Source organism: Streptomyces monashensis, from assembly GCF_001866665.1.
In the GTDB taxonomy this organism is placed as follows: domain Bacteria; phylum Actinomycetota; class Actinomycetes; order Streptomycetales; family Streptomycetaceae; genus Streptomyces; species Streptomyces monashensis.
On sequence record NZ_MLYO01000076.1, the window covers coordinates 1 to 57,671 of the forward strand.

Genomic DNA, 57,671 nt, shown 5'->3' on the forward strand with positions numbered 1-57,671 from the left:
GGATGGAGGGATAGGGGGGATTGGGGGGAACGGTCGGGTGGAGCGGGGGTGGGTGCGGGCGGTCAGCCGGCCGGGGCGCTCCCGTCGGGCCGGCCGGCGCCGTGGGCACCGTCGATTCCGGGCGCGTGGGCGCGCCCTTGGGGTATGGGTGTCGGGCCCAGGAGTTCCGCCCCGTTCATGGGTGGGGGCTCCATGGGCACGGCCGCCGTGTTCTCAAGGTGCTCGAGGTGTTCGAGGTGCTGCTGGGCCTCGGCGAGTCCGATCCCGCGCTGGAAGGCGGCCATCAGTCCCGGGTCGTGGCCCGCGACGGTGTCGGCGTCCCGGCGGGGTGCCGGGCCGCCGCGCAGTTCGGGGACGATGTGCTCCTGGGCGCGGCGGCGGGGCAGTTGGGGCTTTCCCATGGTGCCGCGCACGGCGCCGGTGCGCGGGGTGGGCAGGACGCCCGCGTGCGCCTCGACGGCGGCCCGGTCCCCGGCGCCGATGCCCGGGACGGCCGCGGCGGGGGTGGGCCGGTCCTGCCGGGCACCGCGCACGGGCAGCGGCGCGGGCGCCCCGGTGTCCCGCTCTCCGCGAACGTCCTCGGCGCCGGGCCGGCTCGACTCGGCGTGGGTTCCGTGCTGTTCGGCGCCGGTGTTCCCGGCCGCCGGCCGGACCGCGACACCCTGCGGGGGAACCGGCGCGGACACCTGAGCCTGGGTCTGGACCTGAACGTGCGGCTGCGGCTGTTGCTGTGGCCGCGTGTGCGTGTGCGGCTCGACCCGTGCCTCCGGTACGGCCGCCGTCGGCTCCTCGGGCGCTCTCGCCGCCGTGCCCAACAGCGCCTGCGGGACGACGAGTACGGCCTGGACACCGCCGTAGATGTTGGTCTGGAGGCGGACGTGGATGCCGTGCCGACGGGCCAGCTGGGAGACGACGTAGAGCCCGATGCGGCCGTCGGCCAGCAGGCTGGCCACGTTGACCTGGTCGGGGTCGGCGAGCAGGGCGTTCATCCGGTTCTGTTCGCCGACGGGCATGCCGAGTCCGCGGTCCTCGACCTCCACGGCGAGTCCGGAGGTGACGAGGTTGGCACGGAGCAGCACCTGGGTCTGCGGGGCCGAGAACACCGAGGCGTTCTCGATGAGTTCGGCGAGCAGGTGGATGACGTCGGCGACGGCGTGGCCGCGCAGCTCGCCGTCGATCGGCGGCACCAGCTTGACCCGGGAGTACTGCTCGACCTCGGCGATGGCGGAGCGCAGCACCTCCGTCATGCTCACCGGGTTGCTCCACTGCCGCCGGGAGACGGCGCCGCCGAGCACGGCGAGGTTCTCGGCGTGCCGCCGGATCCGGGTGGCCAGGTGGTCCACGTGGAACAGGCCCTTGAGCAGGTCGGGGTCCTCGATCTCGTTCTCCAGCTCGTCGAGGATCGAGATCTCCCGGTGCACGAGGGACTGAAGCCGGCGCGCGAGGTTGACGAACACCTCCAGCTTCTGCTCGCTGCCCGCGTGGCTGGAGAGCTGGGCGGCGCGTACGACGGCGGTGACGGCGCCGTCGTGCGCACGGGCCAGGTCGGCGGCGAGCAGCTCGAAGTCGTCGGCGTCGGCGGGCGGTCGACGGCGCGCGGAGCGCTGCGGCGGCGCCTCGCCCTGGCGCAGCGCGTCGACCAGCGCGTGCAGGTCGGCCTCGCCGCGCGCGGCGGTGCGCCGCAGGACGTCGACGCGGTCGGCGACCGAGCGGGCGGCGCGGTCGGCGGCCACGGCGGCGATGAGGATGCCGGCGACGGTCACGGTGACCGCTCCGGCGAGCACGGCCCACAGGACGGGTCCGGTGCGGGCGCCGGTGGAGCGGATGCTGAACAGGACGGCGGCGGAGGCGCTCAGCGCGACCGCGAGCGGGGGCAGCACGGCGAGCCGCATCAGCTGGGGCCGTATGTGCATTTCGGGCAGTGCGGGAGCGGTTCGGGCACCCGGTCGCCCGTGCCGCCCGCCCTCTCGGCGGTCGGCGCGCGTGGCCGGTGCTCGGAGGTGAGACATCTGCGTCCTCGTACTGGTCCGTCGGGCCTGTCCTCGCGGGATGTGCGAGGCGGGCATGCGTCATCGCAGCGCCGGCGGACGGAACCGGGAGTTCCGGCCACCCGTCAGCCGACGGACACTCACAGTAATGGCCTGAGCATCATGTGCGGTGGGCAGTTGACAAACTCCCCCGAGGAGCGTCCCGCTCTGGTATGAAGCCTCGTACGACAGACCGATTAACCGGCCGGGCCCGGAATCGGCCCGGCCCACGCGTCGATCACCCGGGGCGGATTATTACGGAGAGTATCCGCTTTGGCCTTGGCTGCCCCCGCCGAGCAGACCTCCCGTGCCGTCGGTCCGCCCTGCGACCGGCCCCGTCCTACGACCGGCCCCGCGCGGGCGGCTCCGCCACCAGGGCCCCGACCGAGCTCCAGGTCCGGCGCTCCGTGCCCGCCACACCTCGCCACCAGGCCTCGGCCGGGAGCTTGCCCGCCGGTTCGAAGGGCTCCCCGGGGCGGGGCAGGGCCACCGCCTGGCCGACCTCCTCGGCCGCCTCCTTGGTCCACTCCCCCGGCTCCGCCCACGGGTGCGGGGCGAGGTTGAACGTGCCCCAGTGGATCGGCAGCAGCGCGCCGTGCGGTGCGCCGCCCTGGAGGTCCAGGTGGGCGCGCAGGCCCTCGTCGGGGCGCATGTGGATGTCGGGCCAGAACTCGCTGTACGCCCCGATCTGGATCATCGTCGCGTCGAACGGGCCGTGGGCCGCACCGATCTCCTGGAAGCCGTCGAAGTAGCCGGTGTCGCCGCTGTGGTAGATCCGGTGCTCCTCGCCGGCGACGGCCCAGGAGGCCCAGAGGGTGTGCTGGGTGTTGCGCAGGGCGCGGCCGCAGAAGTGGCGGGCCGGGGTGGCGGTGAGGGTCAGGCCGCCGACCCTGGTGGACTCGTGCCAGTCCAGCTCGCGCAGCCGGTCCGGGGAGACGCCCCAGTGCTCGAGGTGCGCGCCGACGCCGAGCGGCACGGCGAACAGGGTGTCCGTGCCCGCCAGCGCCTTGATCGTGGGCAGGTCGAGGTGGTCGTAGTGGTCGTGCGAGATCACCACGACGTCGACCGGTCCGAGCGCGGCCAGCGGCAGCGGGACGGGGTGCAGCCGCCGGGGTCCGGCGAACGGGAACGGCGAACAGCGCTCGCCCCAGACCGGGTCGAACAGGACCCGGTGGCCGTCGATCTCCGCCAGCACGCTGGAGTGGCCCATCCAGGTCAGCCGCAGGCCCGTGGCGGGCGGCTTGGCCAGGTCGGCGAAGGTCGTGGGATACACCGGGACGGTGCCCTTCGGGGCGCGCAGCGGCCGGGTCTCCTTGTCGAGGAAGACCTTCGCGAGGTCCAGCGAGGAGCCGGAGGGGCGGGTGCGCGCGGGGCCGCCGGGGTTCTGGAAGACGCCGTCCCTGAAGTGGGGGGAGCGGCGGATGCGTGCCATGCGCTCACCGCCCGGGTCCGCGCCGAAGGCCTCCGGACGCAGCGCGCGGAGCCCGGAGATCGAGGAACGCAAACCCGTCACGGTACCTCCCGGTGAAGTGGGTGAGGCTCCCCATTATGGTCGGCGCCTCCGACAGCCCGGGGGCCCCGGGGCGCGAGGTCTGCCTCACACGGCCCCGCCGACTCTCCGTTCAGCGCGTTGACAGGGCCCGAAGTGGCTCCTGATACTGACTCACGATTCAGTATCGTGCTCGAGGAGGCCCCATGGCGGCGCCCGTCCCCACGCCCCTGATGTCGCTCGTCTGGACCGACCACGTGACCGGCCGCCAGGGCTTCCTGGTCGTGGACCGGCTGGTGCGGGGCGTGGCCAGCGGCGGGCTGCGGATGCGCCCCGGCTGCACGCTGGAGGAGGTGGCGGGGCTCGCCCGCGGCATGACGATGAAGGAGGCCCTGCACTACGACCCCGAGGGCCGCTACGTCCCCCTCGGCGGCGCCAAGGGCGGCATCGACTGCGATCCCCGGGCCCCGGAGGCGTACGGGCTGCTGGTGCGCTATCTGCGCGCGATGCGGCCGTACATCGAGAGTCTCTGGACCACCGGCGAGGATCTCGGCCTCACCCAGGACCTGGTCGACCGGGCGGCGGCCGAGGCGGGTCTGGTCTCCTGCGTCCAGGCGGTGTACCCGCTGCTGGACGACGAGGCGGCGGCCCGCGCGCGGCTCGCGGACGCCTTCGCCGTCGAGGTGGACGGCATCGGCCTGGACGAGCTGGCGGGCGGCTGCGGGGTCGCCGAGTCGGTGCTCACGGCGCTGGACCGGGCGTCGGTGCCGTACGCGGGCACCCGCGTGGCCGTCCAGGGGCTCGGCACGATGGGCGGCGCCACCGCGCGCTTCCTCGCCTGCGCGGGGCTGACGGTGGTGGCGGTCGCCGACATCAAGGGCACGATCGCGAATCCGGCGGGGCTGGACGTCGCGACCCTGCTGGCCGCGCGGGACGGCCACGGCACCGTCGACCGCCGGGTGCTGCGCCCCGGCGACCGGGAACTGCCCGGCGACGCCTGGCTGTCCGCCGACGCCGAGGTACTCGTGCCGGCGGCCGTGTCGTACGCCGTCGGCACCGGCGAGGCCGAGCGGATCCGCGCCCGCTGGATCGTGGAGGCCGCCAACATGCCGGTCCTGCCGGCGGCGGAGGCGCTGCTGACCGCGCGCGGGGTGACCGTGCTGCCGGACGTGGTGGTCAACTCCGCGACGAACGCCTGGTGGTGGTGGACCCTGTTCGGCGACATCGGTGCGGACGCCGACGAGGCCTTCGCGCACATCCGGCGCTCCATGCGCGCCCTGACCGGCCTGATGCTCGACCGGGCGCTGGCCGACGGCACGACCCCGCGGGCGGCCGCCCACGCCCTCGTGACCGACCGGCTGCCGGTGATCGCGGAGCGCTTCGGGTGGTATCGCTGACGGCCTCGACCGCGCGGGGGAGCCGGGTCACTTCGGTGCTGCCCATGACAACGGACTAGGGTGGCCGCGTGGCGAGAGTGCGGTTGAGCGTGGCCGAGCGGCGCGAGGAGCTGCTGCGGGCCGCCATCGGGCAGATCGAGGAGCGGGGCGTGGCGGCGGTCAGGATCGCCGACGTGGCCGCGGCGCTCGGGGTGAGCAACGCGCTGGTGCTGTACCACTTCTCGACGAAGGAGCGGCTGGTCGCCGCGGCGTTCACGTACGCGGCCGAGGACGATCTCGCGCATCTGCGCAAACTGCTGGGGCGGCGCACGTCCGCGCTGCGCCGGCTGCGGGCGGCGGTGCGCTGGTACGCGCCGACCGGGCAGGCCAAGGGCTGGCGGCTGTGGATCGAGGGCTGGGCCGTGGCGCTGCGCGAGCCCGCGTTGCGGGACGTCACGCGGGACCTGGACAGGCAGTGGAAGGCGGCGATCACCGAGGTGATCGCCGAGGGCGTGGCGGCGCGCGAGTTCACGTGCGCCGACCCGGCCGGTGCCGCCCTGCGGCTGACCGCGCTGCTGGACGGACTGGCGGTGCAGCTGACGTCGTACCCGGGCGCGGTGCCGCGCAGCCGGGCCCAGCAGTGGGTCGACGACACCCTCGCACGCGAACTGGGCCTGGCCCGCGAGGCGTTGACCGAGCGCTGAGGCGCGCGTTCCCGCCCGCGCCCCGCTCCGCCGGTCGGGCGGGGCGGGGCGCGGGCGGGAGCCGCGGTGTCAGGCCACCGACGCGATGCGGTGCTTGATGTCGTCCGGGGACAGGGAGCCCTTCGCCGTCACGTGGTCGCCGGAGGACTCGCCGCGCAGCCTGCGGCCGATCCACGGGACGAGGAACTCGCGGGCCCAGTGGACGTCGTCGCGGCGGATCTCCAGCGTGCCCCGGGGCGGCAGCGGCGGCCACGCCTGCTCCGGGTCGGCCGGGACCTCCAGGCCGAGAGCCTGACCGGCGCGCAGCGCCACGCGCGTGTGCCCCTCGGGCGAGAGGTGGAGCCGGTCGCTGTCCCACGCCCTGCGGTCCTGCACCGACTTCAGGGACCACAGGTCCAGCACCGGGCAGCCGTACCGGTCGGCGATCGCCCGTACATGCCCGTTGTACGTGGCGATCCTGCCCCGCAGATGCTTGAGCACCGGGACGCCCCGGGTGTCGAACCCGGTCGTCACCATGACCGTGCCCGCGGCCTCGCTCAGCCGTGCCACAGCCCGCTCGAAGCGCTCGGCCACCTCGTCCGGGTCGGTGCCCGGGCGGATGATGTCGTTGCCGCCCGCGCAGAGGGAGACCAGGTCCGGGGCCAGGTCGACGGCCTTCGGGAGCTGGTCCTCCACGATCTGGTCGAGCAGCTTCCCGCGGACCGCGAGATTGGTGTACTTGAAGTCCCCCTCGGGACGTCGGTCGGCGAGCAGGACCGCGAACCGGTCGGCCCAACCGACGAACGCCCCGTCGGGGCCGGGATCGCCGACGCCCTCGGTGAAGCTGTCCCCCACCGCCACGTACGACCCGATCACTGATCTGTTGTCATTCTTCGAATCGTCTGCCACGTCGGACCATGATTCCCCTTCGGATGTGACCTACGCGACCGTAGGCAGGGGTTGACGAACGGTGAGATGAACCACTCCAAAAGAATGCGCGATTCCGGAATACGCCGGCCGTCGGGCGCGTTGACCGTGCGATCTCGACACCCGGCTCAGACGCGTCGCAGCCGCAGTACCGTCGCGTCCAGGTCGCCCGTGAGTCCGGTGCGCAGTCCGTGGTGCAGCAGCACGGCCCCGCGGTGCACCTGGCCGGTTTCGCGGCACGCGTACGACGCGGCCGGGTCGAGCCCGCGCAGCCGCAGCGCCGGCGCCGGCTCGCCGTAGCGCTGCGCCTGCAGCCAGGCGAGGACCACCGTCTCCGCGCCCCGGACGTACTGGACGGCGCTCAGGCCGCCGGCCGGGGGCCGCAGCCGGTACAGCTCGCCGTGCTGGACGACCGGGCGGATCTCCTTGTACAGATCCACCCAACGCCGGGCCTCGGCCAGGTCTTCGTCGCTCCACTCGGTGAGGTCGCCGCCGACGCCGAGCACGCCCGCCATGGCGCTGACGAACCGGAACCGCAGCGAGCTGACACGCCCGTTGAGCTGGGTGTTGGGGCTGTCGGTGACCCAGGCGGCCATGACCCGGGCGGGGTGGAGCTGGCTGAAGCCGTGCTGGATGGCGAGCCGGTCGAGCGGGTCGGTGTTGTCGGAGGTCCACACCTGGTCGGTGCGGCTCAGCACCCCGAGGTCGATCCGGCCGCCGCCGCCCGAGCAGGATTCGAAGGCGACGGAGGGGTGGGCCGAGCGCAGCCGGTCCAGCAGGGCGTACAGCCCGTGGACGTGGTCCACCCACAGCCGCTGCGGGTACGGCTCACCGGGCCAGCCGGCGTCGGTGAAGCAGCGGTTGAAGTCCCACTTCACGTAGTCGACCGGGGCGCCGGACAGCAGCGTGTCCAACTGGTCCCACAGGTACTCCCGGACGTCCTCGCGGGCGAGGTTGAGGACGAGCTGGTTGCGCAGTTCCGTCCGCCTGCGTCCCGGCTGGTACTGCACCCAGTCGGGGTGCGCGCGGTACAGGTCGCTGTCCGGGTTGACCATCTCCGGCTCGACCCAGATGCCGAACCGCATGCCGAGGCCGTGCACCTGGTCGGCGAGCGGCTTCAGGCCCTGAGGGAAGCGGTCGGGGTTGGGCGTCCAGTCGCCGAGCCCGGCGCGGTCGCTGGTGCGGGCGCCGAACCAGCCGTCGTCCACGACGAACAGCTCGACCCCGATCGCGGCGGCCCGCCGCGCGAGGGCGAGCTGCTGCTCCTCGGAGATGTCGAAGTTCGTCGCCTCCCAGGAGTTGAACAGCACGGGCCGGTCCTGCTCGGCGTCGGGGACGACGTACGCGCGCTGGTACGCGTGCCAGGCGCGGCTCGCGCCGCCGAAGCCGCCGTCGCTCCACAGGCCCGCGAAGACGGGGGTGGTGTACGACTCCCCCGGCTGCAGGAGCAGCAGGCCCGAGTCGTCGTAGCCGGCGCCGCCCGTGATCTGCACGCGCGCGTCCGGGAGTTGGGCGACCGCGATCCGCCAGGAGCCGGACCAGCCGAGCGCGCAGCCGTAGACCTCGCCCCGCTCCTCGGTGGCGTCGGTGTCCAGGGCCACCCAGGGCAGGTGCTGGTGGCCGGTGTGGCCGCGGCGGCTGCCGATGACCTTCTCACCGTAGGTGAGCGGGGCGGTGGTGAGCCGGGACTCGGCGGCCCAGCGGCCGTGCAGCTGGGACAGCCTCCAGCCCTCGCGGTCGGGCAGGGTCCAGGTGGCCGCGTCGGCCCGCAGCAGCTCCACGCGCGCGCGTGTGCCGTTGTCCACGCTCACCCAGCGCTCCACGACGTCGCCGCGCATCCGGTGGTGCAGGGTGATCGCGATCCCGTCGTCGTCGAAGCGCAGCCGCAGTTCGTCGTCGCCGCCCTCGCGCGCGGTGTCGTACGACACGAAGCGCCACTCGGTGCCGCGCCGCTCCTCGGTGCGCACGGACAGGGCGGGACGCACGAAGCGGGGACCGCCCTCGACGGGGTACTCCTCACGGCCGTCGAGCGGGGACTCGAAGGGCCAGTAGCCCGGCAGCGGGTCCCGCGCCAGGGCCTCGGCGTCCGCGAGGGCGATGCGCGGCCCCCAGTGGAGGTGGAGCAGTTCGTCCGCATCGGTGAGATGCAGCGCATAACCGCTGGTGGGCCCCGTCAGGAGCCAGGTACGACCGTCTTCGGCGATGTCCAGCACGTTCGACCTCACAGATGCCAACAGATCCGCTCACGTGCCAACATCATCAAGCCGCCCGGCGCTGGTGACAATGCCTGTGGACAACTCCTTGCCCGAGGTAACGATGTCGTATGGTCGACAGAGCGCCCGCCGACGAGCCGAGACGGCGGGGCCCGACCGGGAGGAGCCCCCGTGACGCAGCAGGTCCCGTCGACCGAGCCGGAGCTGGCCGGCGTGCGCAATTTCCGCGACGTGGGCGGACTGCCGGCCGCGGACGGGCGCCGGGTGCGCCACGGCGTGCTGTTCCGCAGCGGGCATCTGGCGCACGCGACCGAGGACGACGCGGCCTTCCTCGCCTCCCTGGGCCTGCACACGATCTTCGACTTCCGCAACGCGGCCGACCAGAAGCTGGAGGGCCCGGACGTCGCGCTGCCCGGCGTGCGGAACGTGAACCTGCCGCTGAGCGACCCGGCCGACGGCGCCGAGTTCTGGCAGATGGTCCGCGACGGCGACCTCGGCCAGTTGCGCCAGATCCTCGCCGACGGCAAGGGCGCGGCCCGCATGACCGCCTCGTACCGCACGATCGTCAAGGAGCGCACCGCCGAGCACTCCCGGGTGCTGCACGCGCTCGCGGCGGACAGCGTGCCCGCGCTCATGCACTGCGCGGCGGGCAAGGACCGCGCGGGCATCTCCATAGCCGTGACGCTGCTCGCCGTCGGCGTGGAGCGCGACGCGATCGTCGCGGACTACCTGGAGTCCAACGCCAAGCACCGTCGCTACAAGGTCCGCCGCAGCGGCAGCGCCGAGTCCGCGTACACGCCCGAGGTGATGGAGCTGCTCAGCCCGCTCTTCGACGCCCGCGCCGAGTACCTCCAGGCGGCCTTCGACAGCATCGAGGAGACCTGGGGCGGCACCGACACCTACCTGGAGCAGGGCCTCTCCCTCACCCCCGCCCACCGCGACCGGCTGCGCGAGCGCCTGCTGGACTGAGCGGCGGCCGACCCGGTCAGCCCTTGGCGCCGATCGCGAACAGCAGGTAGAGGAACGCGGCGAGGACATGGCCGACGGCGATGTAGATGATCAGGCGGATCCACAGGGAACGGGGGAACTTCGTCTCGAAGTCGCTCATGGCAGCTCTCCGGTCGACGGCCCCAGGCACAGCGTCGCCGTGGGGCTCTGCAGCAGGGTGTGGACGAACAGCAGCTCGACGCCGTCGTGGTCCTCGGCGGCGAGGCGGTGCGGGGTGAGCGAGTCGAAGTGCGCGCTGTCGCCGGGCGCGAGCAGGTGCACGGTGTCGCCGAGGCGCAGACGCAGGCGGCCCCGGAGGACGTAGAGCCATTCCTCGCCGGGGTGCACGCGTACGACGTCGCCCTGCGAGCCGTACGGCACGCGCACGCGCAGCGCCTGCATGCCGCGGCCGGGCGCCCCGGCCTGGAAGTACGTCCAGCCGCCCGCCCGGGTCGGCTCCATGTCGCCGGAGCGCACGATCGCGTCCCGGTCGGTGACCGTCTCGCCCAGCAGTTCGGAGACCGTCGTACCGTAGATGCGGGCGAGGGTGAGCAGCATCGGCAGCGACGGCTGGCGCTGTCCGGTCTCCAGCCGGGACAGATGGGCGGCCGAGAGCCCGGCGGCACGGGCCGCGGCCTCCAGCGTGAGGGCGGCCCGCCGGCGCAGTGCGCGCAGCTGCGGCGCGACCACGGGCAGTGCGTCGCCCGGTTCCGCCGGCGGCCCGGTGTCTGAGGCGTTCATGCCTCCATTCAGCCCCAGCTTTACCTCAGGGGCAATTTTATTGCCTCAGAGACAAATCCTCTCGGGACAGTACCTTCCTTGCTACGCTCGACCCCAGGACTTGAACACGTTCAAAAACCTGGGGGTCCGCATCATGAGCGCGCCGAGCACGCCCCGTCCGTCCGACTCTCCCGCCGGTGCCCTCGGACCGCTCTCCCTCGTCCTCGGAGCCGTCGCCGCCGCGAGCGCCTGGCCCACGCTCACCTTCCTCCTGTTTCCCTGGCCACTGCTCGCCGGCGGTCTCGCCGTCACCTTCGGCGGGATGGGGATCCACTACGCCGGCCGCGGCCACGGCGGGCTGTGGACCTCGGTGACGGGGACCGTCCTGGGCGCGGTCGGACTCGCCGCCTTCGTCCTCTTCTTCGTGACGCTGTACTAGGGCCTGGGGTCACGACGCTCAGCGGCCCGCCACCGCCTGCTTGATCAGGGTCTTGCCGAAGTCCCACATCAGGCCGCCGCCGCTGTGCGCGTCGTCCATGACGGCGGTGAAGGCGTCCACGAACCGGTCCACGTCGGCCGCGTCGAAGACCAGCGGCGGGATCAGCTTGATCACCTCCAGGTGGTCGCCGGAGACCTGCGTGAGGATCCGGTGCCGCTGGAGCAGCGGGACCACGACCATCTGCGCGAACAGGCCCTTGCGGGCCGCCTGGAGCATGGTCCAGCGGCTGCGCAGCTTCAGCGAGGACGGCCTGCCGAACTCGATGCCGATCATCAGACCCCGGCCGCGGACGTCGGCGAGCAGCTCGTACTTCTCGATCAGCGCGGTCAGCCGGGACTTCAGCAGCTCGCCGGTGGCGCGCACGCCGGCGACGATCTGGTCGTCCTCCATCACCGACAGCACGGCGAGACCGCACGCCATCGCCTGGGCGTTGGATCCGAAGCTCGCCGAGTGGACCAGCACCCGGTCCATGGACGAGTAGACCTTCTTGAAGATCCAGTCCCGGCCCAGGGTGGCGCTGACCGGGACGTACCCGCCGGACAGGGCCTTGGAGACGCACACGAGGTCGGGCTCCACCCCGTCCTCGTGCTGGTAGGCGTAGAAGTCGCCGGTGCGGCCGAGGCCGGTCTGCACCTCGTCCGCGATCAGCAGCGCCTTGTGCCGGTGCAGCAGGTCCTGGGCGGCGCGCAGATAGCCGGGCGGGGCCTCGTGCACACCCTTGCCCTGGATCGGCTCGACGATCAGCGCGGCGACGTCGCCCTTCGTCAACTCCCGTGCCAGGGCGTCGAGATCGCCGAGCGGCAGGGCCGTGTCGGGCAGCAGCGGGGCGAAGCCGTCGCGGAAGCCGCCCTCGCCGTTGACCGACAGCGAGCCGGTGGTCAGGCCGTGGAAGGCGTGGTCGCAGTAGAGGACGCGGGGCTTTCCGGTGGCGTACCGGGCGAACTTCAGCGCGGTCTCCACGGCCTCCGTGCCGCTGTTGCCGAAGAACACCCGGTCCAGGTGCGGGCTGTGCACGAGCAGCCGCTCGGCGAGCAGGCCGGGCAGCGGCTGGCAGTCGAAGCGGGTGAGGTCGGCGAGGTCGAGGTCGAGGACGTCGTGCAGCGCCTTGCGGACGACCGGGTGGTGGCGGCCGAGGCCCATCACCCCGAACCCGGCGAGCATGTCCAGGTAGTCGTTGCCGTCCGCGTCGTAGAAGTGGGCGCCCGCGGCGCGCTCGTAGACCTTGTCGAAGCCGATGGTGTGCAGCATGCGCGGGAACTGCGGGTTGAGGTACTTCGAGTGCAGCTCGTAGCGTTCGGCGCCGCGCTCGGCGAGCAGGGCGCCGAGGTCGAACTCCGTGCTCATTCCTTCTCCTTGGCTGTGCCGTCCACGTCCCTGACGGCCAGGCTCGCGCTGATCCGCCCGGCGATCTCGACGGGCGTGAGACCGATGTCGGCCAGCACCTCGCCGCGCTTGGCGTGCGCGAGGAACTGTTCCGGGATGCCGAAGCGCCGCACCGGCACGTCCACGTCGGCGTCCCCGAGGGCCAGCGCGACCGCCGAACCCACGCCCGCGGAACGGCTGTTGTCCTCCACGACGGCCACCAGCCGGTGCCCGGCGGCCAGGCCCGGCAGGGCGGGGTCGACGGGTTTGACCCACCGGGGGTCCACCACCGTGCAACTGATCCCGCGTGCTTCGAGCAGGTCGGCGGCCTGCAGGCAGACCGGCGCCATCACGCCGACGGCGACGAGCAGCACCTCGGGGTCGTCGGCGCGGTGCAGCACGTCCATGCCGCCGATCCGGTCGAGCGCCGGGAGGTCCGGGCCGACCGACTCCTTCGGGTAGCGGACCAGGGTGGGCGCGTCGTCCACGGCGACGGCCTCGCGCAGCTGGGCGCGCAGCTGGCCGGCGTCGCGCGGCGCGGCGATCCTGAGGCCCGGCACGACCTGGAGGACCGACATGTCCCACATGCCGTTGTGCGAGGCGCCGTCGACGCCGGTGACGCCGGCCCGGTCGAGGACGAAGGTGACTCCGCAGCGGTGCAGGGCGACGTCCATCAGGAGCTGGTCGAAGGCGCGGTTGAGGAAGGTGGCGTAGACGGCGAAGACCGGGTGCAGGCCGCCGGTGGCGAGGCCTGCCGCCGACACCGCCGCGTGCTGCTCGGCGATGCCCACGTCCCACACGCGGTCGGGGAAGCGCTCGGCGAACCCGGTGAGCCCGACCGGGTGGAGCATGGCCGCGGTGATGGCTACGACGTCGTCCCGCTCCTCGCCGATCCGCACCATCTCGTCGCCGAACACCGAGGTCCAGGACGGCCCGCCGGACGGCGAGAGCGGCTCGCAGGTGAGCGGGTCCATCACGCCGACGGTGTGGAAGTGGTCCTCCTCGTGGGCGAGGGCGGGCTCGTAGCCGCGGCCCTTCTCGGTGAGGCAGTGCACGAGGACCGGTCCGTGGAAACGTTTCGCACGCCGCAGCGCCGACTCGACGGCCAAGATGTCGTGGCCGTCGATCGGTCCGACGTACTTCAGGCCCAGGTCCTCGAACATGCCCTGCGGGGCGAAGGCGTCCTTGAAGCCCTTCTTCGCGCCGTGCAGGGACTCGTAGATCGTGCTTCCGACGACCGGGGTCCGCAGCAGGACGTCCTTGCCCCAGGCCAGCACCTTCTCGTAGCCGTCCGTCGTGCGCAGGGTGGCCAGGTGGTTGGCGAGGCCGCCGATGGTGGGGCCGTAGGAGCGCTCGTTGTCGTTGACGACGATGATCAGCGGCCGGTCCTTGGCGGCCGCGATGTTGTTCAGCGCCTCCCAGGCCATGCCTCCGGTCAGCGCGCCGTCGCCGATGACCGCGACCACATGGCCCTTCCCCCCCTGCACCTGGCGGGCCTTGGCCAGGCCGTCGGCCCAGCCGAGCGCGGTGGAGGCGTGGCTGTTCTCGATGACGTCGTGCTCGGACTCCTCGCGCGAGGGATAGCCGGACAGCCCGCCCTTGCCGCGCAGCTTGGAGAAGTCCTGACGTCCCGTCAGCAACTTGTGCACATAGCTCTGGTGTCCGGTGTCCCACAGGATCCGGTCGACCGGCGACTCGAAGACCCGGTGGAGCGCGACGGACAGTTCCACCACCCCGAGATTGGGTCCGAGATGGCCTCCCGTCCTCGAGACCGCCTGCACCAGGAACTCTCGTATCTCCCGGGACAGTTCACCGAGTTCCGCCTCGGACAGCGCCTTCAGGTCGCGCGGTTCCCGGATGCTCTCCAGAATGGTCACGCTGGGCCCCCTCTCGGTCCGTGCCTTGCCTCAATTCGACTGCTCTGCGGGGCTCGTCCGCTCGGCGAGCTTCATGGCCTCCTCGATCAGGGTCTCCACGATCTTCGACTCGGGCACGGTCTTGACGACTTCACCCTTGACGAAAATCTGCCCCTTTCCGTTGCCTGAGGCAACTCCGAGGTCGGCCTCACGGGCCTCGCCCGGACCGTTGACCACACACCCCATCACCGCGACCCGGAGCGGCACCTCCATGCCCTCCAGCCCCGCCGTGACCTCCTCGGCGAGCTTGTACACATCGACCTGGGCCCGGCCGCAGGACGGGCAGGAGACGATCTCCAGCCGCCGCTCCCGCAGCCCCAGTGCCTGCAGGATCTGGATGCCGACCTTGACCTCCTCGACCGGGGGCGCGCTCAGCGACACCCGGATGGTGTCGCCGATGCCGCGCGACAGCAGCGCCCCGAAGGCGACGGCCGACTTGACCGTGCCCTGGAACGCCGGGCCCGCCTCGGTGACGCCCAGGTGCAGCGGGTAGTCGCACTGGGCGGCCAGCTGCCGGTACGCCTCGATCATCACGACCGGGTCGTTGTGCTTCACCGAGATCTTGATGTCCCGGAAGCCGTGCTCCTCGAAGAGCGACGCCTCCCACAGGGCCGACTCGACCAGGGCCTCCGGCGTCGCCCTGCCGTACTTCTGCAGCAGCCGCCGGTCCAGGGAACCGGCGTTGACCCCGATCCTGACCGGTGTGCCGTGGTCCCTGGCGGCCCGCGCGATCTCCTTCACCTGGTCGTCGAACTTCTTGATGTTGCCCGGGTTCACGCGGACCGCGGCGCAGCCGGCCTCGATCGCGGCGAACACGTACTTCGGCTGGAAGTGGATGTCCGCGATCACCGGGATCCGGGACTTCCGGGCGATCGTGGCGAGCGCGTCCGCGTCGTCCTGCGTGGGACAGGCCACCCGGACGATCTGGCAGCCGGACGCGGTGAGTTCCGCGATCTGCTGGAGGGTGGCGCCGACGTCCGACGTCCGGGTCGTCGTCATCGACTGCACCGACACCGGGGCTCCGCCCCCGACCGGCACCGGCCCGACGCGGAGCCGGCGCGACGTGCGCCGCGGCGCGAGGGGCCGGGCCGGTACCTCGGGAACGCCCAGGGGAACGGCGGCCATGACGTCAGTCCTGCTTCCCGCTCGTCGTCATCGTCTCGCGCGCGGCCCGCAGCGACTCCTTCAGGGAGCCCATCGTGGCGAGCACGGCGGTCGGCTCGTAGCCGCAGTGGGCCATGCAGTTGGCGCAGCGCGGGTCCTTGCCGCGGCCGTACTTGTCCCAGTCGGTCTTCTCGACCAGCTCACGGTACGTGGACACATAGCCGTCGCTCATCAGGTAGCAGGGCTTCTGCCAGCCGAAGAGCGAGTAGCTCGGGATCGCCCAGGCCGTGCAGGGGAAGTCGACCTTGCCTTCCAGGAAGTCCAGGAAGAGCGGGCTCTGGTTGAGGCGCCACTTCTTGCGGTTGCCGCCCGAGAACGCCTTCTTGAACAGCTCGCGGGTCTGCTGCACGCCGAGGAAGTGCTCCTGGTCGGGCGCCTTCTCGTAGGCGTAGGCGGGCGAGAGCATCATCTCGTCCACCTGCAGGTCGTCGTTGAGGAAGTTGAGCACCTCGATGACGGTCTGCGGGGTGTCGGTGTTGAAGAAGGTCGAGTTGGTGGTCACCCGGAAGCCGCGCCGCTTGGCCTCCTTGATGGCCTCCACCGCCTCGTCGAAGGTGCCCTCCTTCGCCACCGAGGCGTCGTGCCGCTCGCGCAGCCCGTCGATGTGCACGGCCCACGCGAAGTACGGCGAGGGCGTGAACTTGTCCATCTTCTTGCGCATGAGAAGGGCGTTCGTGCACAGGAACACGAACTTCTTCTTCGCGACCAACTGCCGCACGATCTCGTCGATCTGAGGATGCATCAGGGGCTCGCCGCCGGCGATGGACACCATCGGCGCACCGGACTCCAGCACCGCGCCCACGGCCTGGGCGACGGGCATGCGCTGCTTGAGGACACCTGCCGGATGCTGGATCTTGCCGCAGCCCTCGCACTTGAGGTTGCACGCGAACAGCGGCTCCAGCTCGACCAGCAGGGCGAACTTGTCCCGCTTCCTGAGCTTCTGTTCGAGCAGGTATGTAGCGACCTTGACGGTCTGGCGCAACGGCATGGCCATCTGGCTCACCTCCGGGGGAGCAGCAAAGAACGGTGCCATTCGAAAAATGCGGGAAGGACGGAACGGAGCACGCGGAAGGCCGATATCCCGCCGCGCACGGTGCCGATCCGGACGAGTTCGTGTTCGGGAGCGTCCACGACCACCCGGACGGCGGCCACCGGGCGGTCACCGGCGCGGACGGCGGTGCGGAGCGTGGCCGCCGACTCCATGTCGACCGCGATCGCGCCGGTCGCGAGCAGCCGGGACCGCTCAAGGCCGCGCACGACGTGGTCGGAGCCGGTGAGCGGCCCGGTGTGGACCGTGCGCCCGGGCAGCAGCCGCACGAGTTCCTTGACCAGCAGTTCGGTCGCCACGCAGGCGACGGTGGCGCGGGGGTCCCGGGTCTCGTCGGCGACCACCAGGTCACCGGGGTGCATGCCGGGCGCGAGCCCGGCGCAGAACCCGGTGGCCAGCACGGCCGCGTCGGCGAACGCCGGGAGGGCGAGCTGCCGGTGGACGGAGCGCTCCGCCGCCTTCGGGCCCATGCCCGTACGGACGACGGAGTACGGCCCGCCCGCCCCGCTCCTGTCACCGGTGCGCAGGGCGACGTGCTCGATGCCGAGCGCGCAGGCGATCAGCAGCGGTGCCGGGGCGGGCTGGGTGCTCACCTCAGCTCACCCTGGCCTCGGCGAGAGGTTTCTGCGCCTCGGCGAGCGGCTTCCTGGCGAGCAGCCGGCGCTCGAAGGGGTCGCCGTGCAGGTACCGGCCGAGCGCGGTGAGCGGGAAGACCTGCCGGTACAGGTGGTAGTTGATGGAGAAGTCCCAGGGGAAGCCGGTGCCGGTGAAGTACGGCTCGTCCCAACTGCCGTCCTCGCGCTGGGTGTCGGCCAGCCACCGCACGCCCCGCTCGACGGCCCGGGAGTCCTGCTCCCCCGCCGCGAGCAGCGCCATCAGCGCCCACGCCGTCTGCGAGGCGGTGGAGGCGCCGCGGCCGCTCCACTCCTTGACGTACCGGTAGGAGCGCAGGTCCTCACCCCAGCCGCCGTCGTCGTTCTGGACGGACTCCAGCCAGGTCACGGCCCGCCGGATCGCCGGGTGCGAGCCGGGCAGTCCCGCCGCGGTCAGCGCGGGGACCACGGAGCCGGTGCCGTAGACGTAGTTGACGCCCCAGCGGCCGAACCACGAGCCGTTCGCCTCCTGTTCGGCGAGCAGCCAGTCGATGCCGCGCCGGGTGCGCGGGTCGTGGGCGAGGCCCTCGGCCGCGAGCATCTCCACCACGTGCGCGGTGACGTCCGCCGACGGCGGGTCGATGACCTCGCCGAAGTCGCAGAACGGCAGCCGGTTGGGGAACGGGCTGGTGTTGTCGACGTCGAAGGCGCCCCACGCACCGTTCTTCGACTGCATCCCGAGGTTCCAGCGCACCGCGCGCCCGATGGACCTGTCCACCCGCTCGGGGTCGTGGTGGCGGACCCGGCGCAGCGCGAGCGCGACCTCGGCGGTGTCGTCGATGTCCGGGTAGTTGTCGTTGTGGAACTCGAACGCCCAGCCGCCCGGCGGCAGCCCGGGCCGGCGTACGGCCCAGTCGCCGGGCCGGACGATCTCCTCGCCGAGCATCCAGTCGGCCGCCTTGACCAGTTGCGGATGGTCGACGGGGAGCCCCGCGTCGACGAGCGCGATGGTGGCGAGGCAGGTGTCCCACACCGGGGACTGGCAGGCCTCGATCATCCGGGCGCCGTCCTCACGCCACACGGCGAAACGGTCCAGCGAGGCGATGCCCTCGCGCAGCACCGGGTGGTCCAGGTCGTAGCCGAGCAGGTGCAGGGCGATGACCGAGTACACGGCGGGGGGCTGGATGCCGCCCCAGCAGCCGTCGTTCTCCTGCCGCTCGATGATCCAGCGGGCCGCGCTGTTCATCGCGGCCCTGCGCAGCCGGCGCACGGCGACCCTGCGGTAGCCGCGGACCACCTTGTCGAGCCGCTGGAAGAGCCCGTCCCAGCTCGCGAGCGGGGCGAGCGGCTGAGGGGGGTTGGGGTTCGCCGGGTCGGTGTGCAGTTCGTCCAGCGCGAAGGGCGCCGGGCGCACGGGACGCTTGGCGGAGACGACGGTGAGCGGAACGATGGTCTGCCGCGCCCAGCAGCCGAAGTTGTAGATGTTGAGCGGGAACCAGGTGGGGAAGTAGAGCAGTTCCGGCGGGAGTTCGGGCAGGTCGTCCCACTTCCACCAGCCGAACAGGGCGAGCCAGATGCGGGTGAACACCCGGGCGGCGGCGATCCCGCCGCGCTCGCGGATCCAGGCGGAGGCCCGCGCCATGTGGGGCGCGTCGGGCGCGTCGCCGGCCAGCCGGAGGGCGACGTACGCCTCGATGGTCGCGGACAGTTCGCCGGGCCCGCCGTAGAAGGTGGCCCAGGTGCCGTCCTCGCGCTGCTCGCCGCGGATGAACAGGGCGGCGGCCTGGGTGGTCCGCTCGTCGCGGATGCCCAGGAACTGACGCAGGAGCAGGTCCTCGGCGTCCATGGTGACGTTGGTCTCCAGGTCGCCCTTCCACCAGCCCTGGGCGTCCTGCCGCGCGAGCAGGAAGTCGGTGGCGCGCCGGGCGGCGCGGGCGGCGGCGTCGTGCACCCCGGCCGTCTCGGGGGTGGTGAGGGTGGTGTCGCTGGCCGCGGCCGCGTGGGACGGCGAGGGCGCCCCGGTGCTTCCGTCGGTCGTCGCTGTCATGGCTTCCCCTTCGTGCAGTCGTGCGAGTCGTGCTGCTGTGGGTCCGCCGTCGGCCGATGTCCTGTGTCCAGGGACACCGGCCGGCGACTACGCGAGCTGTATCGAACCGATAATGATCATCTCTTTCGTACGACGACGAAGTCGGCGAGCGCCGCGAAGGCGTCCCGGACCCGGCCGGGCATGTCGACCGCGTCGAGGGCTTCGATGGCGACGGTGTGCTGGCGGCGCGCTTCCTCGGCCGTCCAGTCGCGGCCGCCGGCCTCCTCGATCAGGGCCGCGCGGGCCGCGAACTCCTCCTCGGAGAAGTTCTCGAAGTCGGTGCTCTTGGCGTCCGCGGCGAGCATCTCGCCGAGCTTCTCGGAGGCGGCGCCGCCGGCCGCGAGCGCGGCGACGACCGGCAGGGACTTCTTGCGCTGGCGCAGGTCGCTCCAGGTCTGCTTGCCGGTGGCCTCCGGGTCGCCCCAGATGCCGAGCAGGTCGTCGACGGCCTGGAAGGAGAGGCCGAGGTGGTAGCCGTACCTCTCCAGGGCGTCGGCGGTGGCGTCGTCCGCGCCGCCGAGCACCGCGCCGATGGAGCTGGACGCGGCGAGCAGCGCGCCGGTCTTGTTGCCCTCCATCTCCAGGCACTCCTCGACGCTGACGCGGTCGCGGTGCTCGTAGGAGATGTCCTGCGCCTGACCGTCGATCAGGGCACGGGAGGCGGCGGTCAGCCGGCGGGTGGCACGGCCCGCCTCGACGGTGCCGAGCTCCAGCAGGATCTCGTTGGCGAGGGCGAACAGGGCGTCACCGACCAGGATGGCCTGGGCGGGACCGTGCACCTTCCAGACGGTGTCACGGTGCCGGCGCTGCTCGTCGCCGTCCATCAGGTCGTCGTGCAGCAGCGAGAAGTTGTGGACGAGTTCGACCGCGACGGCACCCGGGACGCCCACCTCCGGCCTGGCGCCGGTGACCTCGGCGGAGAGCACGGCGAGGGCGGGCCGTACGGCCTTGCCGCCGTCGCCGTCGGCGGGGTTGCCGGCCGCGTCGATCCAGCCGAAGTGGTAGGCGGCGACGGTGTCCATGGGCGGCGCCAGCCGGTCGACGGCCGTCCGCAGGACCGGTGTGGCCAGCGTCCGTCCGCGCTCGAGCAGCGCGGTCACGTCCACCGCGGACCTCCGAGCGGGTGTCGAGGCCGGGGGCACAGTGGGCACAGTCTCTCCTCTTGTTGCGGTACCGGGGGTGCGGGGACCTGCCGCGCGCTCACCGAGCATCAGGCCGCCTCCTCGAACGCGAAGAGACGGTGAGGGCGGGGCCGGCCCAGGGCACTGAGCGCGGCATCGGCCGCGCTCACTCCACTGCGGACCGCACTCTCCATGGTCGCGGGCCACCCGGTGGCGGTCCACGCTCCGGCCAGGTACAGGCCGGGGGCCTTGGTGCGGGCGCCGGGCCGCAGCCGCCCGACGCCGGGGGTGGGAGCGAACGTCGCCGTACGCTCCCGGGTCACGAAGAAGTCCTTCACCACCGCGCCGCGCGTGCCCGGGATCAGCCGCTCCAGCTCGGGCAGATAGCGCTCGCGCAGTGCGGCGACCGGCGCGTCGATGTCGTCGTGCGCCGCCGACTGCGACAGCGCCAGGTACTGCCCCTCGGCGAGCCCGGAGGCGTCCGTGCGGTCGAAGACCCACTGCACGGGGGTGCCGAGCGCGGCGAAGAAGGGGCGGGCGAGCACCGTGCGGTCGTAGACGACATGCACGTTGAGGATCGGCGCGGTGCCGATGCCGAGCAGCCGCCCGGGGTCGTCGAGGGCGCCGGGCGGCAGCAGGTCGTGGGCCTCGCGCTGGGGTACGGCGAGGACGACGGAGTCCGTGTGCAGCGTCTCGCCGGGAACCTGAACGCTCCAGCTCCCGTTCTCGTTGAGGGAGACGGAGGTGACGCGTGTACGGACCTCGGTACGCACGCCCGCGGAGTCGAGCGCCCTGCGGGCCAGCCGGTCGTGCAGTTCGCCCAGCGGGACATGGGCCCAGCCGATGTCGGCCGCGCCCGGGTCGGACAGCAGACCGGTCTTGAACACCATCGCGGCGAGCCCCAGCGAGGCGTCGCCCGCGACCGCGTTGAGGGTGGCGACCCCGACCAGGTCCCACAGGGCCTCGACGGCGCGCGCCGACTGGCCGTGTGCGGCCAGCCAGCTGCCGAAGTCCTGTGTGTCCAGGGTCGGATCGGCGAGGTCGAGCCCCTTGAGCGCGAGCGCGGCCCGCCCGACAGAGGCACGCTCGGCGAGCGAGAGGTGCGGATACGTGGCGAGGCTGCGTCCCAGATGGAGCGGGACGGGCAGCGCGTCGCGTCGCAGTCTGCCGAGCCGCCGGCCCTCGGGCCTGGCGACGTCGACGACGGGGACGTCCAGGCGGTCCTGCAGCGGTGCCAGCGCCGTGCCCTCGATCCGGTCGAGGAACCAGCGGTAGGCGGTGCAGCAGCGCAGGTACACGTGCTGGCCGTTGTCGACGGTCAGCTCGCCGCGCCGGAAGGAGAAGGCGAGGCCGCCCAGCCTCGGTCTGCCTTCGAGCAGGGTGACGCGGACACCCGCGTCCGCGAGCGCGAGTGCCGCGGTGATGCCCGCGAGTCCGCCGCCGACCACGACGGCACTGCGGCCTGCCGCGTCCTCGCCTGCCGCGAGGTCGGCGTGCGCCGGTGCGGGGCGCGAGCCGTCGCTCATGGTGCGTCGTCCTTCCATACATGCGCCCCGCAGGGGGTGCCGTGACGGGCCGCCCGGTGTCCGCGGGTCCCTCGTGGCCGATCGTGCCCACGCGGCGGCAGCCGCCTGTCGGATACGGCCTCGCGCCCCTGTGGAGCGCGAGCCCGCAGGTTGAACGGTGCACGGTCAGCCGTCGCAGACTGGGACGCCACGCCGGAGTGCGGGGTTGCCTGCCGCACGTCCCCTGGTTCGGCTGGTTCGGCGAGGTCCATCAGGCGCGCCTCCTGACGGAGCGGGGCGCGACATGGCGGGTCACGTTGCGGGTGTCGAGCCCGGACAGGCCGCGCACGGCGACGAAGGCCTTCTCGCGTCCGGGCAGCGAGACCCGGCCGCGCAGCACGGCCTCGGGGTCGCGCTCGATGCGGTCCAGCAGGCGGCGGTAGATGCCGGCCATGGCCGCGACACAGGCGCCGCTGCGCCGGTCGAGCATGGGGAGCAGCCGGTAGCCCTCGGCGAAAAGGGCGCGGGCCCGCCGGACCTCGAAGTGGACGAGGCCCGCGAAGTCGGAGCCCTCCGGTGGCGTCGGCGCCTCGAACCCGGCCGAGCAGCCGAACTTGGCCAGGTCGTCGGCGGGCAGGTAGGTACGGCCGCCCTGGGCGTCCTCGCGGACGTCCCTGAGGATGTTGGTGAGCTGGAGCGCGAGGCCGAGGGTGTCGGCGTACTCGGGGGCGCGCTCGGCGCCGCGCGCGCCCGGTTCGGTGCCGAACACGCCGAGCGAGAGCCGGCCGATGGCACCGGCGACACACCGGCAGTAGACCTTGAGGTCGTCCCAGGTCTCGTACGTCTGACCGCGCACGTCCATCTGGACGCCGTCGATCAGCTCGTCCAGGCCGCCGAGCGGGATCGGGAAGGCACGGGCGGCATGGGCGAGGGCGACGGCCACCGGATCGGTGTCGTCCTCGGCGACCTCGTCGGCGTGCACCCGGGCGAGCAGTGCCCGGGTGTCCTCCAGGCGGGTCAGCTTGGTCTCGGCGGGCAGGTCGCCGTCGCCGATGTCGTCCACGCGCCGGGAAAACGCGTACAGCGCCGACATGGCGCGGCGCTTGGGCGTGGGCAGCAGCCGGATGCCGTACGCGAAGTTACGGGCCTGCTGCCCGGTGACGGCCTCGCAGTAGCTGTAGGCGGCGAGCACCGGCGCGGACACGTGCGACGGAGACTCCACGGTCCGGATCACCCCTCTCCTCGCAGGATCACGCCCGCCTCACGCAGCAACTGGACCTTGCCGGGTCGGGGCGGGCCGGGAAGTACGTCGTAATCGGCGGCGGCGATCGCCCGGATCGCCGCCCTTCCCCCCGCCACGAACCCTGCGAGCAGCAGCTTCAACCTGCCGTGGACGCTACCCACCAGGGGGGCGCCTTCATTCAGCAGATCGCGGGCGCGTTGTGCTTCGTATGCAACCAGGGCGCGCACCGATGCGCCCGCGGTTTTCGCGCCAAGATCCGCTTCCTGCACGTGAAAGCGCTTCATGTCGGCGGCGGGGAGGTAGATCCGGTCGCGGCCGAGGTCCTCGGCGACGTCCTGGAGATGCTCGACGATCTGGAGGGCGGTGCAGACGGCGTCGGAGAGGCGGATCCGCTCGGGCGTCTCGGTGCCGGTCACGCCGAGCACGAGGCGGCCGACGGGGTTGGCGGACAGTTCGCAGTAGGCGAGCAGGTCGTCGTACGTCTCGTAGCGGGAGACGAGCTGGTCCTGGCGGTTGGCGGCGATGAGGCCCAGGAAGGGTTCGGGGGTCAGGCCGCGGCGGCGGACGGTGAACTGGAGGCGGCGCAGCAGCGGGTGGGCGGGGGTGCCGTCGAAGACGCGGCGCAGGTCGGCCTCGAAGGCGGCGAGCAGGACCAGGCGGTTCTCGGCCTCGGTGGCCGACACGCCGAGCAGGCGGGCGTCGGCGCCGCCGGCGGCGAGGTCGCCGTCGCCGATGTCGTCCACGAGGCGGGCGAAGCCGTAGACGGCCATGAGATCGTCGCGCCAGGCCCGGGGCAGGAAGAAGGGGGCCACGGGGAAGTTCTCGCTCGCGGCCTTGTCCAGGGTGGCGCGTTCCGGGTCCGGCGCCGTCTCGGTGGCCGTCATCGCCCGCAGCCCGTGGCGGGGACGGCACATGCTGCGTTGAGCTGGGGAGTTTCCGTAGCCATTGCCGTCACATCTCCCGTTCTACACTGCCGACCCAATACACACTATTTCGGACACGCCGCCCGGCGATCCGCGGGGTCGCCCTGGCGCAGGGTGCCGCGCGGTATCGCCCCACTTGCCGCTTTCCGGGACCGGTACAGCTTACGTTGTACAACGCATCGAGGTCCGCCGGGGTGTCCCGCACATCACAACAACACACCGATTGGCGTCAAGATTCCTTGCGCAGACCGGAGTTGACGTTTCCTTTGCGACCGGGGCCCGACCGGACGGCTGCCGACGGACCCCTGGCCGAAAACAGGCTACTTGCCCGTGAACTTCTCGTACTCCCTCAGTACCTCGTCGGTCGGCCCGTCCATGCGCAGTTCGCCACGCTCCAGCCACAGGACGCGGTCGCACGTGTCACGGATGGACTTGTTGTTGTGGCTGACCAGGAAGACCGTTCCGGCCTGCTTGCGCAGCTCCCGGATGCGGTCCTCGGAGCGCTTCTGGAACCCCCGGTCACCGGTGGCGAGGGCCTCGTCGATCATGAGTACGTCGTGGTCCTTGGCGGCGGCGATGGAGAACCGCAGCCGGGCGGCCATGCCGGAGGAGTACGTCCGCATCGGGAGGGTGATGAAGTCGCCCTTCTCGTTGATCCCCGAGAAGTCCACGATCTCCTGGTACCGCTCCTTGATCTGCTCCCGGGACATGCCCATGGCGAGACCGCCCAGGATGACGTTGCGCTCACCGGTGAGGTCGTTCATCAGGGCCGCGTTGACACCCAGCAGCGACGGCTGGCCGTCGGTGTAGACCTTGCCGCGCTCGGCCGGCAGCAGCCCGGCGACGGCGCGCAGCAGGGTCGACTTGCCGGAGCCGTTGGAGCCGATCAGGCCGATGGCCTCGCCCCGGTGGGCGACGAAGGAGACCCCGCGTACGGCCTGGACCCTGCGCACGCCCCGCGCCTCGTCGCCGGAACCCCGCCGCACGATGCGGCTGAGCGCGGCCGTCGCGCCGTCCCTGCCGCTCCTGGCGCCGTTGACGCGGTAGACGATGTGGAGGTCGTCCGCGATGACCGTGGGCCTGCGCGCGCCCGTGGCCAGGTCGTGCGGTTGCTCAGCCACGGCCGTACCTCTCCTCCGCCTTCCAGAAGAACACGAAGCCGCCGGCGAAGACGACCACGGCCCAGAACAGCGCGATGGCCCACACGTGCGGGGGCAGGTTCGAGGCGCCGTAGCCGTCGATGAGGGCGTAACGCATGAGGTCCATGTAGACCGCGGCCGGGTTGACCTGGAGCAGCCGGACGGCCAGCTCCGAGCGGCCCTCCATCATCTTGCTGATGGAGAACATCACGCCGGAGGTGTACATCCAGGTGCGCAGGACGAACGGCATCAGCTGGGCGAGGTCCGGCGTCTTGGCGCCCAGGCGGGCCACGATCAGCGCGAGCCCGGTGTTGAACAGGAACTGGAGCACCAGGACCGGCACGATCAGCAGCCAGGACAGGCTCGGACCGCTGCCGAACCCGATCGCCACGACGAACATCACGATCATCGAGAAGAGCAGCTGCTGGAGCTGCTGGAGCGAGAAGGAGATGGGCAGCGAGGCGCGCGGGAAGTGCAGGGCGCGCACCAGGCCCAGGTTGCCGGAGATCGCCCGGACGCCCGACATGATCGAGCTCTGCGTGAAGGTGAACACGAACACGCCCGTGACCAGGAACGGGATGTAGACGTCCTGGGACAGGCCGCGGCTCGCGTGCAGGATGACACCGAAGATGAAGTAGTACACGCCCGCGTTCAGCAGCGGGGTCGCCACCTGCCAGAGCTGGCCGAGCTTGGCCTGGCTGTACTGGGCCGTCAGCTTGGCCTGCGAGAAGGCGAGGATGAAGTGGCGCCTGCCCCACAGCTGACGGACGTACTCGGCGAGCGAGGGACGGGCGCCGCTGACGGCGAGCCCGTACGCGGCGGCGAGCTGCGCGGCCGTCGGTCCCTCGTCGGGCGACGGTATCGCGCTCACCGCGACACCGCCGTCTTGGGTTGTGTGACTCACGAGTGGGAATCCGGACTCTCTCGGGTAAGAAGCTTGCTCTCTTCAGGTAAGAGAAGCTTCTCAGATCGTGGGAGCCCGGCCCAGCCGGGTCGGTCAGATCACCGGGGGCCGGCCCAGCCGGGTCAGCCGCCACACCGTGCGCCAGCGCATGGGACGGCGCGGACCGCACGGAGCCGTCCAGCCCTCCTTGAAGCCGCCGAACCAGGCCTTCAGGGCCGGCACGGACGGGCGGCGCAGCAGCGTGAGCAGCAGCCAGACTCCGAGGTAGACGGGGACGAGCGGCAGGGGCAGGTTGCGGCGGGCCAGCCAGACGCGGTTGCGGGCGACCATGCGGTGGTAGACCGCGTGCCGCGAGGGGGCCGTCGTCGGGTGGTACAGGACCATGTCCGACCGGTAGTCGATCATCCAGCCGGCGTCCAGCGCCCGCCAGGCCAGGTCGGTCTCCTCGTGTGCGTAGAAGAACGCGTCCGGCAGCGCCCCGGCCTCCGCGAAGACCCGGGTGCGCACGGCGTTGGCGCCGCCGAGGAAGGTGGTGACGCGCGAGGAGCGCATCGGGTCGGAGGCGCGCAGCCGGGGCACGTGGCGGCGCTGGGTCTCGCCGGTCTCGGGGTCGGCGATGCGGAAGCTGATGATGCCGAGCTCCGGGTCGGCCTCGAACGCCTCGCGGCACAGCTCGGCGGTGTCGTGCCGGGCGAGCAGGCCGTCGTCGTCGAGGAACAGCAATATGTCGACATTGCGGCCGCTCGGCCCGAAGGCCTCTATGCCGACGTTGCGGCCGCCGGGGATGCCCAGGTTCTCCGGCAGCTCGATCGTCCGCACGCCCTCGGGGACGTCCGGGACGGGTGAGCCGTTGCCCACGACGACCACCTCGACCGGGTCGCCGTCCTGCCCCGCGACCGAGTCGATGAGGGCCCGCAGCTCCTCGGGCCGGTTGCCCATCGTGATGATGACGGCACCGACCTTCACGGCGCTCACTTCAGCCTGCTGGAGGCGAGGATGGACACCAGGTGCAGCAGGGTCTGCAGCAGGGCGATGCCGGCCAGCACGGCGACACCCAGCCGGGAGAAGAAGAGGTCGCCGCGCACATGGTCGACGATCGCCAGCACCAGGATCAGCAGGGACGCCTCGATGCCGAGGATCAGCCGGTGGAACTTCAACGCGGCGGCGGCCCGGCGGGCCAGCGCCATGCCGGAGGAGCGCATCTCGGCGGCGGCCTCCTTCACCGGCGGCTTGCCGGCCTGGTGCCGCGCGACACCGACGAGGTCCGTCTCGGCCTTGATCAGGATGGCGCCGAGCGCGGCGAGCGTGCCGAGGAAGGCCCACAGCCAGTCGATACGGCCGCCGCCCCACAGGTCGGCGGCGCGCAGGCCGAAGCCGACGAGCACCGCGGCGTCGGTCAGATAGGCGCCGACCCGGTCCAGGTAGACGCCGTTCAGCGAGTACTGCTTCTTCCAGCGCGCGATCTCGCCGTCGACGCAGTCCAGCAGCAGATACATCTGGACGCAGACCACGCCGAGCACGGCGCCCCAGATCCCCGGCACCAGGAGTGCCGGGGCCGCGAGGACGCCGAAGACGGTCATCAGGTACGTGAGCTGGTTGGGCGTGACCCTGGTGCCGACCAGGTAGCGGTCGACCCGCAGGGACACCTCACGCATGTAGAGGCGTCCCATCCAATGCTCGCCACTGCGCCGGTCCTTCACCCCGGCGGGGTGGACGACCGGACGGAGTTCAGCTACCGATGGCCTTGACATAGTCGGCGTAGACGTCCTTGATCTGGTTCGGCTTGAGTGCGAGGTGTTCGAGGATCGTGTAGCGGCCGGGCCTGGTCTCGGGGGCGAACTCCACGACGCGGACGAACTCGTCCACGGTGAAGCCGAACTCCTCCGGCAGCACCGGAAGCCCGTGCCGGCGCAGCACCTCGGCCGTGTGGGCCGCCTCCTCGTGGGCCCCGCGCAGGTACGTCGCGAAGGCCGCGCCGAATCCGCACTGTTCGCCGTGGGCGGCCGCCCGCTTGGGGAACAGCAGGTCGAAGGCGTGGTTGATCTCGTGGCAGGAGCCGGAGGACGGGCGGGAGTCGCCGGAGATCGACATCGAGATGCCGCTGAGGACGAGCGCCTCGGCGAGCACCTGGAGGAAGTCGTTGTCGCCGATGCCGCCGGGGTGGCGCAGCACGGCCTCGCCGGCCTGGCGGGCCATGGCGGCGGCGAGACCGTCGATCTTCTCGCCGTTGACCCGGTTCGACAGCTCCCAGTCGGCGACCGCGTTGATGTTGGAGATCGCGTCACCGATGCCGGCCCGGACGAAGCGGGCCGGGGCCTCACGGATCACGTCCAGGTCGATGACGACCGCGATCGGGTTCGGCACGCCGTAGGAGCCGCGCCCCGCATCGTTGTCCAGCGTCGCGACCGGCGAGCACAGACCGTCGTGCGCGAGGTTCGTCGGCACGGCGACCAGGGGCAGGCCGACGCGCGCCGCGGCGAACTTGGCGCAGTCGATGATCTTGCCGCCGCCGAGCCCGACGACGGCGTCGTAGTGGCCGGACTTCATGTCGCCGGCCAGCCGGATCGCGTCGTCCAGGGTGCCGCCGCCCACCTCGAACCAGGCGGCGCCGGGCAGCGAGGGGCCGAGGCGCTCGCGCAGCCGGGCGCCGGAGCCGCCGCTGACGGCGACGGCGAGCCGGCCGGACTGCGCGATGCGCTCGTCGGCGAGGACTCCGGCCAGGTCGTCCAGGGCACCCGGGCGGATGTCCACGACGACCGGCGAGGGGATCAGCCGGGTCAGTAGCGGCACGCGATCTCCCGCCCCTTGGCCAGGTCGTCGTGGTTGTCGATCTCGACCCACGAGACGTCGCCGATCGGCGCCACGTCGATGCGGAAGCCGCGGTCGACCAGCTCCTGGTAGCCGTGCTCGTAGAACTGCTGCGGGTCGGTCTCCCAGACCGTCTTCAGCGCGTCGGCCAGGTCGGGGGCGGCGTCGCCCTCGATCAGGGTGACGCCGATGTACTCACCGGTGGCCTCGGCGGGATCCATCAGCTTGGTGATCTTCGTCATGCCCTTCTCGGCGTCGACGACGACCTTCATCTCCTCGTCCGCGAGGGACTTCACGGTGTCCAGGGCAAGGATGATCTTCTTGCCCTCGCCGCGCGCGGCGAGCAGCGTCTTCTCGACGGAGACCGGGTGGACGGTGTCGCCGTTGGCGAGGATCACCCCGTCCTTGAGGGCGTCACGGCCGCACCACAGCGAGTAGGCGTTGTTCCACTCCTCGGCCTTGTCGTTGTCGATGAGGGTGAGCGTGAGGCCGTACTTCGCCTCCAGCGCCGCCTTGCGCTCGTACACGGCCTCCTTGCGGTAGCCGACGATGATCGCGACCTCGGTCAGGCCGATCTCGGCGAAGTTGCCGAGCGTGAGGTCGAGAACCGTGATCGAGTCCTCTATACCTGCCGGCCCCACCGGCACCAGCGCCTTGGGCAGGGTGTCGGTGTAGGGGCGCAGACGCCGTCCGGCGCCGGCCGCCAGCACGAGGCCGATCATGCGGGTTCTCCTTCATCGTGTACGGCGGGTGCGCCTCCGAGATGAGACGACACCCAGAAGCGGATGCTCTCGGCGAGCACCACCAGGGCGACGGCCACGGCGAGGACCGTGAGCGCGACCGTGAACTGCGAAGCGGTGAGCACCGCGGCCAGGACGGCGACGAGCAGCGTCCGCCCCTCGTGGCCCCCGATGACGCGCGTCAGCCAGGCCGGGGGTGCTCCGGCGTTGCCGCGTATGCGGTACACCGTGTCGTAGTGATGGTAGGCGACGGCGGCCACCAGTCCGAAAGCCGCAGGAAGGGCTCCGTTCACCCCCGCCGTGCCCGCGAGGGCCAGCACGGTGCCGTACTCGGCGGCCCGGAAGAAGGGCGGGACCAGCCAGTCGAGGGCGCCCCCCAGTGGGCGGGCGACGGCGAGAGCCGAGGTCAGGACGTAGATCAGGGCACCGATCACGGGCAGGGCCGAGCCGGGGCCGGTGAGGGCCGAGCTGGCGACGACCGCGGCACCGCCGAGGAAGGCGACGGCCGGCCCGGCGAGCCCCGGCAGGCCCCGCCGGGCCACACGCCGTACAGCCTCGCTGAGCGGGCCGGAGTCGGCGAGATCCGCGAGCGCCCGGGCGGCCCGGTCGGTGCGCCGCGCCCTACGGGTCAGGGAGCGCAGCACGCGGCCGGCCGTGGTGTACGTCGCCGCGACGGCGCAGCCGGCGAGCAGGACGTAGAAGGTGATCCGGGGGGTGGTGGCCGCGGTGAGCACGGCGATCATCGCCCAGCGCTCGCCGATCGGCAGCACTATCATCCGCCGCACCCACACCGTCCAGCCGACGCCGTCCAGCCTGTCGGAGAGGGCGGCGGTGGGGCTGGTGTTGGCGGTGGCGTCGTGGTTGGCCTCGTTGAAGGAGAAGTCGACCACGTGCCGGCAGGTCTGCAGGATCATCGCGCCGAGCGCCAGCGCCCATACGTCGTCATGGCCCCCGCCCCGGGCCGCTCCGAGAGCCAGGCCTGCGTAGTAGGCGTACTCCTTGGCCCGGTCGAAGGTGGCGTCGAGCCAGGCGCCGAGCGTGGAGTACTTCAGGGCGTAGCGGGCGAGCTGGCCGTCGGTGCAGTCGAGCACGAAGGACGCGATCAGCAGCACGCCGGCGGCGACGAACCCCGCGCGCGTGCCCGTCGCCGCGCAGCCGGCCGCGATCAGGGCGGTGAGCAGCGAGGCCGTGGTGACCTGGTTCGGGGTCAGGCCCCGGCGGGCGCACCAGCGGGCGAGGTAGCGCGAGTAGGGGCTGATGAAGAACGTGGTGAAGAAGCCGTCGCGGGACTTCACGGCCGACTTCAGGCGTACGGCCTCGTCGTCCACGGCGGCGACGGCCTGCCGCGCCTCGCCCAGGGCCTGCGGGTCCGCGGGGACCACGGCGACCAGGCTACCCAGCTCGGGCCGGTGCACCTCGCCGCCGTCGGCGTCGAGGGCGGTGACGATGCGGTCGGTGAGGCCGGCGACGGCGAGGGCCGTACCGCTGCCGCCGCCCGCGGAGGTCTCGCGGGCCACGGCCCGGGTCAGCGCCTGCCGGGCCTCCGGCTGGGCGGTGACGGCGCCGGGGACCGCGGCGAGCGGGAAGCGCGGGTCGGTGAGGCCGAGGCGCAGTGCGTGCGGGTGGCCGACGAAGCGGGCGTCGACCAGGGCCACGCGCTCGGTGGCCGCAGCGGCGGCGAGCGCGGTCTCGGCCTCCGCGGCGTCCACGGCCACCAGGACGTCGAAGCCGAGGGACCGCAGATCGTTCTCCAGGGACGATCCGGGGACCGGCTGACCGGTGACGATGGCGGTCGACAACCGAACTCACTCCCTGGGTGTCGGCGCGCGGGCGCCGGTCGCTTGCATGGTGGGGCGCCTGCGTGCGGCACCCGGGTGTCGGCCGAGGGTATCGGATGGTTCCGGACCCGAGTTCACCGGCCGTTCACGGCCCTGTCCACGGTGGCTGCCCCGGCCTTCGCCGCGATCATCATCGGGGAAACGGGGCCCCGCCCACAAACCCGGCGGCGCAGACCCGGGTAAGCCCCGGCAAAGGAGACACCCCGGCGGTCGGCTTAGGGTGGGCGACCATGACGTGGCTGATCACCGGCGGAGCCGGATACATCGGGGCACATGTGGCGCGGACCATGACGGGCGCCGGGGAGCGGGTCGTGGCGCTGGACGACCTGTCCGCCGCGGTGCCGGCGCGGCTGCCCGCCGACGTCCCGCTCGTCGAGGGCTCGACGCTGGACGGGGACCGGCTCACGCGGGTCCTGCGGGAGTACGACGTCACGGGCGTCGTCCATCTCGCGGCGCGCAAGCAGGTCGCGGAGTCGGTGGCCGAGCCGACCCGCTACTACCGGGAGAACGTGGGCGGTCTCGGCACGCTGCTGGACGCGGTCGCCCGGGCCGGCGTCCGGCGGCTGCTGTTCTCCTCCTCGGCGGCCGTGTACGGCAACCCGGACGTGGACCTGATCACCGAGGACACCCCCTGCGCCCCGGTGAACCCCTACGGCGAGACCAAGCTGGCCGGGGAGTGGCTGGTGCGGGCGGCGGGAGCGGCGTACGGCATCTCCACGGTGTGCCTGCGGTACTTCAACGTGGCGGGTGCGGCGGCGCCGGAGCTGGCGGACACGGGGGTGTTCAACATCGTCCCGATGGTCTTCGACCGGCTCACCCGCGACGAGGCGCCGCGGATCTTCGGCGACGACTATCCGACGCCGGACGGCACCTGTGTGCGGGACTACATCCACGTGGCCGATCTGGCCGAGGCCCACCTGGCGGCGGCACGCCGGCTCACCGGGGAGGGCACGGCGGGGGACCTGACGCTGAACATCGGACGCGGCGAGGGCGTCTCGGTGCGCGAGCTGATCACGGTCGTCGGCGAGGTCACCGGGGACCGCCGCGCGCCGGTGACCGAGGGACGCCGCCCGGGCGACGCGCCCCGCGCGGTCGCCTCCGCCGAGCGCGCCGCGCGGGAACTCGGCTGGCGGGCCCGACGCGACGTACGGGAGATGGTCGCCTCGGCCTGGCAGGGCTGGCAGCTGCACCACGGCGGCTGACGCTCTGCGGAACGTTTCCGCAGGTCAGGGAAGATGACAACGAGGTTCGGTGCCGCGTTGCCCGATACCCCCCACCCGTAGTTCACCGGGCCTGCCGGACGGGTTCCGCGAAGGGCGGGGGAAGGGCGCTGCACGCGATCCACGTCGCGAACCGCCCGGCCGGCGCCCGCCGCACCTCCGGCTACGCCCGCGCCGAGATCCTCGCCGCCCTGGCCGACCGTCTGCTGCTGACGACCACCTCCGGCATGCCGGTGCTCTCGGCGCACGTGGTGGTCGGCCCGGCGGCGCTGAACGCGATCGGCCACGAGAAGGTGCTGCACGAGCTGCAGGGCTGCCTGGGCGATCACTTCGACGTGGAGCACTGCACCTTCCAGCTGGAGCCGGGCGGGCACGCGGAGCACGAGGCACGCCTGTGCCACTGAACATCCGTGCGGGCGTTCGCCCTGGCGGGCGGTTCCGGTCGCGGCCTGCCGGGCACGATGATCTACCGGGTCCCCGTCCCGGTACGGCGCCGCGCGCGGACGTGCGGGGAAGTGCCGGGAGTGCCGGATTCGTACGGCAGACTTGGGGTGCGAAGAACGAGGCGAAGGATGGGTATGCCGATCACACCTGCCACCGCGACGCACAGCTCGTCGACGGGCACCGCAGAGCAGATTTTGCTGGAACTGGTCGACGAGAAGGGTGTGACGATCGGCACGGCGGAGAAGCTCGCCGCCCACCAGCCGCCGGGACAGCTGCACCGCGCGTTCTCCGTGTTCCTCTTCGACGAGCAGGGCAGGCTGCTGCTCCAGCAGCGGGCGCTCGGCAAGTACCACTCCCCCGGCGTGTGGTCCAACACCTGCTGCGGCCATCCGTACCCGGGCGAGGCGCCCTTCGCCGCGGCGGCCCGGCGCACGTACGAGGAGCTGGGGGTGTCCCCCTCGCTGCTCGCGGAGGCCGGCACGGTCCGCTACAACCACCCGGACCCGGCCTCGGGCCTGGTCGAGCAGGAGTTCAACCACCTGTTCGTCGGCCTGGTGCAGGCACCGCTCGCGCCGGACGCGGACGAGGTCGCCGAGGCCGTCTTCGTGACGGCTGCCGAGCTGGCGGAGCGGCACGCCCGCGACCCGTTCTCGGCCTGGTTCATGACCGTGCTGGACGCCGCCCGCCCGGCGATCAGGGAGCTGACCGGCCCGTCCACGGGCTGGTGAGCACCTCTACGGCCGGGTGAGCAGCACGCCGGTCCAGCGTCACGGCAGCGTCGCGGGCTTGAGCGGCAGGGCGGCCCAGATCACCTTGCCGCCGCTCGCGGTGTGCTCCACGTCGACGGTGCCGCCCGCCTCCCGGGCCACCTCGCGGACCAGCAGCAGGCCCCGGCCGCCGGTCCGGCCGTGGTCGGCCTCCAGGGGGGTCGGCCGGTAGGGGTGGTTGTCCTCCACGGACACCCGCACCCACTCGGCCCCGACGGCGACCTCCACGGCCAGCATCGGCGACAGCAGCGCCGCGTGCCGTACCGCGTTGGTGACCAGCTCGGAGACGATCAGCAGCAGGCCGTACTCCAGCTCGTCGGAGAGGGGTACGCCCTGGCGCAGCAGCAGGTCCTGGACGGCGTGCCGGGCCTGCGGGACCGAGGCGTCCACGGCCGGAGCGGTGAACCGCCAGACGCCCTCGTACGGCAGTGGATCGGGCGGCCGCTCGGCGCCCCCCGCTGGGCGCGGGCCGTCCCCGCGCCCGTGGTTGTCCATCGTCCGGTCGCCACCCTCGCGCTCGATTGTCACCACACGTCGAGTGTTGGTAACGATCCGCTCCGGGCCGGATGGCTGAACACAAGTCAGCGGGTATCGAGCGCTTTGTGACCGAGTGCGTATGACACGGTCACGTGTGGGACTGTTTCCTGCCCCCCTGGCGGCGCTTCGCGAACTCTTAGGGTTGTACGGGTTTGGACCCGCCCTTCCCCGAGACGAGCCCGACGACACGGCGCCCGCCGTAGCCGGCGGCCACGAGACCGAGGCCGTCGAAGAGCAGGGCCAGCGAGAAGAAGGCGCCGATCACGTACTGGCTGCTGCTGGGCCAGGAGCCGAGGACCAGGATCCCGAGCAGCAGGTCGAAGGCGCCCAGGAGCAGCGTCCAGCCCAGCTGCGGCCCGCGTACGACCAGGCCGCCGGCCAGCCGGAAGATGCCTGCGGTGAGGAACAGCAGGGCGGCGAACATGGTGAGGGCGGCGGCCGTGGCGTGGGGCAGGTGGATGACGACGACGCCCGCCGCGATGTTCAGGGCGGCGACGATGACGCCCAGCCAGAAGTAGCTGGTGCCGCGGGCCTGGACCGCGTGCGCCAGGCCGACGACGCCTCCGGTCAGCAGCAGCCAGCCGAACAGCAGCATCGAGGTCAGGGTGGCGACCGCGGTGTAGACGAGTCCGACGAGTCCGGCGAGGACGAGGAGCACGCCGAGCGCCGCGAGCAGGCCGAAGCCACGGCTCAGGCTGGTCGCGCTGTCCTTCCGTTTCCCGGCTCTGGCCATCACGGCCTCCCTCGCACCCCCATCACTATTTAGCCATTTCCCTCCCCATTTTTCCTTACTTTCCCGTGGGGGCGGGGTTCGGTGACGCGCGCGGGGGCGCATAGCATCCGGCCCATGGAGCCCCAGCTGTCGCACCGCGTCGAAGGCGCCGTCGCCACCGTCGTCATCCGTCACCCGGCCAAGCGCAACGCCATGACCGCCGCGATGTGGCGGGCGCTGCCCCCGCTGCTGGACGCCCTCGCGCGGGATCCGGGGGTGCGGGCGCTGGTGCTGACCGGAGAGGGCGGGACCTTCTGCGCGGGCGCGGACATCAGCACGCTGCAGGGCTCGCCGGAGGAGGCGCAGACGCTCTCGGTGGCGGCCGAGGAGGCGCTCGCGGCGTTCCCGAAGCCGACCGTGGCCGCGGTGCGCGGGCACTGCGTGGGCGGCGGGGCGCAGCTCGCGGCGGCCTGCGATCTGCGGCTGGCGGAGCAGGGCGCGTTGTTCGGGGTGACCCCGGCGCGGCTCGGCATCGTCTACCTGGCCTCCTCGACCCGCAGGCTGGTCTCGCTCGTCGGCCCGGCCACCGCCAAGTACCTGCTGTTCACCGCCGAGTTGATCGACGCCGGGCGGGCGCTCGCCACCGGGTTCGTGGACGAGGTGCTGCCGGAGGGCGAACTGGACAAGCGGGTGGCGGAGCTGACCGGGATCCTGGTCTCGCGCTCGCAGCTGACGCAGGCCGCCGCGAAGGAGTTCGCCGGCGGCCGCACGGACCGGGACGGCCACTGGGCCGAGCAGGCGCGCGGCAACCCCGACACCGCGGAGGGGGTCGCCGCGTTCCTGGAGCGCCGCCCGCCCCGATTCACCTGGAGCGTGGCTACGTCAGACTGAACCGGCCGCCGGTGCGGAGCTCCTCGACGAGGTGCGCGGGCGCCCTGTCCGGGGAACCGGCGTCGTACGGCGGCCGCGGGTCGTACTCCGTCAGCAGCTGGACGGCCTGGGCGTGTTCGTCGCCCGCGATCCGGCCGGTCAGGGTGAGCGCCATGTCGATGCCGGCGGAGACCCCGGCGGCGGTGACGTACTTGCCGTCGGTCACCACCCGCTCCCCTACCGGTTCGGCGCCGAACTGCGCCAGCGTCTCCAGGACGCCCCAGTGGCTGGTCGCGCGGCGGCCGCGCAGCAGTCCCGCGGCGGCGAGCAGCAGTGAGCCCGAGCAGACCGAGGTCGTCCAGGTGCTCGCCGCGTCGGCGGCGCGCAGCCAGTCGAGCAGGGCGGGGTTCTCCATCTGGGCTCTGGTGCCGGGGCCGCCGGAGACCACCAGGAGGTCGGGGTGCGGCATCTCGTCCAGGGCCCGGTCGGCGGTGACGGCGAGGAATCCGGTGTCGGTGCGGACGGGGCCGGGCCGCTCGGCGACGAAGGCGAGCTGTGCGTCCGGCAGCCGGCCGAGGATCTCGTAGGGGCCGACGACGTCCAGGGCGGTGAAGCGGTCGTAGACGACCAGGGCGATCTGCACGGTGATCTCCTTCGGTGGGTGTTCGGGCGGTCAGCGGGCCGGGGCCGGGTGGAAGCGCCTGCGGTATTCCGCGGGTGATGTGCCGAGGGCCCGCAGGAAGGCCCGGCGCATGGCCTCGGGGGTGCCGTAGCCGCCGGCGCGGGCGATCTCCTCGATGCCGTCGGCGGTGTCCTCCAGCAGGCGGCGGGCGTGTTCGAGGCGGACGCGGTCGACGTAGCGGCCGGGGGTCATGCCCGTCTCCTCGCGGAACGCGCGCGCGAAGTGGCGGGGCGAGAGTCGGGCGCGGGCGGCGAGCGACTCGACCGTCAGGTCGCCGGCCGGGTGCTCGGTGATCCACTGCTGGACCTCCCGCAGGGGCGCGCGCTGCGCCGTCTGGGCCGCCAACTGGGCGCTGAACTGCGCCTGGTTGCCGGGCCGGCGCAGGAAGACCACCAGGTGCCGGGCGATGTCGAGGGCGACGTCCCGGTCCAGGTCCTCCTCGACCAGGGCCAGCGCGAGATCGATGCCGGAGGTCACGCCCGCCGAGGTGGCGACCTCCGCGTCACGGACGTAGATGGGATCCGGTTCCACGGTGACCGCCGGGTGGTCCCGGGCGAGCTTGTCGCAGTAGGCCCAGTGGGTCGTCGCCCGGCGGCCGTCGAGCAGCCCGGCCGCGGCGAGCAGGATCGCGCCGGTGCACACGGAGACCAGTCGCCGGGCGCGCGGGCCGTGGGCGCGCAGCCAGTCGATCAGCCGCGGGTCGGGCGCGCGGGTGCCCGCCCCGCCGGGGACCACCAGGGTGTGCGGGTCGGACGCCGCGGTGAGCGCCCCGTCGGGGACGAGGGTCAGCCCGCTGGAGGTGCGCACCGGGCCGCCGTCCAGGGAGGCCGTGCGGATCCGGTACGACCCCGGCGTGTGTTTCTCGGCGCCGGCGAAGACCTCCATCGGGCCGGTGACGTCGAGGCTCTGGACACCGTCGAAGAGGACGAAGAGGAGCGTGCGCTGCGGCATGTCCGCCAGTCTTCGCCGCCCTGGACGTGGCCGCAATGACGAGTTTCCCACCTTTTCTGCCATCGGCCGGACCCGGCGCGGGGGTCCGCGGCCCGCCGGTGAACCGCCCTGACCGACGGTTGTCGGTGCCACCTGCCACAATTGCCGCGCAACCTCAGTGGAGAAGGCGGTACGGGATCGTGACGACACCCGGGTCCAGCGGATCCATCAGCGTGGGATCCATCGAAGGCAGGATCGCCGAGGAACTCGGCGTACGGGAGCGGCAGGTGAAGGCCGCGGTGGAACTGCTCGACGGCGGTTCGACGGTGCCCTTCATCGCCCGCTACCGCAAGGAAGCGACCGAGATGCTCGACGACGCGCAGCTGCGCACGCTCGAGGAGCGGCTGCGCTACCTGCGGGAGCTGGAGGAGCGGCGGGCCGCGATCCTGGAGTCGGTGCGCGAGCAGGGCAAGCTCACCGACGAGCTGGAGGCGCGGATCCGCGGCGCCGAGACCAAGGCGCGGCTGGAGGACATCTACCTCCCGTACAAGCCCAAGCGGCGCACCAAGGCGCAGATCGCGCGTGAGGCGGGGCTGGAGCCGCTGGCCGAGGGCCTGCTGGGCGACCCGTCGGTGGAGCCGCTGGCGGCGGCCGCCGCGTTCGTGGACGCCGACAAGGGCGTCGCCGACCCGCAGGCCGCGCTGGACGGCGCGCGGGCGATCCTCACCGAGCGGTTCTCGGAGGACGCCGACCTAATCGGCGAGCTGCGCGAGCGCATGTGGGTGCGCGGGCGGCTGGCCGCGAAGGTGCGCGACGGCAAGGAGGAGGCCGGCGCCAAGTTCGCGGACTACTTCGACTTCGCCGAGCCGTTCACCGAGCTGCCCTCGCACCGGGTCCTGGCGATGCTGCGCGGCGAGAAGGAGGAGGTCCTCGACCTCGTCCTGGAGCCGGAGGAGCCGAGCGAGCAGCCCGGCCCGTCGTCGTACGAGGGCATCGTCGCGCACCGCTTCCAGATCGCCGACCGGGGCCGTCCGGCCGACAAGTGGCTGACGGACACGGTGCGCTGGGCCTGGCGCACCCGCATCCTGGTCCACCTCGGCATCGACCTGCGCCTGCGGCTGCGTACGGCCGCCGAGGACGAGGCGGTGAACGTCTTCGCGGCGAACCTGCGCGACCTGCTGCTGGCCGCCCCGGCCGGCACCCGCGCGACGCTCGGCCTGGACCCCGGTTTCCGTACGGGGGTGAAGGTCGCCGTGGTCGACGCGACCGGCAAGGTCGTCGCCACGGACGTGATCCACCCCCACGTCCCGGCCAACAGGTGGGACGAGGCCCTCGCCACGCTGGCCCGGCTCGCCCGGGAGCACGCGGTCGACCTGGTCGCGATCGGCAACGGCACGGCGTCCCGCGAGACCGACAGGCTCGCCGGTGAACTCATCTCCAGGCACCCGGAGTTGAATCTCACCAAGGTGATGGTGTCGGAGGCCGGCGCGTCCGTGTACTCGGCCTCCGCGTTCGCCTCCCAGGAGCTGCCCGACATGGACGTGTCGCTGCGCGGCGCCGTGTCGATCGCCCGCAGGCTCCAGGACCCGCTCGCCGAGCTGGTCAAGATCGACCCCAAGTCGATCGGCGTCGGCCAGTACCAGCACGACCTGTCCGAGGTGAAGCTGTCCCGCTCGCTGGACGCGGTGGTCGAGGACTGCGTGAACGGCGTCGGGGTGGACGTCAACACCGCGTCCGCACCGCTGCTCTCGCGGGTGTCGGGCATCTCGTCCGGCCTCGCCGAGAACATCGTGGCGCACCGCGACGCCAACGGCCCCTTCAGCTCCCGCGCGGAGCTGAAGAACGTGGCGCGGCTCGGCCCGAAGGCGTACGAGCAGTGCGCGGGCTTCCTGCGCATCCGCGGCGGCGTCGACCCGCTGGACGCCTCCAGCGTGCACCCCGAGGCGTACCCGGTGGTGCGCCGCATGGTGAAGACCAGCGGCCAGGAGGTGGCGTCCCTCATCGGCAACACGGGCGCGCTGCGCTCGCTGCGCCCCGCCGACTTCGTGGACGACACCTTCGGTCTGCCGACGGTCACCGACATCCTCAAGGAGCTGGAGAAGCCGGGCCGCGACCCGCGTCCGGCGTTCAGGACGGCCACCTTCAAGGACGGCGTCGAGAAGATCTCCGACCTGTCCGCCGGGATGGTCCTGGAGGGCGTGGTGACGAACGTGGCGGCCTTCGGCGCCTTCGTGGACGTCGGTGTCCACCAGGACGGCCTGGTGCACGTCTCCGCTATGTCGAAGACGTTCGTCAAGGACCCGCGGGACGTCGTCAAGCCCGGGGACATCGTCAAGGTGAAGGTCCTGGACGTGGACATCCCGCGCAAGCGGATCGGGCTGACCCTGCGCCTGGACGACGAGGCGGCCCCGCAGGGCGGCCAGGGCCAGGGCGGCGGGCGCCAGCAGCGCGGCGGCCGGCCGCCCCAGCAGCGGCAGGGCGGCGGCCAGGGACAGGGCCAGCGGCAGGGGCGGGGCGGCGGCGACCGGGCCGGGCGGCAGGCACCGGCCCCGGCGAACAGCGCCATGGCCGACGCGCTGCGCCGCGCGGGTCTGCTCGACCCGAAGAAGCGCTGACCCGGGCCGGGGCCGGGGCCACTGCGGCTCCGGCCCCGTGCCGTACGGCGCCTGAAGGGGCGCGGGGAACTGCGCGACCAGCCACGACGGCGCCGCGGCCGCACGACGCACGGCACGGCACGACCCGGCCCAGCCCGTCCCGGCCCGACCAGCGCAGCGCTACCGCTCCGTCACCTTGCCGTCCGCCACCTCCAGGCGCCTGCTCACGCGGACCGCGTCCAGCATCCGGCGGTCGTGCGTGACCAGCAGGAGCGTGCCGGTGTAGGAGTCGAGGGCCGATTCCAGCTGCTCGATGGCGGGCAGGTCGAGGTGGTTCGTCGGCTCGTCCAGGACCAGCAGGTTGACGCCCCGGCCCTGGAGCAGGGCGAGGGCGGCGCGGGTGCGCTCGCCCGGGGAGAGCGTCGCGGCCGCGCGCAGCACCTGGCCGGACTTCAGCCCGAACTTGGCGAGCAGGGTGCGCACCTCGACCGGCTCGGTGTCCGGGACGGCCGCGCAGAACGCGTCGAGCAGCGTCTGCGGGCCGTGGAACAGCCCGCGGGCCTGGTCGACCTCGCCGACCAGGACGCCGGGACCGAGGGCGGCGTGGCCCGCGTCGAGCGGGACCCGGCCGAGGAGCGCGCCGAGCAGGGTGGACTTGCCGGCGCCGTTGGCCCCGGTGATCGCGACCCGGTCCGCCCAGTCGATCCGGAGGGACACCGGCCCGAAGGTGAAGCCGCCGCGCCGGACCTCGGCGTCGCGCAGGGTCGCCACGACCGCGCCGGAGCGCGGCGCGGCGGCGATCTCCATCCGCAGCTCCCACTCCTTGCGCGGCTCCTCGACCACCTCCAGGCGCTCGATCATGCGCTGGGTCTGCCGGGCCTTGGCGGCCTGCTTCTCGCTGGCCTCGCTGCGGAACTTGCGGCCGATCTTGTCGTTGTCGTTGCCCGCCTTGCGCCGGGCGTTCTTCACGCCCTTGTCCATCCAGGACCGCTGCATCTGCGCCCGGTCCTGGAGGGCGGCACGCTTGTCGGCGTACTCCTCGTAGTCGTCGCGGGCGTGCCGCCGGGCCACCTCGCGCTCCTCCAGGTAGGCGTCGTAGCCGCCGCCGTAGAGGTTGATCTGCCGCTGGGCGAGGTCGAGTTCGAGGACCTTGGTGACCGTGCGGGTGAGGAACTCGCGGTCGTGGCTGACGACGACCGTGCCGGCGCGCAGGCCGGTCACGAAGCGTTCGAGGCGCTCCAGTCCGTCAAGGTCGAGGTCGTTCGTCGGCTCGTCGAGGAGGAAGACGTCGTAGCGGGACAACAGCAGCGAGGCGAGGCCGGCGCGGGCGGCCTGGCCGCCGGAGAGAGCGGTCATCGGCTGGTCGAGGCCGACGGCGAGGCCGAGGGAGTCGGCGACCTCCTCCGCTCGTTCGTCGAGGTCCGCGCCGCCGAGGTTCAGCCAGCGCTCCAGGGCTGTCGCGTAGGCGTCGTCGGCGCCGGGCGCGCCGTCGACCAGGGCCTGGGTGGCCTCGTCCATGACACGCTGCGCCTCGGCGACGCCGGTGCGGCGGGCGAGGAACTCCCGGACCGTCTCCCCCGGCCTGCGCTCCGGCTCCTGCGGCAGATGGCCGACGGCCGCGGTCGGCGGGGACAGCCGCAGCTCGCCCTGCTCGGGCGCGACGAGCCCGGCGAGCAGCTTCAGCAGCGTGGACTTGCCCGCGCCGTTGGCACCGACCAGCCCGATCACGTCGCCGGGCGCGACGACGAGGTCGAGCCCGGAGAAGAGGGAGCGGTCGCCGTGCCCGGCGGCGAGGTTCTTGGCGACGAGGGTGGCAGTCATCAGGACGCCGATCCTAATGCGCCCGGTGCCCCGGTCTCAGCCCCGTTCCCTGCCGGTCGCCGTGGGGCGGGCCCGCCGGCGCTGCCCGCCGACGACGGGGGCCGCGCGCACGTCGCCCGCGGTGCGGGCGACGACGTACGCCTCCCCCCTGACCGCCCGCGGATCCAGCGGGACCCGGTGCCGGCCGGGCTCCAGCGCGCCGTCGAACACCTCCTCGGTGCGGGTGCGGTGCAACCGGTCGAGGCGGTACGCGGTGATCCGCACCCGGCATGCCGCGCCGACCTCGACGTCCGCGGTGGTGCCGGTGGCGGCCAGTGCGGTCAGCGGGCGGCGCGGGAGCGGGCCGCGGCCGAGGGCGTGCTCGATCTGGGCGACGAGCAGCGGCACGATCGGGGCGAGGCCGTCCACCGCCGTGACGTCGGCCCCGGCCTGTTCGAAGGCCCGCAGCACGGCGGCCCGTTCGGCCGGGCCGACCGCCCGGCCGAAGGCGACCGCGCCGTAGCCGCGCAGCTCCTCTGCGGTGACCCCGCGCGCGTCCTGGGTGATGTCGGCGCCGATGCCGATGGTGCGCAGCGCGGCGGCCAGCCGGGCGAGGACGGCCACCCGGGCGCCGATCAGCAGCACCCTGCGCCGGGGCGCGGCCGAGCCGTCCCGCAGGGCGGTCAGGGCGGCACGGTAGTCGGGCCCGCGGAACCGGAACGGCCCCATGCCGGGATAGCCGTTGCGCTCCAGATCGGCGTGCTCGTCGGTCTGCCAGGCGAAGTCCCGCCAGACGTAGTCCTCGCCGTCGCGCTCGATGACGGCGGTGACCGCGCCGCAGGCCAGGTCCTCGCACTCGGGACAGCCGTAGAGGACGAACCGGCCGGCCGGGAGCGGCGGTTCGGCCTCCAGCAGCAGCGCGCGCACCTGCTCGGTGAAGATGGCGGGCGGCACGTCCGAGGCGAGCGGGGAGACCGCGTCGAGGTCGGACAGCTGGAAGAGCAGTGGACGGCCGTCCACGACGAAGTCCACGAAGTCGCGGTGGACCTGGTAGCGGCCGTCGGCGAGGACGCCGCCCGCGCGGGTCGCCGGTGCCAGGCCGAAGGTCGCGTATGCGCCAGACATGTGGTGAGTATCCCCACACCGGGACGAATCCGATCGCAGCATGACATGGTCGTCCGGACAGGTTCTATCGTCCAGGCGTGGACAACGAGCCGAATGACGAAGTGATCGTGGTCGGGGGCGGGGTCGCCGGGCTGACGACGGCCGTGCTGCTGGCCGAGTCCGGGCACCGGGTGCGGGTGTGGGCGCGGGAGCCCGCCGAGCGCACGACCTCGGCGGTCGCGGGCGGCCTGTGGTGGCCGTACCGCATCGAGCCCGAGCGGCTGGTGGGCGCGTGGGCGCTGGAGTCCCTCGCCGTGTACACGGAGCAGGCGCGGCGCCCCGAGGAGACGGGCGTACGCCTGGTCGACGGCGTACACGAGGGGACGCGGCTGGACGGCCTGGGCGACTGGGCCGGCCGGGTGCCGGGGCTCCGGGAGGTGCCGGACGGTCTGACGGCGCGGCTGCCGGTGATCGACATGCCGGTGTATCTGGCCTGGCTGCGGCAGCGGTTGGGGAAGGCGGGAGGGACGGTGGAGGCGCGCGAGGTGAGCGACCTGACGGCCGTCCCCGCCCGTGCCGTCGTCAACTGCACGGGGCTGGGCGCCCGTTCGCTGGTGCCGGATCCGCAGGTGCGGCCGGTGCGCGGGCAGCTGGTCGTCGTGGCGAACCCCGGGGTGACGACCTGGTTCACCGCCGTCGAGCACTCCGGCGCCGCCTCGGTGTACTTCATCCCGCAGCCCTGCGGCCTGCTGCTGGGCGGTACGGCACAGGAGGACGACTGGTCCCTGGAGCCGGACCCGGCCACCGCCGCGGCGATCGTCGCCCGCTGCGCGCGGATCCGCCCTCAGATCGCGGGCGCGCGGGTCCTCGACCACCGCGTGGGGCTGCGCCCGGCCCGCGGCGCGGTACGGCTGGAACGGCAGCCCCTGCCCGGCGGCCGCGCGCTGGTGCACAACTACGGGCACGGCGGGGCCGGTGTCACGGTGGCGTGGGGGTGTGCGCGGGAGGCGGCCGGACTGGTGTTTCCGGCCGCCTGAGCCCCGTCCGTTCGCGGCGCCCGCGACGCCCTCGGGGCGGTCTGGCACCCCCGCGCGGGGTCACAGCGCGGCTACCCCGGGATGTGCTGGGCCGCCCGGGGTGGGCGGACCCCTTCCAGGGCGCCGGGCGCGGCAGCCGCGGCGGTCGAGCCGGACGTGGCACGGGTGAAGGCCGCCGCGCCGCCCACCAGCGGGAGGCGGGCCGTCGTACCGGCCAGCGCGACGGTCAGGCTCGGCCGGGTGGACGGCGGGTCGATGAGGTCCTTGTCCGTGCCCGCGACGATCAGGGCGAGGCGGTGCCCCGCGGGGACCACGTGGTCGGTGGCCGCGAGGTCGAGGGTCATCGTGCAGGCCTTGCCCGGGGTGAGCGGAACTCCCTTGCCGAGGGAGGCGTGGTGGCCGAGGTCGGCCCAGCCGCGGCTGAACACGGTGTAGTCGACCTTGGCCGTCCTGGCCCTGGTCTCCTTGAAACAGGCGCTGTCCCCGGCCGTGCTCTCGCCCCAGCAGGTGCGCGTGGTGAGCGTGGTGATGCCCTCGGCAGCGTCGGCGTAGTCGCGGATGGTGTCCGGGCCGACGTCGACCAGGACGGCGGACAGGTGGGCCGAGGCGGTGGTCGGGGTCGCGGTCACCGTCACCGTGGACGACCCGGACAGGCGCAGGTCGTGGGTGAGCGGTGCGGTGAGGAAGCCGGCCTTCTCGGGGGTGGGGGCGGTGAGACGGGCCGCCCAGTCGGTCTCGCTCAGCTTCGGGTCGTCGGTGAAGGTCTCGGTGCCGGTGGCCGGGCGCAGGCCGAGCGTGCCGACGCCGTTCCGCGCGCCGGGGGCCGGGTGCAGGACGGTGGTGCGGGTGGTCTGCGGGGGCCAGGTCCGGGAGGTCACCCACTGGTCGGGGTGGCGCTCGATGTCGGCCATCGGCTCGCGGTCGATGCCGTTGTCGTAGCCGAGGAGTTCATGGTCGAACCAGCGGTGCAGGGTGTCGACCCAGGCGCCGCGCCGATAGTCGAAGGGGTCGACGTGGCCGGTCTGGGAGAGCCAGATCTTGCGCTCGACCCCGTGCTTCGCGAGGGCCTCCCACCACTGGCCGAAGTGCTTGGTACGGACGTTGAGGTCCTGCATCCCGTGCACCAGGAACACGCTCGCGCGCACCTTGGCCGCGTCCGTGACGTAGTCCCGCTCGCTCCACAGCGACGTCCAGTCGCCGCTGCGCGGGCTGCCGTCGGTGAGGTTCTTCTGCACGGCCGCGCAGTGGGCCTTCGCCGCGTCGCTCTCGACGTCGCCCGCCAGGTCGGCGGGGCCGCCGTCGTACAGCGGGGCGCCTTGCGCGAAGTAGTAGTCGTACCAGGAGGAGATGCCGCTGATCGGGACGATGGTCTTCAGACCCCCGACTCCGGTGGCGGCGACGCCGTTGGCGATCGTGGCGTCCCAGCTCTTGCCGATCATGCCCGTCGTGCCGTTGGTCCAGGTGGCCTTGACGGTCTGTGTCCCGGTCCGGCTGGTGTATGCCCTGGCGCGGCCGTTCAGCCAGTCGATCACGGCCTTCGCGGACTGGATGTCGGAGCGGCCGCCGACGTCGACGCAGCCGTCGGAGCGGTTGGTGCCGGCGAGGTCGACGCCGACGAAGGCGTAGCCGCGGGGCACGAAGTAGTTGTCGTAGAACAACGGCATCTGGACGACGTGGCCCTGCGCGTCGTACGTCTTGAGCTGGCTCTCGTTGCCGCGTCCGCAACAGGAGAAGTACGGGCTCGCGTCCATGATGACGGGCACCTTGCGGCCCTCGCGGGCGGGCTCGGCGGGTCGGACGATGTCGGCGGCGACCCGGTCGGGCTTCCCGTCGCCGTCCCCGTCGAGGCCCGTGTCCACCCAGACGGACTCGCGGACGGCGTGGGCGTACGAGTAGACGGGCCTGCTCTCGTGGGCGGCCCGGCCGTCGGGACCGGCGGCCTGCGCGGCGGCCGGAGTGAGGAGGGCGGCCGTCAGGACGGCGGCGACCGCTGTCGCGAACGGTCTCCAGATCGTGAAGCGCGTACGTCTCGGCATGCGCGGACGGTACTCCGGTCAACTCCCTGACAGAAGAGGGCACCACGGTGACCGGGGTGACCCATGACGGCTGAATGGCGATCGTGTGACAGGGGGGACCATGGACAGGCCGGGAGGCACAGGGAATGAATAGGCTCCGAACGGATCCACCACGCGTGTCCCACGAACGCACTTGCACTCCCGACGACTTGGAGCTGACGTGCACCGCAGAATCATCGCGCCGGGCGCACTGGCGGCGGCCTCCCTCCTGCTGGCGATCCCGGCATCGGCCGCGAGCTACACCCCCGGCGCGCCGGGCATCGGCGACCCCTACTACCCCGACTACGGCAACGGAGGCTACGACGTCTCGCACTACGACCTCAGGCTGCAGTACCAGCCGAAGACGGACGAGTTGCAGGGCACGGCGACGATCCTGGCGAGGACCACCCAGGACCTGTCCAGCTTCGACCTGGACTTCCTGCTGGACGTCAGCGAGGTGCGGGTCAACGGCGCCAAGGCCGCCTTCACCACCTCCGGGCAGCACGAACTGGTCGTCACGCCGAAGACGCCGTTGGACAAGGGCACCCCGATCACCGTCACCGTCCGCTACAGCGGGGTCCCGTCGACGAAGAGCGCGTACGGCTTCAACACCTGGCATCGCACGCCCGACGGCGCCGTGGCCGCCGACGAGCCCGAGGCCGCCTGGTGGTGGTTCCCGAGCAACGACCACCCGAGTGACAAGGCCACCTACGACGTGTCCGTGGCGGTGCCGGACGGCACCCAGGTCATCTCCAACGGCACGCTCCAGTCGACCGCTTCGAAGCTGGGCTGGACCCGTTACAGCTGGCGGCAGAACAAGCCGCAGGCGACGTATCTGGCCACACTCGCCATCGGCAGGTTCGACATCACCACCAGCACCTCCGACGGTGGCGTACCGGTCATCAACGCGTACAGCAAGGATCTCGGTGACAACGACGGGGCCGCGCGGGCGAGCGTGGAGCGCACCGGAGAGCTGGTCGACTGGCTGAGCGGCTACTTCGGGCCGTATCCGTTCAGCACGGCCGGCGGTTACGTGCCGAACACCACGACCGGGTACGCGCTGGAGACCCAGAGCCGCGTCTACTACAGCCCGAAGCAGTTCGCCAAGGGTGCCAACACCTCGGTGGTCGTGCACGAGCTGGCCCACCAGTGGTACGGCGACGACGTGTCGCTCAAGGGCTGGAAGGACATCTGGCTCAACGAGGGCTTCGCGACGTACGCGCAGTGGCTGTGGTCCGAGCACGAGGGCGAGGGCACCACGCAGCAGCTCGCCGACTACGTGTACGCCTCGCACCCCGCCGACGACGCCTTCTGGACGGTCGAGCCCGGTGACCCGGGCGCGGACCACCAGTTCGACGGCGCCGTCTACGACCGGGGCGCCCTCGCGATCCAGGCCCTGCGCAAGGAGGTCGGCGACGACGCGTTCTTCCGCATCCTGAAGGGCTGGCCGCAGGAGCACGCGTACGGCAACGCCTCGGTGGCCGACTTCCAGCGGTACGCCGAGCAGGTGTCCGGCAAACCGCTTGCCGCGCTGTTCGACACCTGGCTCTTCCGGCCGTCGAAGCCGGCCGTGCCCGCTGCGCGCGCCGCGGCACTGGTGAAGGCGGATGCGACGGCTGCGGCGGTGGCACAGCCGAAGTCGTGGCGGAAGATCGAGGCGGCGCACGGCGGCCACGGGAACTGACCCGGGCCCGTCAGGGTCTGGGCTCGGCCGCCGCCTGAAGCAACCGGTCCCGGCCCATCGCGTCCGCGCGGGAGGCCGGGACCGTGCAGGCGTACGCCCCCGCGAGCGCGCCGTAGCGTGCGCAGGTCTCGGGTGGCTCGCCGGCGAGGCGGCCGTAGAGGAACGCGGCGGCGAAGGCGTCGCCCGCGCCGTTGGAGTCGACCACCGGTGCGGGCGGCGTCTCGGCGGGCACGCGGGTCAGCTCGCCGTCGGCCAGCAGATACGCGCCCTCGGCTCCGGCGGTGGCGACGACGGTCCGGGCCCGGCCCCGCTCGGCGATGCGCCGCAGCGTCCGCTCGGGGTCGGCCAGGGCGGCGGCCGACAGGAAGACGACGTCGGCCGCGTACGCGAACGGCTCGTGGTACGGATTCTCGCCGTCCCAGTCGTGCAGATCCGTGGAGAGCGGCACGCCCGTCGCGGCCAGCACCGGCAGTGCCTCGGCGCAGGGCTGGGTGATGGTCACGTAGACGTGCCGGCTCGCGGTGGCGAGCGCGCGCAGCGTGTCCTCGGGGAAGCGGTCACCGGGGCGGGAGCGACTGGTGTCGTACAGGGACAGTCGGCGGCCGTCGGGGCCGACCAGGTTGACCGCGCGCCTGGTCCCGGCGGGCTGCGGGAGTGCGCTGAGCCCGATGCCGTGCTCGCGGTGCAGGGCGCGCACGAGGTCGCCCTCGGGGTCGTCGCCGAGCAGGTCGAGGTGGTGGGTGCGCAGGCCGAGGGCGGTCAGGCCCATGGCGACGAAGTCGCCGGTCTGCCCGGCGCGGGTGCGGATCCCGGAGTCGATCATGTAACTGTCGGCGTACGGCAGCGGCAGCTCGGGGACGTGGACGACCGTGTCCACCCCGGCTCCGCCGAGCACCAGCACGTCCACCGTGCCGGTGTGCGTCGTATCGGTCCGCGTCACGCCGGTCTGTGAGGTCATCCCCCGCCCTCCCCGTGGTCGTACACGGGCGATCGCCTTGGCGCCCTTGACCGACGGAACGGTGGCGTCACCCGGATGTATGTGATCTCCGATATGACGCCACCGTAGGCGATGCCACTGACAGTGGCCCTGAGCTGCTACTTCGTCATCGCGTCAGCTCGGTGAGTTCCTTCTCGGCGTTCGCGGACACCCGGCGGCGCACGGCGAACCAGCCGGCGACGAGCATGACGGCGATCACCGGGATCAGCAGGATGGTCTTCCGGCCGACGTCGGGGTCGTTCCACATCATGCCGAGACAGCTCAGCAGGAAGACGATGGTGGCGATCTCGATGACCGGGCTGAACTTCAGCTGGAAGTGCGGCCGGGTCACGAGGCCGGCGCGGGCGCGGCGGACGAAGACCATGTGGCAGACCATGATGATCACCCAGGTGCTGATGATGCCGAGGGAGGCGACGTTCAGCACGATCTCGAAGGCCTGGCTGGGCACGAAGTAGTTCAGGCCGACGCCGAGGACGCAGACCCCGCAGGTCAGCAGGATGCCGCCGTAGGGCACCTGGCTGCGGCTCATCCTGGCGGTGAACTTGGGGGCGGAGCCCGCCATGGCCATCGAGCGCAGGATGCGGCCGGTGGAGTACAGGCCGGAGTTGAGCGAGGACATGGCGGCCGTCAGCACGACGAGGTTCATGACGTCACCGGCCGCCGGCACACCGATCTTGGACAGAACGGTCACGAACGGGCTCTCGTCGGCGGAGTACACCGAGCCGGGCAGCAGCAGCGCGAGCAGGACGACCGAGCCGACGTAGAACAGACCGACACGCCACATGATCGAGTTCACCGCGCGCGGGACGACCTTCTCCGGCTCGGCGGTCTCACCGGCGGCCACGCCGACCAGCTCCAGCGCGGCGTACGCGAAGATCACGCCCTGCATGACCAGGACGACGGGCATCAGGCCGTGCGGGAAGACGCCGCCGTGGTCGGTGATCACGCTCAGGCCGGGGGTGTGGCCGTCGACCTTGTGCTGGGTGGCGAGCAGGAAAATGCTGATCAGCATGAAGCCGACGATGGTGGCGACCTTGACGATCGCGAACCAGAACTCCATCTCGCCGAAGATCTTCACCGAGATCAGGTTCACGGCAAGGACCACCGCGAGGGCGATCAGCGCCAGCACCCACTGCGGGATCGAGGTGAAGAAACTCCAGTAGTGCGTGTAGAGCGCGATCGCGGTGATGTCGGCGATGCCGGTGGTCGACCAGTTCAGGAAGTACATCCAGCCGGCGACGTAGGCGCCCTTCTCGCCGAGGAACTCGCGCGCGTACGACACGAAGGAGCCGGAGGACGGCCGGTACAGGACGAGCTCGCCGAGGGCGCGCACGACGAAGAAGGCGAAGACGCCGCAGACCAGGTAGGCCAGGGCCAGTGCCGGGCCGGCGTTGTGCAGTCGGCCACCGGCTCCCAGGAGGAGGCCGGTACCGATGGCACCGCCGATGGCGATCATGTTGATGTGGCGGGCCTTGAGGTCCTTGCTGTAACCGGCGTCGCCCGCGTCCGCGGGCTGCTGGGCCGCCCGGGGGGCGGCGGCCTGTGCCGATTCCACGGCTTCCTTGCTCACGGGTGGTTCACTTCCTGGTGCGCCCAGGCCTCGTGGGCCCGGGGGTCGTGCAGGTCGAGGCCCGCACCACCCTGTCGAGTTGCGGCACAGACCAAGGCAGCACCTTCCCAGAAAGATCCGCGAGTACGCGGTGGTCCACATCACAGAGCGTTACTTCTCACACGATCCACCGGGAGGATGCGCGATGTTCACCATGGGTTTCACACTCCTGGTGAGACAGCGATACTGCTGCACATGACGACCGACGCGACGACCGACACCGGGGAGCCGACCCTCACCATCGACGAGCTGGCCGCCCGCACGGGTGTCACGGTCCGCACCGTCCGGTTCTACGGCAGCAAGGGGCTGCTCCCGCCGCCGGTGATCGGTCCGCGCCGGGTCGGGCGGTACGGGCCCGAGCACGTGGCACGGCTGGCCCTCATCGAGGAGTTGCAGCAGCAGGGCATGACGCTGGCGGCGATCGAGCGGTACGTACGGCAGCTGCCCGCCGACCTCACCCCGCACGATCTGGCCATTCACCGCGCGGTGGTCGCGTCCTGGGCGCCGGACGCGGTGGACACGGTGGCCCGGCGGGAGCTGGAGCGGCGGGCCGGGCGGCCGCTGTCGGCCGACGACGTGGAGCGGCTGGCGGCGATGAACGTCGTCCGCGAGACGGCGGACGGCACTTTCCGGATCGACGCCGGGCTGCTCCGGCTCGGCGTGCAACTGCTCGACGTACCGCTGTCGCAGGAGGCGATCCTCGCGGCGCGCACGGTGCTCGTCGAGCACTCGCGCGCCGCGGCCCGCGAGCTGTCCCAGCTCTTCCGCGGCGAGGTGGCCGAACGCGCCACCCGGGACGTGAAGTCCCTGTCGGCACACATGCACCCCCTGGTCGTACAGGCACTGCTGACGACGTTCCAGCGCTCGCTGCGGGAAGAACTGAGCGAATGGGTCCGCAACGCCGACCCGGCCGCACCGGAGCCGACGGAATCGGAGTCGGTCTGACGGGGGTGCCTGGCCGGGACCGGCCTGCCGGGGGGCTTGCCTGCGCGGGCCGACTGGCCGGGGCAGGCTTCTCAAAGCCAGCCCGACGGGAGCCGACTGGTCGGGTCCGGCCTACCGGGGCCTGCGTGGTCGGGCCTACGTGGTCGGGGCCGGCCGATCGGGGGCCCGGCTGATGGGGCCGACAGGTCGGGCCCGGCCGATCGAGGTCAGCTGATCGGGACCGACACGACGAGGCCCGGTCGATCGGGGCCGAGCTGACCAGGCCTCCCTGGTCGGGCTCGACTGGTAAGACGCGATTGGTCGGGGCCGGCCGATCGGGGGCCCGCCTGAAGGGGCCGACAGGTCGGGCCCGGCCGATCGAGGTCAGCTGATCGGGACCGACACGACGAGGCCCGGTCGATCGGGGCCGAGCTGACCAGGCCTCCCTGGTCGGGCTCGACTGGTAAGACGCGATTGGTCGGGCACGGCCGATGGGGGGGCTCCCCCGTCGGGCCCGGCCGATCAAGGCCAGCCTGACGAGGCCCATCTGCTCGGTCGCACCCTGTCGGGCTCGGCTGGTCAGGCCGGCCGAGTTCGGGGCCCACCTGAGTTCGGGGCCCACCTGGTCGAGCCCAGCTGATCGGGCCAGGCCTCGCGGGGTCCGGCTGATCACGACCGGTGGCGGAGCCCCAGCGGAACGAGGCCCAGCCCAGCGAGCCCGGCAGGCCCTCATCCGCACGCACCGACGCCCGCGCCGTCACCCGGCGCACGGGTGCCCGGCCGGTCAGGGCCCCGCCGACCGGGGCCCAGGTCATCGGGCCCCGTCCGGTCCCGGACCGAACGATCTGTGACCGGTCGGTCCGGGACTGGACAGTCCGGGCCCGGATGGTCCCGGACCGGACGATCCCGCACCCGGCGAACCGGGGCTCGGGCCGATCACGACTCCGGCCGAGTCGGCCTCGGGCCGATCCGGGCCCGGTCCGGTTCCAGGCCCGGGCCGGTCCGAGCCCCGGGCGATGCCACGGCTCATCCTCACTGTCAGTCGCTGAAGCGTTGTCCCCTCTCCGCCTTCTCCACGAGCAGTGCGGGCGGGGTGAACCGCTCGCCGTAGGACTCGGCGAGTTCGCGCGCGCGAGCGACGAAGCCGGGCAGGCCTCCGTCGTAGCCGTTGATGTACTGGAGCACACCGCCGGTCCAGCCGGGGAAGCCGATACCGAAGATCGAGCCGATGTTGGCGTCGGCGACCGAGGTCAGAACGCCCTCCTCCAGGAGCCGGACGGTGTCGAGCGCCTCGGCGAAGAGCATCCGCTCCTGCATGTCCCGGAACGGGATCTCGTGCCCGGGCTTCGTGAAGTGCTCGCGCAGGCCGGGCCACAGCCCCGCGCGCCTGCCGTCCTCGGTGTAGTCGTAGAAGCCGGCGCCGCCGCTGCGGCCGGGGCGGCCGAACTCGTCGACCATGCGGTCGATGACCGCCTCCGCCGGGTGCGCGGTCCAGGTGCCGCCGGACTCCTCCACGGCGCGCTTCGTCTCGTTACGGATCTTGCGCGGAAGGGTGAGGGTCAGCTCGTCCATGAGGGAGAGCACCTTGGCGGGGTAGCCGGCCTGGGCGGCGGCCTGCTCGACGGAGGCGGGCTCGACGCCCTCGCCGACCATGGCGACTCCCTCGTTGATGAAGTGGCCGATCACCCGCGAGGTGAAGAAGCCGCGCGAGTCGTTGACCACGATCGGCGTCTTGTTGATCTGCCGGACCAGGTCGAAGGCCCGGGCGAGGGCCTCGTCGCCGGTCCGCTCGCCCTTGATGATCTCGACCAGCGGCATCTTGTCGACCGGCGAGAAGAAGTGCAGCCCGATGAAGTCGGCCTGGCGCTCCACGCCCTCGGCGAGGGTGGTGATGGGCAGGGTGGAGGTGTTGGAGCACAACAGTGCGTCGGGGGCGACGACGGACTCGATCTCCTGGAACACCTTGTGCTTGAGCGCGGTGTCCTCGAAGACGGCCTCGATCACCGCGTCACAGCCCGCGAGGTCGGCCGCCTCGCCGGTCGGGGTGATCCGGGCGAGCAGTGCGTCCGCCTTCTCCTGGCTGGTACGGCCCTTGGCGACGGACTTGGCGCACAGCTTCTCGGAGTAGGCCTTGCCCTTGGCGGCTGCCTCTGCGGAGACGTCCTTCAGGACGACGTCGATGCCCGCGCGGGCGCAGGAGTACGCGATGCCGGCGCCCATCATGCCGGCGCCGAGGACCGCGACCTTGCGGACCGTGCGGGACTCGATGCCCTTCGGGCGGTTGGCGCCGGAGTTGACGGCCTGGAGGTCGAAGAAGAACGCCTGGATCATGTTCTTCGCGGTCTGCCCGGTGACCAGCTCGGTGAAGTAGCGGGTCTCGATGGTGATCGCGGTCTCGAAGTCGACCTGGGAGCCCTCGACGGCGGTGGCCATGATGCTGCGCGGGGCCGGGTAGGGGGCACCGGCCGTCTGCTTGCGCAGGTTGGCCGGGAAGGCGGGCAGGTTGGCGGCGAACTTCGGGTTGGCCGGGGTGCCGCCGGGGATCCGGTAGCCGGGGACGTCCCAGGGCTGGTGCGACTCGGGGTGCGCGTCGATGAAGGCGCGGGCCTTGGCCAGCATCTCCTCCGCGGTGGCGGCCACCTCGTGGACCAGGCCGTTCTCCTGCGCGCGGCGCGGGTTGTACTGCGTGCCCTGGAGCAGCACCTTCAGCAGGGCGTCCGTGATGCCCATCAGGCGCACGGTGCGGGTGACCCCGCCGCCCGCGGGCAGCAGGCCGAGCGTGACCTCCGGCAGGCCGATCTTGGAGCCGGGGGCGTCGAGGGCGATGCGGTGGTGGGAGGCGAGCGCGATCTCGTAACCGCCGCCGAGGGCCGCGCCGTTGACGGCGGCGACGACCGGCTTGCCGAGCGTCTCGATGCGGCGCAGCGCGTTCTTGATCTCGGTCGCGCTGTCGAAGACCTGCTGGGCGTCCCCGGGACCGGCCTTGATCATGTCCTTGAGGTCGCCGCCCGCGAAGAAGGTCTTCTTGGCGGAGGTGTAGATGATGCCGCGGATGGAGTCCTTCTCGGCCTCCGCGCGCGCGGCGATCGCCGTGATGGAGGCACGGAAGGCCTGGTTCATGGTGTTCGCGGACTGGTTCGGGTCGTCCAGGACGAGGGTGACGACACCGGTGTCGTCCTGCTCCCAGCGGATGGTGGTGCTCTCGGTCATGACAGTCGTCTCCGTTGAAGTCTCTGAAGTCTCGTGGTTCCGCGGGGAGTTCAGATGCGCTCGACGATGGTGGCGATGCCCATGCCGCCGCCGACGCACAGGGTGGCGAGGCCATAGCGCTTGTCCTGGCGCTCCAGTTCGTCCACGAGGCTGCCGAGGATCATCGCGCCGGTCGCGCCGAGCGGGTGGCCGAGCGCGATGGCGCCGCCGTTGACGTTGACCTTGTCGAGGGAGAGGCCCATCTCCTTGACGAAGCGCAGCACGACCGCGGCGAACGCCTCGTTGATCTCGACCAGGTCGATGTCGTCGATGGTGAGGCCGGCCTTGGCGAGCGCCTTGCGGGTGGCGGGGGCGGGACCGGTGAGCATGATGGTGGGCTCGGAGCCGGAGACGGCCGCGGAGACGATCCGCGCGCGCGGGGTGAGGCCGTAGCGCTCGCCGACCGCCCGGGAGCCGATCGCGACGAGCGAGGCGCCGTCCACGATGCCGGAGGAGTTGCCCGCGTGGTGGACGTGGTCGATCTTCTCCACCCAGTGGTACTTCTGCAGCGCGACGGCGTCGAAGCCGCCCAGCTCGCCGATGTCCGCGAACGACGGCTTGAGCTTCGCCAGGGAGTCGGCGGTGGTGCCGGGGCGCGGGTGCTCGTCGCGGTCGAGGACGACCAGGCCGCTGCGGTCCTTGACCGGGACCACGGAACGGTCGAAGCGGCCCTCCTTCCAGGCCGTGACCGCGCGCTCCTGGGACAGGGCCGCGTACTCGTCGACGTCGCGGCGGGTGAAGCCCTCGATGGTGGCGATGAGGTCGGCGCCGATGCCCTGGGGCACGAAGTTGACGGCGAGGTTGGTCATCGGGTCGTTGAACCAGGCGCCGCCGTCGGAGGCCATCGGCACCCGGGACATCGACTCCACGCCGCCCGCGAGGACCAGGTCCTCCCAGCCCGAACGGACCTTGGCCGCGGCCAGGTTGACGGCCTCCAGGCCCGAGGCACAGAAGCGGTTCTCCTGCACGCCCGCGACCGTGTCCGGCAGTCCGGCGGCGATCGCGGCGATCCGGGCGATGTCGGAGCCCTGGTCGCCGACCGGCCCGACGACGCCGAGGACGATGTCGTCGACGGCGGCCGGGTCGAGTCCGGGGAAGCGGGCGCGGATCTCGTGGATGAGTCCGACGACCAGGTCGATGGGCTTCGTGCCGTGCAGGGCGCCGTTCGCCTTGCCGCGGCCGCGCGGGGTGCGGATCGCGTCGTACACGTACGCTTCGGTGCTCACTGATGTGCCTTTCGGGAAGGATGGGCCGAGCGGGGTCGGTCGCTGCCTGCGGCCGGGTCGTCGTTCACGCGTCGTCGTGCGCCGTCGCCGGTATCCCCCATTCCCGCACCACAGCCTCGGTGTCCGCGCCGGGCAGGGCCGGGCCGGTACGGACGGTGGTGGGCGTCGCGGAGAACCGGGGGGCGGGGGCGGGCTGGGTGATGCCGCCGTGGTCGGTGAAGGTGCCGCGGGCGGCGAGGTGGGGGTGGTGCGGGGCCTCGCGCAGGGACAGCACGGGCGCCACGCACGCGTCGGTGCCCTCGAAGAGGGCTGTCCACTGCGCGCGTGTGCGGGACTTGAAGCGGGCGGCGATGCGCTCGCGCAGCTCGCCCCAGCGGGTCCAGTCCTTGCGGGCGTCGGCCAGGTCCGCCAGGCCGAGCAGGCGCAGGAACTCGTCGTAGAACTGGCCCTCCAGCGCGCCCACCGCCATGTATCCGCCGTCGGCGGTCTCGTAGGTGCCGTAGTAGGGGCAGCCGCCGTCGAGGAGGTTGGCGGCGCGCCGGTCCTGCCAGCCGCCGGCCGCGAGCATGCCGTGGATCATCGCCGAGAGGTGGGCCGTGCCGTCGACGATGGCGGCGTCGACGACCTGTCCGGTGCCGGTCGCGCGCGCGTGGTGCAGGGCGGCGAGGACGCCGACCACCAGGTAGAGGGAGCCGCCCGCGTAGTCCCCGAGGAGGTTGGCGGGGACGGCCGGTGGCTCGTCGGGGCGGCCGATCATGCCGAGGGTGCCGGTGAGCGCGATGTAGGCCACGTCGTGGCCCGCGCGGTGGGCGAGCGGGCCCTCCTGGCCCCAGCCGGTCATCCGGCCGTAGACCAGGCGGGGGTTGCGGGCGTGGCACTGCTCGGGGCCGACGCCGAGGCGCTCGGCGACGCCGGGGCGGTATCCCTCGACGAGGATGTCGGCCCGCTCGGCGAGGTCCAGCACGCGCCCGGGTCCGTCCGGGGCCTTCAGGTCGACGACGATCGAGCGCTTGTTGCGGTTCGTGACGTCGTACGCGGGGTCGATCGCGAGACCGGGGCCGCCCGGCCGGTCCACCCGGACCACGTCCGCGCCCAGGTCGGCCAGGAGCATGGCGGCGAACGGCCCCGGGCCGATGCCGGCCAGCTCGACCACCCGCACACCACAGAGCGGGCCCTGCCCCGGCTTCGCTGCCGTCGTCATGCTCCAGCTCCCCAGCGTGTGTGACACAACTGATGTAACACCTGTGATGCTAAGAACGCGTTCCATCCGGCACAAGACCTGAACGAGCAAGCGCTTAGCCAAGTGCCCGCCCGGTCGACGGCGTGCGCACGTCTCACGCTAGCCTCAGCCACCGACAGCGGCGCGGACCGCACGACAAGGGGTGTCATGAGCAGGATGAAAAGGACGGATCGTCCCTACGACCTCGTGCTCTTCGGAGCCACCGGCTTCGTCGGTGTCCTCACCGCGGAGTACCTCGCCGCGCACGCGCCGAACGATCTGCGCTGGGCGATCGCCGGCCGCGACGAGCGGAAGCTGGAGCGGCTGCGCGAACGGCTGTCCGGCACAGCGGACATCGGCGTACTGCGGGCCGACGTGGCCGAACCGGCCACGCTGCGCGCCCTCGCCGAGCACGCGCGCGTGGTGGCCACGACGGTCGGGCCCTACGTGCTGTACGGCGAGGAACTGGTCGCCGCCTGCGCGGACGCCGGCACCGACTATCTGGACCTGACCGGCGAGCCGGAGTTCGTGGACCTGATGTACGTCCGGCACGACGCACGCGCGCGTGAGACGGGCGCCCGCCTGGTGCACGCCTGCGGCTTCGACTCCGTACCCCACGACCTGGGCGCGTACTTCACGGTCCAGCAGCTCCCGGCTGGCGTGCCGCTGCGGGTGGACGGGTACGTGACCGCCGACGCGGC

Annotated in this window: 47 protein-coding genes and 1 pseudogene (1 of these 48 running past the window's edge); 13 read left to right on the plus strand and 35 right to left on the minus strand. The window is 72.4% G+C overall.

All coding sequences use genetic code 11. The annotated features are described in order from the left end of the window. Positions 1 to 62: 62 nt before the first annotated feature. Both BIV23_RS37445 and BIV23_RS37450 read right to left on the minus strand, forming a co-directional pair. Entirely contained in the window at positions 63 to 2,009 is a 1,947-nt protein-coding gene (locus BIV23_RS37445) for a sensor histidine kinase (RefSeq protein ID WP_079173651.1), read from the minus strand. Positions 2,010 to 2,367: 358 nt separating this feature from the next. Further along, positions 2,368 to 3,540, minus strand: a complete 1,173-nt coding sequence (locus BIV23_RS37450) for an MBL fold metallo-hydrolase (RefSeq protein ID WP_071385445.1) — start codon at positions 3,538 to 3,540, stop codon at positions 2,368 to 2,370. A 182-nt stretch (positions 3,541 to 3,722) separates the two neighbouring features. On the opposite strand from BIV23_RS37450, the gene BIV23_RS37455 reads away from it, so the two are divergent. Together BIV23_RS37455 and BIV23_RS37460 are read left to right on the plus strand one after the other, a co-directional pair. Beyond that, entirely contained in the window at positions 3,723 to 4,913 is a 1,191-nt protein-coding gene (locus BIV23_RS37455) for a Glu/Leu/Phe/Val dehydrogenase dimerization domain-containing protein (RefSeq protein ID WP_071385446.1), read from the plus strand. 68 nt (positions 4,914 to 4,981) lie between these two features. Then, positions 4,982 to 5,596, plus strand: a complete 615-nt coding sequence (locus tag BIV23_RS37460) for a TetR/AcrR family transcriptional regulator (RefSeq protein ID WP_107471381.1) — start codon at positions 4,982 to 4,984, stop codon at positions 5,594 to 5,596. A gap of 69 nt (positions 5,597 to 5,665) precedes the next feature. On the opposite strand, the gene BIV23_RS37465 is transcribed toward BIV23_RS37460, so the two are convergent. Then, positions 5,666 to 6,451, minus strand: a complete 786-nt coding sequence (locus BIV23_RS37465; RefSeq protein ID WP_071385448.1) for an SGNH/GDSL hydrolase family protein — start codon at positions 6,449 to 6,451, stop codon at positions 5,666 to 5,668. Positions 6,452 to 6,630: 179 nt separating this feature from the next. Further along, positions 6,631 to 8,715: an alpha-galactosidase gene (locus BIV23_RS37470; protein WP_071385449.1), complete on the minus strand. Its 2,085-nt coding sequence runs from the start codon at positions 8,713 to 8,715 to the stop codon at positions 6,631 to 6,633. Positions 8,716 to 8,886: 171 nt separating this feature from the next. On the opposite strand from BIV23_RS37470, the gene BIV23_RS37475 reads away from it, so the two are divergent. Further along, entirely contained in the window at positions 8,887 to 9,684 is a 798-nt protein-coding gene (locus tag BIV23_RS37475) for a tyrosine-protein phosphatase (protein WP_071385450.1), read from the plus strand. Between the two features lie 16 nt (positions 9,685 to 9,700). On the opposite strand, the gene BIV23_RS37480 is transcribed toward BIV23_RS37475, so the two are convergent. Together BIV23_RS37480 and BIV23_RS37485 are read right to left on the minus strand one after the other, a co-directional pair. Further along, positions 9,701 to 9,823 (minus strand): DUF6126 family protein, encoded by a 123-nt coding sequence (locus tag BIV23_RS37480; RefSeq protein WP_071385451.1) that lies wholly within the window; start codon positions 9,821 to 9,823, stop codon positions 9,701 to 9,703. Then, positions 9,820 to 10,443, minus strand: a complete 624-nt coding sequence (locus BIV23_RS37485; protein WP_071385452.1) for a helix-turn-helix domain-containing protein — start codon at positions 10,441 to 10,443, stop codon at positions 9,820 to 9,822. The genes BIV23_RS37480 and BIV23_RS37485 overlap by 4 nt, the downstream gene beginning before the upstream one ends. 133 nt (positions 10,444 to 10,576) lie before the next feature. On the opposite strand from BIV23_RS37485, the gene BIV23_RS37490 reads away from it, so the two are divergent. Then, positions 10,577 to 10,861, plus strand: coding sequence for a hypothetical protein (locus tag BIV23_RS37490; protein WP_071385564.1), 285 nt, complete (start codon positions 10,577 to 10,579; stop codon positions 10,859 to 10,861). Positions 10,862 to 10,879: 18 nt separating this feature from the next. Here BIV23_RS37490 and BIV23_RS37495 read toward each other — a convergent pair whose 3' ends face one another. The 17 genes from BIV23_RS37495 to BIV23_RS37575 form a co-directional block, all read right to left on the minus strand. Beyond that, positions 10,880 to 12,265 carry an aspartate aminotransferase family protein gene (locus BIV23_RS37495; RefSeq protein WP_071385453.1) on the minus strand — a complete coding sequence of 462 codons (1,386 nt, stop codon included), beginning with the start codon at positions 12,263 to 12,265 and terminating at the stop codon, positions 10,880 to 10,882. Then, positions 12,262 to 14,160, minus strand: a complete 1,899-nt coding sequence (gene dxs, locus BIV23_RS37500) for a 1-deoxy-D-xylulose-5-phosphate synthase (protein ID WP_071385454.1) — start codon at positions 14,158 to 14,160, stop codon at positions 12,262 to 12,264. Before dxs ends, BIV23_RS37495 begins: the two co-directional genes overlap by 4 nt. A gap of 30 nt (positions 14,161 to 14,190) precedes the next feature. Next, positions 14,191 to 15,324, minus strand: coding sequence for a flavodoxin-dependent (E)-4-hydroxy-3-methylbut-2-enyl-diphosphate synthase (ispG, locus tag BIV23_RS37505; protein WP_071385455.1), 1,134 nt, complete (start codon positions 15,322 to 15,324; stop codon positions 14,191 to 14,193). A gap of 4 nt (positions 15,325 to 15,328) precedes the next feature. Further along, positions 15,329 to 16,357, minus strand: a complete 1,029-nt coding sequence (gene hpnH, locus BIV23_RS37510) for an adenosyl-hopene transferase HpnH (protein WP_071385456.1) — start codon at positions 16,355 to 16,357, stop codon at positions 15,329 to 15,331. A 5-nt stretch (positions 16,358 to 16,362) separates the two neighbouring features. Next, positions 16,363 to 17,004 (minus strand): phosphorylase family protein, encoded by a 642-nt coding sequence (locus BIV23_RS37515; protein ID WP_071385457.1) that lies wholly within the window; start codon positions 17,002 to 17,004, stop codon positions 16,363 to 16,365. A gap of 1 nt (position 17,005) precedes the next feature. Next, a complete protein-coding gene (shc, locus tag BIV23_RS37520) occupies positions 17,006 to 19,051 on the minus strand; it encodes a squalene--hopene cyclase (RefSeq protein WP_071385458.1) in 2,046 nt (681 codons plus the stop codon). A gap of 116 nt (positions 19,052 to 19,167) precedes the next feature. After that, a complete protein-coding gene (locus BIV23_RS37525) occupies positions 19,168 to 20,232 on the minus strand; it encodes a polyprenyl synthetase family protein (protein WP_071385459.1) in 1,065 nt (354 codons plus the stop codon). Between the two features lie 68 nt (positions 20,233 to 20,300). Beyond that, complete coding sequence (hpnE, locus tag BIV23_RS37530) at positions 20,301 to 21,737, minus strand: hydroxysqualene dehydroxylase HpnE (protein ID WP_071385460.1); 1,437 nt, start codon at positions 21,735 to 21,737, stop codon at positions 20,301 to 20,303. Positions 21,738 to 21,987: 250 nt separating this feature from the next. Then, complete coding sequence (hpnD, locus tag BIV23_RS37535; RefSeq protein WP_071385461.1) at positions 21,988 to 22,950, minus strand: presqualene diphosphate synthase HpnD; 963 nt, start codon at positions 22,948 to 22,950, stop codon at positions 21,988 to 21,990. Further along, the gene (gene hpnC, locus BIV23_RS37540) at positions 22,947 to 23,843 is read right to left on the minus strand and encodes a squalene synthase HpnC (RefSeq protein ID WP_071385565.1); all 897 of its coding nucleotides are present in this window, start codon (positions 23,841 to 23,843) and stop codon (positions 22,947 to 22,949) included. Before hpnC ends, hpnD begins: the two co-directional genes overlap by 4 nt. A gap of 359 nt (positions 23,844 to 24,202) precedes the next feature. Further along, on the minus strand, positions 24,203 to 25,003 hold the full coding sequence (locus tag BIV23_RS37545; protein WP_071385462.1) for an ABC transporter ATP-binding protein: 801 nt from the start codon (positions 25,001 to 25,003) through the stop codon (positions 24,203 to 24,205). After that, positions 24,996 to 25,925: an ABC transporter permease gene (locus BIV23_RS37550; protein WP_071385463.1), complete on the minus strand. Its 930-nt coding sequence runs from the start codon at positions 25,923 to 25,925 to the stop codon at positions 24,996 to 24,998. Before BIV23_RS37550 ends, BIV23_RS37545 begins: the two co-directional genes overlap by 8 nt. Positions 25,926 to 26,018: 93 nt before the next feature. Then, positions 26,019 to 26,891 carry a glycosyltransferase family 2 protein gene (locus BIV23_RS37555; protein ID WP_071385464.1) on the minus strand — a complete coding sequence of 291 codons (873 nt, stop codon included), beginning with the start codon at positions 26,889 to 26,891 and terminating at the stop codon, positions 26,019 to 26,021. A 5-nt stretch (positions 26,892 to 26,896) separates the two neighbouring features. Next, a complete protein-coding gene (locus BIV23_RS37560; protein WP_079173652.1) occupies positions 26,897 to 27,676 on the minus strand; it encodes a CDP-alcohol phosphatidyltransferase family protein in 780 nt (259 codons plus the stop codon). Next, positions 27,654 to 28,715 (minus strand): iron-containing alcohol dehydrogenase family protein, encoded by a 1,062-nt coding sequence (locus BIV23_RS37565; RefSeq protein WP_071385466.1) that lies wholly within the window; start codon positions 28,713 to 28,715, stop codon positions 27,654 to 27,656. Before BIV23_RS37565 ends, BIV23_RS37560 begins: the two co-directional genes overlap by 23 nt. Further along, positions 28,703 to 29,455 (minus strand): phosphocholine cytidylyltransferase family protein, encoded by a 753-nt coding sequence (locus BIV23_RS37570; RefSeq protein ID WP_071376708.1) that lies wholly within the window; start codon positions 29,453 to 29,455, stop codon positions 28,703 to 28,705. Before BIV23_RS37570 ends, BIV23_RS37565 begins: the two co-directional genes overlap by 13 nt. Beyond that, positions 29,452 to 31,272 (minus strand): DUF5941 domain-containing protein, encoded by a 1,821-nt coding sequence (locus BIV23_RS37575; protein WP_071385467.1) that lies wholly within the window; start codon positions 31,270 to 31,272, stop codon positions 29,452 to 29,454. The genes BIV23_RS37570 and BIV23_RS37575 overlap by 4 nt, the downstream gene beginning before the upstream one ends. Before the next feature lie 269 nt (positions 31,273 to 31,541). On the opposite strand from BIV23_RS37575, the gene galE reads away from it, so the two are divergent. From galE to idi, 3 genes and pseudogenes are all read left to right on the plus strand, one after another. Next, complete coding sequence (gene galE / locus BIV23_RS37580) at positions 31,542 to 32,513, plus strand: UDP-glucose 4-epimerase GalE (RefSeq protein WP_071385468.1); 972 nt, start codon at positions 31,542 to 31,544, stop codon at positions 32,511 to 32,513. A 230-nt stretch (positions 32,514 to 32,743) separates the two neighbouring features. Then, positions 32,744 to 32,935 (plus strand): annotated as a pseudogene (locus BIV23_RS47545) (cation diffusion facilitator family transporter); the annotation flags it as partial. A gap of 174 nt (positions 32,936 to 33,109) precedes the next feature. After that, positions 33,110 to 33,703: an isopentenyl-diphosphate Delta-isomerase gene (gene idi, locus BIV23_RS37585; RefSeq protein WP_071385469.1), complete on the plus strand. Its 594-nt coding sequence runs from the start codon at positions 33,110 to 33,112 to the stop codon at positions 33,701 to 33,703. 39 nt (positions 33,704 to 33,742) lie between these two features. Here idi and BIV23_RS37590 read toward each other — a convergent pair whose 3' ends face one another. After that, a complete protein-coding gene (locus BIV23_RS37590; protein ID WP_071385470.1) occupies positions 33,743 to 34,237 on the minus strand; it encodes an ATP-binding protein in 495 nt (164 codons plus the stop codon). A gap of 178 nt (positions 34,238 to 34,415) precedes the next feature. Further along, positions 34,416 to 35,012 (minus strand): HdeD family acid-resistance protein, encoded by a 597-nt coding sequence (locus BIV23_RS37595; protein WP_071385471.1) that lies wholly within the window; start codon positions 35,010 to 35,012, stop codon positions 34,416 to 34,418. 114 nt (positions 35,013 to 35,126) lie between these two features. Between BIV23_RS37595 and BIV23_RS37600 the strand changes: the two genes are divergently transcribed. Beyond that, the gene (locus tag BIV23_RS37600; RefSeq protein WP_071385472.1) at positions 35,127 to 35,882 is read left to right on the plus strand and encodes an enoyl-CoA hydratase/isomerase family protein; all 756 of its coding nucleotides are present in this window, start codon (positions 35,127 to 35,129) and stop codon (positions 35,880 to 35,882) included. On the opposite strand, the gene BIV23_RS37605 is transcribed toward BIV23_RS37600, so the two are convergent. Both BIV23_RS37605 and BIV23_RS37610 read right to left on the minus strand, forming a co-directional pair. Next, the gene (locus tag BIV23_RS37605; RefSeq protein ID WP_071385473.1) at positions 35,869 to 36,504 is read right to left on the minus strand and encodes a DJ-1/PfpI family protein; all 636 of its coding nucleotides are present in this window, start codon (positions 36,502 to 36,504) and stop codon (positions 35,869 to 35,871) included. The genes BIV23_RS37600 and BIV23_RS37605 overlap by 14 nt on opposite strands. 30 nt (positions 36,505 to 36,534) lie before the next feature. Beyond that, entirely contained in the window at positions 36,535 to 37,494 is a 960-nt protein-coding gene (locus BIV23_RS37610) for a GlxA family transcriptional regulator (RefSeq protein WP_071385474.1), read from the minus strand. A gap of 179 nt (positions 37,495 to 37,673) precedes the next feature. Between BIV23_RS37610 and BIV23_RS37615 the strand changes: the two genes are divergently transcribed. Further along, positions 37,674 to 40,088, plus strand: a complete 2,415-nt coding sequence (locus BIV23_RS37615; RefSeq protein ID WP_071385475.1) for a Tex family protein — start codon at positions 37,674 to 37,676, stop codon at positions 40,086 to 40,088. A 159-nt stretch (positions 40,089 to 40,247) separates the two neighbouring features. Here the strand turns inward: BIV23_RS37615 and BIV23_RS37620 are convergent, their stop codons facing one another. Both BIV23_RS37620 and BIV23_RS37625 read right to left on the minus strand, forming a co-directional pair. Then, entirely contained in the window at positions 40,248 to 41,888 is a 1,641-nt protein-coding gene (locus BIV23_RS37620; protein ID WP_071385476.1) for an ABC-F family ATP-binding cassette domain-containing protein, read from the minus strand. 36 nt (positions 41,889 to 41,924) lie between these two features. Continuing rightward, positions 41,925 to 42,992: an oxidoreductase gene (locus BIV23_RS37625; RefSeq protein ID WP_071385477.1), complete on the minus strand. Its 1,068-nt coding sequence runs from the start codon at positions 42,990 to 42,992 to the stop codon at positions 41,925 to 41,927. 101 nt (positions 42,993 to 43,093) lie between these two features. Between BIV23_RS37625 and BIV23_RS37630 the strand changes: the two genes are divergently transcribed. After that, positions 43,094 to 44,008, plus strand: a complete 915-nt coding sequence (locus tag BIV23_RS37630) for an FAD-dependent oxidoreductase (protein WP_071385566.1) — start codon at positions 43,094 to 43,096, stop codon at positions 44,006 to 44,008. Positions 44,009 to 44,079: 71 nt separating this feature from the next. On the opposite strand, the gene BIV23_RS37635 is transcribed toward BIV23_RS37630, so the two are convergent. Then, complete coding sequence (locus BIV23_RS37635; protein ID WP_071385478.1) at positions 44,080 to 46,044, minus strand: Xaa-Pro dipeptidyl-peptidase; 1,965 nt, start codon at positions 46,042 to 46,044, stop codon at positions 44,080 to 44,082. 199 nt (positions 46,045 to 46,243) lie between these two features. On the opposite strand from BIV23_RS37635, the gene BIV23_RS37640 reads away from it, so the two are divergent. Next, positions 46,244 to 47,746 (plus strand): M1 family metallopeptidase, encoded by a 1,503-nt coding sequence (locus BIV23_RS37640; protein ID WP_071385479.1) that lies wholly within the window; start codon positions 46,244 to 46,246, stop codon positions 47,744 to 47,746. Between the two features lie 10 nt (positions 47,747 to 47,756). Here the strand turns inward: BIV23_RS37640 and BIV23_RS37645 are convergent, their stop codons facing one another. Both BIV23_RS37645 and BIV23_RS37650 read right to left on the minus strand, forming a co-directional pair. Next, positions 47,757 to 48,704, minus strand: a complete 948-nt coding sequence (locus tag BIV23_RS37645; protein WP_071385480.1) for an adenosine kinase — start codon at positions 48,702 to 48,704, stop codon at positions 47,757 to 47,759. A gap of 145 nt (positions 48,705 to 48,849) precedes the next feature. Continuing rightward, entirely contained in the window at positions 48,850 to 50,313 is a 1,464-nt protein-coding gene (locus BIV23_RS37650; RefSeq protein ID WP_071385481.1) for an amino acid permease, read from the minus strand. A gap of 234 nt (positions 50,314 to 50,547) precedes the next feature. On the opposite strand from BIV23_RS37650, the gene BIV23_RS37655 reads away from it, so the two are divergent. Next, positions 50,548 to 51,297 (plus strand): MerR family transcriptional regulator, encoded by a 750-nt coding sequence (locus BIV23_RS37655; protein WP_071385482.1) that lies wholly within the window; start codon positions 50,548 to 50,550, stop codon positions 51,295 to 51,297. A 1,017-nt stretch (positions 51,298 to 52,314) separates the two neighbouring features. On the opposite strand, the gene BIV23_RS37660 is transcribed toward BIV23_RS37655, so the two are convergent. The 3 genes from BIV23_RS37660 to BIV23_RS37670 form a co-directional block, all read right to left on the minus strand. After that, on the minus strand, positions 52,315 to 54,486 hold the full coding sequence (locus BIV23_RS37660) for a 3-hydroxyacyl-CoA dehydrogenase NAD-binding domain-containing protein (protein ID WP_071385483.1): 2,172 nt from the start codon (positions 54,484 to 54,486) through the stop codon (positions 52,315 to 52,317). Positions 54,487 to 54,536: 50 nt separating this feature from the next. After that, a complete protein-coding gene (locus BIV23_RS37665) occupies positions 54,537 to 55,751 on the minus strand; it encodes an acetyl-CoA C-acetyltransferase (protein ID WP_071385484.1) in 1,215 nt (404 codons plus the stop codon). A gap of 64 nt (positions 55,752 to 55,815) precedes the next feature. Continuing rightward, entirely contained in the window at positions 55,816 to 56,952 is a 1,137-nt protein-coding gene (locus tag BIV23_RS37670) for a CaiB/BaiF CoA transferase family protein (RefSeq protein ID WP_071385485.1), read from the minus strand. Positions 56,953 to 57,138: 186 nt separating this feature from the next. Between BIV23_RS37670 and BIV23_RS37675 the strand changes: the two genes are divergently transcribed. Next, positions 57,139 to 57,671 carry the 5' portion of a saccharopine dehydrogenase family protein gene (locus BIV23_RS37675; protein WP_177240180.1) on the plus strand. 676 nt of this gene lie beyond the right edge of the window, so 533 of the gene's 1,209 nt are visible here — the first part of the coding sequence; the start codon lies at positions 57,139 to 57,141; its stop codon lies off the right edge, out of view.

Coding starts and splice junctions, on each gene's coding strand:
- BIV23_RS37445 (WP_079173651.1), bottom strand. CDS start 2,009: ATGTCTCACCTCCGAGCACCGGCCACGCGCGCCGACCGCCGAGAGGGC.
- BIV23_RS37455 (WP_071385446.1), top strand. CDS start 3,723: ATGGCGGCGCCCGTCCCCACGCCCCTGATGTCGCTCGTCTGGACCGAC.
- BIV23_RS37480 (WP_071385451.1), bottom strand. CDS start 9,823: ATGAGCGACTTCGAGACGAAGTTCCCCCGTTCCCTGTGGATCCGCCTG.
- BIV23_RS37485 (WP_071385452.1), bottom strand. CDS start 10,443: ATGAACGCCTCAGACACCGGGCCGCCGGCGGAACCGGGCGACGCACTG.
- BIV23_RS37490 (WP_071385564.1), top strand. CDS start 10,577: ATGAGCGCGCCGAGCACGCCCCGTCCGTCCGACTCTCCCGCCGGTGCC.
- BIV23_RS37495 (WP_071385453.1), bottom strand. CDS start 12,265: ATGAGCACGGAGTTCGACCTCGGCGCCCTGCTCGCCGAGCGCGGCGCC.
- ispG (WP_071385455.1), bottom strand. CDS start 15,324: ATGGCCGCCGTTCCCCTGGGCGTTCCCGAGGTACCGGCCCGGCCCCTC.
- hpnH (WP_071385456.1), bottom strand. CDS start 16,357: ATGGCCATGCCGTTGCGCCAGACCGTCAAGGTCGCTACATACCTGCTC.
- shc (WP_071385458.1), bottom strand. CDS start 19,051: ATGACAGCGACGACCGACGGAAGCACCGGGGCGCCCTCGCCGTCCCAC.
- hpnE (WP_071385460.1), bottom strand. CDS start 21,737: ATGAGCGACGGCTCGCGCCCCGCACCGGCGCACGCCGACCTCGCGGCA.
- hpnC (WP_071385565.1), bottom strand. CDS start 23,843: ATGACGGCCACCGAGACGGCGCCGGACCCGGAACGCGCCACCCTGGAC.
- BIV23_RS37560 (WP_079173652.1), bottom strand. CDS start 27,676: ATGTCAAGGCCATCGGTAGCTGAACTCCGTCCGGTCGTCCACCCCGCC.
- BIV23_RS37570 (WP_071376708.1), bottom strand. CDS start 29,455: ATGATCGGCCTCGTGCTGGCGGCCGGCGCCGGACGGCGTCTGCGCCCC.
- galE (WP_071385468.1), top strand. CDS start 31,542: ATGACGTGGCTGATCACCGGCGGAGCCGGATACATCGGGGCACATGTG.
- idi (WP_071385469.1), top strand. CDS start 33,110: ATGCCGATCACACCTGCCACCGCGACGCACAGCTCGTCGACGGGCACC.
- BIV23_RS37590 (WP_071385470.1), bottom strand. CDS start 34,237: ATGGACAACCACGGGCGCGGGGACGGCCCGCGCCCAGCGGGGGGCGCC.
- BIV23_RS37595 (WP_071385471.1), bottom strand. CDS start 35,012: ATGGCCAGAGCCGGGAAACGGAAGGACAGCGCGACCAGCCTGAGCCGT.
- BIV23_RS37600 (WP_071385472.1), top strand. CDS start 35,127: ATGGAGCCCCAGCTGTCGCACCGCGTCGAAGGCGCCGTCGCCACCGTC.
- BIV23_RS37610 (WP_071385474.1), bottom strand. CDS start 37,494: ATGCCGCAGCGCACGCTCCTCTTCGTCCTCTTCGACGGTGTCCAGAGC.
- BIV23_RS37620 (WP_071385476.1), bottom strand. CDS start 41,888: ATGACTGCCACCCTCGTCGCCAAGAACCTCGCCGCCGGGCACGGCGAC.
- BIV23_RS37625 (WP_071385477.1), bottom strand. CDS start 42,992: ATGTCTGGCGCATACGCGACCTTCGGCCTGGCACCGGCGACCCGCGCG.
- BIV23_RS37635 (WP_071385478.1), bottom strand. CDS start 46,044: ATGCCGAGACGTACGCGCTTCACGATCTGGAGACCGTTCGCGACAGCG.
- BIV23_RS37645 (WP_071385480.1), bottom strand. CDS start 48,704: ATGACCTCACAGACCGGCGTGACGCGGACCGATACGACGCACACCGGC.
- BIV23_RS37655 (WP_071385482.1), top strand. CDS start 50,548: ATGACGACCGACGCGACGACCGACACCGGGGAGCCGACCCTCACCATC.
- BIV23_RS37660 (WP_071385483.1), bottom strand. CDS start 54,486: ATGACCGAGAGCACCACCATCCGCTGGGAGCAGGACGACACCGGTGTC.
- BIV23_RS37670 (WP_071385485.1), bottom strand. CDS start 56,952: ATGACGACGGCAGCGAAGCCGGGGCAGGGCCCGCTCTGTGGTGTGCGG.